This window comes from Candidatus Methylomirabilota bacterium (assembly GCA_035315345.1).
Classification (GTDB): Bacteria; Methylomirabilota; Methylomirabilia; order Rokubacteriales; family CSP1-6; genus CAMLFJ01.
Genome location: DATFYA010000014.1, coordinates 1 through 56,487, shown reverse-complemented (window position 1 = coordinate 56,487; position 56,487 = coordinate 1). Strand labels below are relative to the sequence as shown.

The following is a 56,487-nucleotide window of genomic DNA, read 5'->3' as shown; positions in this document are numbered from 1 at the left end:
ATGCTGGCAGTTCCGCTCTGGGTCGGCGCCGCGTCGGCGCAGACCAACAAGGCCGCGTGTGACGCGGCCAAGGCCGGCTCGCCGCAGAAGGTCGAAGGCAAGGTGGTGCGGATCGACCAGGCCTCCGGCAAGGTGGCGGTGACCGAGGCCAGCGGCAAGACGCACGAGTTCCAGGCGTCGAAGGAAACGCTCCAGGACCTGAAGGTCGGCGACACGATCGAGGCCCGGCTTCGCTCGGTCCCCAACTGCTGATCGCTCGCGGAACGGCGGCGGGGTCGGAACCGGGGCCCCGCCGCCGGTTGCCGGCCGTCGCGACGGTGCGCTAGGATCTCCGCCATGAACATCCTCAAGAGCCTGGCGGTCAGGAACGTCGAGGAGGCCACGCGGGAGATCCCGGTCATCGATTTCTCGCCCGTGTTCCGGGCGGGGCCCGCGGATCCGGAGGCGTCCGAGGCGCTCGCTCGTCAGGTGCGGCACGCCAGCGAGACGGTCGGGTTCTTCTATCTGGCCGGCCACGGGGTGCCGGACACGGTGGTGGACGCCGCCTTCGCGGCCTCTCACGAGTTTCACGCGATGTCGATCGACGAGAAGGCGCGCCTGGCGATCAACGAGAACAACATCGGCTACCTGCCGGTGAACCAGTCCATCCAGAAGGCTTCGACCGTCCACAAGGCGACCCGGCCGAACTACAACGAGAGCTTCTTCATCAGCCACGACCGCCCCGCGGATCATCCCGACGTGGTGGCGGGCACGCCGCTGCGCGGCCGCAATCAGTGGCCGGACGGACGCGGGGCGATGCGCGCGGCCATGGTCGCCTACTTCAAGACCCTCGAGAGCGTCGGGTGGACAATGCTGCCGGTGCTGGCTCGCGCGCTCGGCATGCCCGCCGACTATTTCACCCCGTTCTTCACCGGCGAGGCCCACATCAACCTGCGCTTCCTGCACTACCCGCCGCAAGACGTGAGCGACGACGAGCAGTTCGGGCAGGGCCCGCATACCGACAACTCGTTCATCACCATCCTGGCCCGCACCGAGGTGCCGGGGCTGGCGGTGCGGCTGCCCTCGGGCGAATGGCTCGCCCCGCCCTTGATCCCGGGGACGTTCCTGGTGAACCTGGGCAACATGATGAAGCGCTGGTCGAACGATCGGTTCCTCTCCACGCCGCACGCGGTGCTGAACGAGTCCGGGACCGATCGCTATTCGATCGCGTTCTTCTACAGCCCGCTGCCGACCGCGGTCATCGAGTGCCTGCCGAGCTGCACCGGCCCCGACGACCCGCCGCGTTACCCGCCGGCGGTCTACCGCGACCTGGTGGTCGACTTCTACAACGCGAACTATTTCCACCGGAAGAGCTACGTGCCGGAGGACTCGCGCGTCGGCTCCTGACCGCGTGCCGACCGCTCCGGTCGAATAGACCGCGGCGGCGGGCCGTCGGACTGTCGAGCATGAAGATTCGGGCGATCGGGCGGTTGATGGTGGGTTTCGGGCTGGTCGCGCTCCTGGTGGGCGTGGCCGGCGCCGGCGCGCCGGTTGTGGCGGGCGGCCGCGGACACGGGCACTTCCGCGGGCATGGGCACGGGCATGGCCCGCATTTTCACGGGCGCGTGTTCATCGGACCCCGCGTCTTCGTGGGCCCGCGCTTCTACGTGGGCCCGCCGTACTACGGGTATCCGTACGGCCCGTACTACTATCGCTATGCCCCGCCGCCGGTGGTGGTCACGCCGCCCCCCACCACGTACATCCAGCGTCCCGCCGAGTCCTACTGGTACTACTGCCAGGACCCGGCCGGCTACTACCCGCAGGTGACGCAGTGCCCGGCCGGCTGGATCCAGGTCGCCCCGCGTTAGGGGTCAGGTCTTGCATTACGACATTTCCTCGCGCGAGGGCAGACAGCGCGAGCGGCGGAAATGTCGTAATGCAAGACCTGACCCCGGTCAGAGATCCGACAGCAGCATTCGGCGGTAGGATTCGGCGGCGGTCAGCTTGCGGCGACGGCCTTGCTCGCGGGCCCACTGGGTGATCATCTCGCTCGGATCCCACTCGCCCATCTGGCTCTTGTGCGCGCGCAGCGCGGCCACCTTCACGTCCAGGAACTCCGCGATGTCGACGTACGTATCCGGCCGCTCGGCCCCGTGGATGTAGACCTGGCGCACCTCGTGCGGATCGAGGCCCTCGTCGAGCAGCTCGGGGAAGATCAGCCGAGTGCCCGCCGACGGAAACACCGCGTCGAGCGCGACGTCGGCAGCCGCGCGGTGGTCGGGGTGGTTCATGTAAGTGGTGCCGTAGTAGCGCACGGTGGGATCGCCGGTCAGGACCGCCTCCGGCCGGTGGCGCCGGATCAGCCGGGTCAGCTCTCGCCGGAGCCCGATGGAGGGCTCGAGCGCGCCGTCCTCGTAGCCGAGGAAGATCGTCTCCTTCACGCCGAGGATGCGGCAGGCCTCGCGCTGCTCGTCTTCGCGGATGGTGACCAGCGCGTGCCGGGTCATGTCGAGCGGCGTGTACTTGTTCGAGCCGGCCCCGCCGCTGGTGATGCACACCGACACGATCTCGCAGCCGGCGCGCGCCCACTTGGCCAGGGTGCCGGCGACCGTGAACTCCTGGTCGTCGGGATGCGCGTGGATGCTCATGGCCCGCGCGGGAGCGGGCGGCTCCTTCGGCGCGCTGCGCGGGGCCACGGCCCGAGCGACTAGCCGGCGAGCGCGTCGTACGCGACGCGCGCCATGCGGCCGATGAGCGTGTTGGCCGCGGTGAAGCCGGGGGTGCCGTCGGGCAGCGCGGCCGGGACGTGATCGGTGTAGGCGGTGAGGATGAAGAGCGGGCGATCGTCCTTCCACACAATGCCCGCGTCCATGAAGCCGCGCGAGCCGGTGCCGGTCTTGTGCGCGACCTTCGTGCCGAGCGGCAGCTGCGAGGGCAGCCGCGCCTTCAGCTTCTGCCACGAGAGGATGTCGAGCCCGAGGCGGCACAGATCCGGTGTCACGCCCAGGCGCGCCGCCACCGCGGCGTCGCGGGTGCCGCGCAGGATCAGCTCGAGCAGCAGGCCCTGGTCGTTCGGCGTGGTGGACGTGACCTGCTCCAGCGCGTGATCGGGCCCGAGCCGGGGCGGGATGCCGAAGCGGTGGATGGTGCCGGTCATGCCGATCGATTCGCAGAAGCGCTGGATCTCGCCGAGGCCCACCAGGTCCACCACGAGGCCGGTTGCCGTATTGTCGCTGACGATGATCATCATCACCAGCGCGTCGCGGAACGTGATCCAGAAACCGGGCGTCAGATGCTGGAACGTGCCCGAGTCGTTGTCCTGGTACCTGGAGTCGATCGTCACCTTCTGGTCCAGCGCCAGCTTGCCGTCGTGCACCGCCTTCAGCGCGGCCATCATGATCGAGATCTTGCGCGTGCTCGCCGAGGGCACCGGCACGTCGCCCCGCCGGTCGGCGCGAGCGCCACTTCCCAGGTCCTTCAGGTACCAGCTGGTCTGGAACGGCAGCGCGTCGCAGAGCGCGTCGAGGCGGGCGGCCAGCTCCTTCATCGCGTCTACTCCTCCCGCCCGAGCCCGGGCATGCTGAACGCGGCGCGGCCCAGCTCGGCCGCGAGGGCGGCGCGCTGCTCGTCGGTCAGGGCCACCAGCGGCGGCCGCACCGTGACCCATGCCGGGTCGCCGCCGTAGCGCGCGATCACCGCCTTGAGCGCGGGGATCATCGGATAGCGCTGCATGATGCCGCGGATCTGGTCGAGGCGCGCCTGCTGCGCGTCGGCCTCCGGCGTCTGCCACTCGCGGTGGAGGCGCGCGATCGGGGCGGGGTTCACGTTGGCGGTGGCGCTGATGCAGCCGGCGCCGCCGTGGCGCATGTTGGCGAGCAGGAAGGTCTCGCTCCCCGCGAAGACGTCGAAGCCGGACGCCGCGAACGCGTCCAGCATCGCCTTGGTATTGTTCCAGTCGCCGCCGCTGTCCTTCACGCCGGCCACGATGCCGGGATAGGCCTTCAGGAGGCGCTCGATCAGCCCGAGGGTGATCGGCACCTGCGAGACGGGCGGGATGTGATAGACGTACACGCGCAGACGCCGGTCGCCTACCCGCTCGATCACCTCCGCGAAGTTCTTGAAGAGCCCGTCGTCGGAGACCCCCTTGTAGTAGAAGGGCGGCAGCATCAGCACGCCGCCCGCGCCCAGCTTCATGGCGTGCGCGGTGAGCCGCACCGAGTCGGTCAACGCGCAACAACCGGTGCCCGGCATCAGACGCGACGGGTCGATGCCGCCCGCGACCAGCCGATCGAGCAGCTCGATCTTCTCCTCGCTCGACAGCGAGTTGGCCTCCGAGTTCGTGCCGAACACCGCGAGGCCCACGTCCTGGGACAGGAGCCAGCGGCACTGCCGCACGAAGCGCTCGGGATCGGGCGACAGGTCGGCCTTGAACGGGGTGACGACCGGGGAGAGGACGCCCTTGATGCGGTCTGTGCGCTCGGCTGTGGCCACGGGGTGCTCCTTGTTTATCGGTGATGGGTCTACGGGCCCGTATCGTAGCACGCGGCCTGGCCGGAGGTGACCGCGCGTCCACGCCGCGACTCCGGCCAGGTACAAGAGGATGCGTCGGCTGAGCGGGATTCCAACCAGTACCGGTGTCGATCCCGCCGCCGCTCGTTCGACCAGGGGTATGACGATGATCTGGGCCGGTCGCATCATGAGCGGGCTGGTCGCCCTGTTCCTGCTGTTCGACAGCGTGATCAAGCTCGTGAAGCTGCCCATCGCGGTGGAAGGCACGATGCAGCTGGGGTATCCCGAGCACACGGTGGTCGGCATCGGGGTCGTCCTGCTCGTCTGCCTCATCGTCTACCTGATCCCGCGAACCGCCATCTTCGGAGCGATCCTGCTGACCGGCTACCTGGGCGGCGCGATCGCGACGCAGGTGCGCGTCGGCAGTCCGCTCTTCAGTCATGTTCTCTTCCCGATCTACGTCGCGCTGCTCGTGTGGGGTGGTGTGTTCCTGCGATGCCCCCGGCTGCGCGCGCTCATCCCCGTGCAAAGGAGCGAGCCATGAGAGTGAATCCCTACCTGCTGTTCAACGGCCGATGCCAGGAGGCGTTCACGTTCTACGCGGAATGCCTGGGCGGCAAGATCGAAGCGATGCTGCCCCACGCGGGCACGCCGGCGGAAGGCCACGTGCCGCCCGAGTGGCGGGAGAAGATCATGCACGCCCGCCTCAGCCTCGGCGAAGACGTGATCATGGGCTCGGACGCGCCGCCCGGCCACTTCGAGTCGCCGAAGGGCTTCTCGGTGACGATCCAGCTCACCGATCCCGCCGAGGCCGACCGCATCTTTCAGCGGCTCTCCGACGGGGCGACGGTGACCATGCCCATCCAGCAAACGTTCTGGGCCACGCGGTTCGGCATGCTGGTCGATCGCTTCGGGACGCCGTGGATGGTGAACTGCCAGCCGGCCGGCTGAGCTATGCCAGCATCTCGGAGGAGCGACTCCGACTAGCCGCGGACGAGCGCGGCGACGGACGGGAGCGGGGCGCCGTCTTTCCGGGTGATCGCGCGGCGCGCGGGCCCGGTCTGATCGCCGAAGGTGGGCTGCCAGCAGGAGTGCTTGCCCGCGCCCCCGGTCACGATCACCGTCACGTCGTCGGCCGAGCGCACCGCCGGCACCATGGTGTCGGGCGCGTCCTTGGCGCCGCGCTGGATCAGGTGCGCGCGGTACTCATCGCCCAGGCGGGCGAGCGGGAAGCGCGCGTGCTCGACGAGGAACTCCTTGACCTGCCGCTTGCTGAACCCGTCGCGCGCGATGGTGGCGGCATGCTCGGGTCCGAGCGCCAGCAGGGGATGGCCGCCGGCCAGGATGTTGTTGCTCCCGGCCTGGCCCATCGCGCCCGCGACCACCTTCAGGATGCCGAGGCCGGTATAGCTGTAGTGATCCTGGATGTTGTGCGGCCCCTCGCAGGCGATCGCGGTGATCGTGCTGGTCTCTCGCGCGAAGCCATGCTCAACGTGTAGTGGCTCCCACGGATTCGCGTCCTCGTTCTCGGCCACGCAATAGGCGATCTTGGCCGGGCTGCCCTGGGTGGCCCGGTCGCCGGTGCCGGGCAGCCCGCCGCCGACGTTCATCAGCAGCAGGCGGATCGCACGGCCGATGGTGAGGTTGGCGTGAAAGCCCTGGCCGAAGGCGTTGTAGCCCGCGTTGATGCCGATCTCCCTGGCGATCGGCCCGTTCACGATGATGAGCGGGGCCACCGGATGCGTGGTGGCCTGGATGGAATCCAGGTTGAACGCGGGATCGGCCAGCGTCTCGATGGCCGCGATGATCACCGGCATGTACTCGGGCCGGCCGCCCGCCATCACCGCGTTGATCGCGATGCGCTCGACGGTGCACTCGCCCTGGCGGGGCGGCAGCACCGCCACCACCTCGCGCGGCCCGCGATCCGTGTAGCGCAGGAACTCGCGCACGTCCGCCTCGGTGGGCGGCACGATCGGGAGGCCGTCGGTCCAGCCCCGCTCCTGATAGTGACGGTTTATGTGGGCGTAGCCGCCCGTGAGACGGAAGACTTTGGCGGCCGGGCCGGCGGAGGACGCGCCGGCGGCGGCCGCACCGGCGGAGGCCGCGCGGGAGGCCGATGCGCTCACGGCCGCGTGACCGCCTTCCGCACGGTCTCGACGGCCCCCTCCGCCTTCTTCACCACCTCGTCCTCCCGGATGCCGCCCAGCGGATGGGGAATCAGGGCCAGCGGCAGGTCGGCGAGCCCGCGATTCTTCGCCTCGAGCCGCGCGAGCTGCTCGAACTCATACGTGCCCATCACGACGGTGGGAATCCCCCGCTGCTCCAGCACGATGGCGCCGTGGATACTCCACGACGTGCACGACCCTCAGTCGGCGCTGCCGACCAGGACGAAGTCGCACGTCGTGAGCGCGGCCAGGATGTCGGGCGACGGCGCGCCCGCGATGCCCTTCTCGCGCTTGACGACGTCACGAACGCCGTACTGCTCCTTCAGGCGCTCGGCCACCGCCAGCATCAACGTGCCCGCGTTGGCCTTGCTGTTGTCGAGGATGCCGACCCGCTTGCCCTCGAGGCTGGCCAGCCGCGGGGCCAGCCCGGTCGCGAGAATGCGCGGCTCGGCGGTGGGATCGTAGAGAACGTGCTCTTCCTCGCTCATCGGCTCGTCTCCTTCCGCTGCGGCAGCAGCGTCAGCATGCGATCGACTCCGCGCTCGAGACACCGCTTGATCTCGTCGCGGGTGGCCCGGTAGCGGTCCTCGCCCTGGCCGAACGGGTCGTCGACGTCGCCGGCCTCGCCGGCCAGCTCGTGCAGCGTCATGATCGGGCGGCCCTGCGCCTCGGCGTAGGCGCCGATCGTGTCCTTCTGCTGGGCGGTCATGGTCACGATCAGGTCGGCGGCGGCCACGATCTCGCGGTGGCGGCGCAGATCGGTCGACGCGAACGCAGTCTCGCTCAGATGGATGTCGTCCTCGCGCAGCACGATGCGCGCGTCGAGGGAGGGGATCATCCCGTCGCGGGCGTGATTGGCGATGCCGCCCGAGCGCACCCGCACCGCGCCGTTGGTGCCGCGCGCGGCCAGCATCTTCTCCAGGAGCACGTGGGCCATGACGCTGCGGCAGGTGTTGGCGTGGCAGACCAGCAGGACAGTGCTCAACACGCCTCCGATCGAGGGCAGGCCGGCGAGGACCCCAGATGTTGCCCGCAGTCTATCAGATCGCCCGCCGCGAAATCCGGCTTCGCCGGCCGGTCACGCTGGTGTAAGGTCGTGCCCGCTGGCCGCACCCGAAACGCTCCGACGGCGGCCGCGTGGAGGCCCTCGCATGGATCGGCGCACCGTCCTCGCCGTGCTCGTGTGGATGCTCGCGTGGCCGCGCGTCTCCCGGGCGACGCAGCACCGATCCTGGCGCATCGGCTGGCTCTCGCCGGCCTCGTCGGCCTCCGGCGGCTACGAGCTGGAGGCACTCCGCGGCGCCCTCCGCGCGCTGGGCTACCTCGAAGGCCAATCGATCGTGATCGACGCGCGCTGGGCCGAGGGCAACAGCCAGCGGCTGCCCGATCTCGCCCGGGCTCTCGTCGGCGCGCGCGTGGACGTCATCTGCACTTCCGGCACGCCCGCGACGATGGCGGCGAAGGCCGCGACCGGCCGCATCCCGATCATCTTCGGGCGCGCCGCCTTTCCCGACAAGACCGGCCTGGTCTCGAACCTGAGCCGTCCCGGCGGCAATCTCACCGGCGTCACCTTCATCGGGCCCGAGTACGGCAAGCGCCTCGAGATGCTGCGGGAGGTGTCGCCCCGAACTGTGCGGGTCGCGCTCCTCTACAACGACCAGAACGCGGCCAGCGTGCTGGCGATGCGGGAGACGCAGGAGTGGGGCCGCTCCCTGCAAACCTCGGTCGAGCCGCTCGGGGTCCACGACGAGGCCAGCCTGCAGGCCGCGCTGGTGGCGGTCCGCTCGAGCCGGGCCGAGGCGCTCATGACCACCGCGGATCCGTTGATCGCCTCGTATCGATCCCGGGTCGTCGAGTTCGCGAACGAGCACCGGCTGATCGCGATGTACGGGGAGCGGGAGTACGTCCGGGCCGGCGGGCTCATGTTCTACGGCACGAGCACCACCGACATGTGGCGGCACGCGGCCACCCACGTCGACCGCGTGCTCAAGGGCGCGAAGCCGGGTGACCTGCCGGTCGAGCAGCCGACCCAGTTCGAGCTGATGATCAACCTGAAGGCGGCGAAAGCGCTGGGGCTGACCTTGCCCCAGTCGCTCCTGCTGCGGGCGGACCAGCTGATCGAGTGACCGCGGCGGCTAGGAGCGCGGCTCCCAGGGCGACTGCCAGTACCGCACGCCTCGGCCCAGGTCCTGCCACTCGCCCTTCGGCCGCTCGGCGAGGCTCTTGCCGAAGTTGGTGCCGGGCGGCTCGTGGAGGTTCTTGCCGAGCGTCTCCGGGAAGAGCTTGGCCAGCTCCGCGGGCTCGAGCTTGCGGTCGGCCTCGATGCGGCGGATCGGCTCGGGCAGGGCCATCAACGTATAGCCGTAACCGAACGAATGGAAGACCTGCCCGTTGATGTGCCCGGCCTGCTCGCTGGCCAGGAAGGTCACCAGCGGGGCCACGTTGTCCGGATCGCGGTCGGTGCCGATGGCCTGCTCGCTCGGCCACTTCCCGGTCTGCTCGAACACCTGCCGGCCGCGCGGGGTGGAGTCGATCATGCGCGTCGCCCCGCTCGGCATGATCGAGTTGGCGGTGACGTTGTATTTCGCCATGCCGTTGGCGGTCGACCACATGAGGCCGATGATGCCGGCCTTGGCCGCGCCGTAGTTGGGCTGTCCGGGGGAGCCGAGCGCGGAGACCGAGGACATCGAGATGATGCGCCCGTACTTCTGCTCGCGCATGTGCACGGAGGCGGCGCGGGTGCAGAAGTAGGTGCCGTCGAGATGCACGGCCAGCACCGCGTCCCACTCCTCCTTGCTCATGTTGAAGATCATGCGGTCGCGCAGGATCCCGGCCACGTTGACCAGGATGTCGATCCGGCCGTAGGTCTTCACGACCTGCTCGACCATCTCGTTGGCCGCCGTGTGGTCGGCCACCGAGCCGTAGTTGGCGGAAGCGGTGCCGCCCGCCTTCACGATCGCGTCCACCACCTGCTGGGCCGGTCCGGTGGCGATGCCCTCGCCGTCCAGACCCGCGCCCAGGTCGTTGACCACCACCTTCGCGCCTTCCTTCGCGAGCGAGATCGCGATGCCGCGGCCGATGCCGCGGCCCGCGCCGGTCACGAGCGCGGTCCTGCCCTCGAGCAGCCTGGCCATGATCGCGCTCCCCCTACGCGGCCGACCGCGCGAGCGGGCCGCGCAGGAGCCGTCCGGGATGCGCGCCGGTGTGCTTGCCGTCGCGCAGCAGGGTCTCGCCGTTGACCACGGTGGCCGCGATGCCGCGCGTGCGCTGGATGAGCCGCCTGGCCCCCGCGGGCAGGTCGGTCACCACCTCGGGTATTTCGGCCGCGATGGTGTCCGGGTCGAACACCACGACGTCGGCAGCCAGGCCCTCGCGGATCAAGCCGCGGTCGGTGAAGCCCCAGTACGACGCGGGCACGAACGACAGCATGCGCACCGCCTGCTCCAGGGTCAGCGCCTGCTTGGCGCGCACCCAGTGGCTCAGCAGATACGTCTGCAGCGATGAGTCCATGAGCTGCGAGACGTGCGCTCCCGAGTCCGAGAACGTAACGACCGCCTGCGGGTGCTTGATCAGCTCGAGCGCCAGCTCCTGGTTCTCGTTGGCGATCGGGTGGAAGAAGAAGCGATCCATGTCTTTTTCCAGCGCCAGGTCGATCATCGCCTCGACCGGGTCGATCCCGCGCTCGCGCGCGATCTCGGCCACCGACCGGTGCGGCGGGTCCACCGAGTCCAGCACGTAGATCCACTCGCAGGCGGCCTGCCGGGCCTCGGTGCCGAGGGCCTTGCGGGTGTCCCGCTCGCGGGAGGCCTCGACCAGCTTCCGGCGCAGCTCGGGATCGCGCAGACGCGCCTGCTGCTCGCCGAGCGGCAGCGCGCGCAGCTCCTTCCACACCGGCAGGCGGTCGAACGGCATCTGGGTCTTGAACGAGAGCACCAGCGAGAGCGCGCGGCTGTGCACCTGGGCGAACATCCGCCCGCCCGCGGCGGCCGTCTGCTCGATCAGCTTCACGTAGTGGCGCCACATGTCGGGCGCGTCCTTGCGGGTGAAGAGGCCGAAGGTGATCGGCCGGCCGGTCTCCACGGCCAGGGCCTTCAGGCGGCGGTGGTAGTCGGGCAGGTCGGGATGATCGACCTTGCGGTCCACGCCCTCGCCGGCCAGCTCGAAGATGCCCGCGTTCAGCTCGCCCATCACCCCGACCAGGCGCCGCACCTCGTCCCACGAGGCCATGCGGCTCGCCACCGGCCGGGAATCCGGGGTCTCGTGACTGGGTGATCGGGACGTCGTGAAGCCGATCGCGCCGGCCATCAGCGCGTTGCGCAGCTCACGCTCCATCTTGGCGAGGTCGTCCTCGCTCGCGGCCCCGTCGAACGCGCGCTCGCCCATCACGTAGGTGCGGAGCGCGGAGTGGCCGATGTAGCCCGAGTAGTTGATGCCCTTCGGCAACGAGTCGAGCACGTCGAGGAACTCGGGGAAGGTGGTCCACCGCCACTGGATGCCGGCTTCCATGGCCTCGGCCGCGATGTCCTCGGCGCGCTGCAGGTTGCGGATGACCAGGTGGCGGTCTTCCTTCGCGCACGGGGCCAGGGTGAAGCCGCAGTTGCCCATCACCACGCTGGTGATGCCGTGCCAGCACGACGACGTCCCGAGCGGGTCCCAGAAGATCTGGGCGTCCATGTGGGTGTGACCGTCCACGAAGCCCGGCGCGACCACGCGCCCATCCGCGTCGATGACCTCCCGGGCGCTTTCACGGAGTCGACCGATGGCGGCGATCCGGCCGTCGTTCACTCCCACGTCCGCGCGAAACCGCGGCAGCCCGGACCCGTCCACCACCCATCCGTTCTTGATCAGGAGGTCATAGGACATCGCGCTGGCTCCTCTCCGCCCCGCCGGGGTCACTCTGAAAGCGGGCCCATGGTACTCCAGAGCCTGCTGGTGCTCAATTTCACGAATTGCACGACTGGCGGACCGTCCGTCTGGCCTACTCGAGGGCCTGCTGATACGCTACCTGCCGGCCACGCCACCAGAACCGCTGAGCCGGCGGCGGGCCTCGAGAGGGCACATGGACCTGGGCATCTTCGATCACCTCGATCGGCGGGACGTGCCGGTGGCCGATTTCTACGAGCATCGGCTGCGCCTGCTCGAGAAGTACGACGCGGCGGGCTTCTACTCGTACCACCTGGCCGAGCACCATGCCACGCCGCTCGGCCTCGCCCCGGTGCCCGGCATCTTCCTCGCCGCGGCGACCCAGCGGACGCGACGGATCCGCCTGGGGCCGTGCGTGTACTGCCTGCCGCTCTACGACCCGCTGCGGCTCATCGAGGAAGTGTGCATGCTCGATCATCTGTCGCGCGGACGCTTCGACTTCGGAGTGGGGCGCGGCATCGTGCCGTACGAGATGGCGTACTTCAACCTCCACCATCTCGAGACCGAGGAGATCTATCGCGAGGGGCTCGAGGTGATCCTCCAGGGGCTGACCGGCGACGTGCTCGAGCATCGCGGGCCCAGATACGTCTATCGAAAAGTCCCGATGATCCTGAAGCCCCTGCAGAAGCCGCATCCGCCGCTCTGGTACGGTCTCGGCCACCTGGCCGGCGCGGAGTGGGCCGCCACCAACCGCGTCAACGTCATCACCAACCTGCCTGCCGAGGGCTCGGCCCCGCTGTTCGAGCGCTACCGCGAGGTGTGGCAGCGCAAGCACGGCGACGCCGCGATGCCCCGTCTCGGCATGGGACGTCATGTGGTGGTGGCACCCACCGAGGGCGACGCGATGGCGCTCGGTCGCGCGAATTACGCGGTGTGGTACGCCAACCTCACCAAGCTCTGGCGCGATTTCGGCTCGATCCCGATCCGGTTCGCGCGGGACTTCGACGAGGCGCGGAGCCGCGGCGTGGCCATCGCGGGCACCCCCGCGCAGGTGCGCGAGGAATTCGAGCGACAGATGACCGCGAGCCGCTGCACCTACATGACCTGCCGGCTCATGTTCGGCGAGATGAGCGAGGCGGAGGCCGAGGCCAACATCGATCTCTTCACCGCCGAGGTGATGCCGCACGCCACCCGGCTCCGGCCGTCGGCATGAAGCTCGCGGGCCGCACCGCGCTCGTCACCGGGGCCAGCCGCAACATCGGCCGCGCCATCGCGCTGGCCTTCGCGGCGGAGGGCGCCGACCTCGTGCTCAACACGCGCGCCAATCGCGAGGAGCTCGAGACGGTGGCCGACGAGTGCCGCAAGCACGGCGTGCGCGTGGTGTCGGTGCTGGGCGACATCGGCGACCCGGAGGCGGTGGAGAACATGGTCAAGGGCGGCCTCGCGGTGCTGGGGGCCATCGACGTCCTGGTGTGCAACGCGGCCATCCGGCCGCACAGGTCGGTGACCGAGACGACGCTGGAAGAGTGGCACCGCGTGTTCGCGGTGAACCTGCACTCCGCCTTCTACCTGGCCCGCGCGGTGGTGCCCGGCATGAAGGCGCGCGGGCGCGGCAGCCTCATCGCCCTGGGCGGGCAATCGTCCATCACCGGGCGCTCGGGCACCGCCGCGGTCACCGCGGCCAAGACCGGCCTGCTCGGCCTGGTGCGCGCGCTGGCCGCGGAGCTGGGCCCGTCCGGCATTCGCGTCAACATGGTGGTGCCGGGCACCATCGACACCGAGCGCCGCTACGCCGAGTGGTACCCTGAGTTCCGCCAGGCGCCGCCCGGCGGGCCGGAGCAGCTCAAGCGCATCCCGCTCGGCCGCCTCGGTCGTCCGGAGGAGATCGCGGAGGCGTGTCTGTTCCTGGCCTCCGACGCCTCCGCCTACATCACGGGCGACACGATTCGGGTCATGGGCGGCAGCGTGATCGGATAACCGAGAGGAGAACGACGTGGCCGCACAACCGATGGTGCTGGAGTTCGGGATGGGCGTGGACGTGCACGGCAACGAGGGCACCAAGGCGGCGTGCCGCGCGGTCTCCGACGCGATCCGGCACTCGAGCCTGCCGCTCTTCACCGACGTGCGCGCCAAGGGCGGACGCATGCTGGTGCACGTCACGGTGGGTGTGCCCGATCCGGGCACGGTGGACGTGGAGCGCGTGAAGAAGGAGCTGCCCCACGGCGAGGTGACGGTGCGGCCGGTGGCGGGCGGCCTGCGCGTGCCCGACGCCGACACGATCATCGCGTGCGCGGCCATCACGGTCAGCGTGGAGTATCCCGCATGAGCGCCCCGACCGGCATCGGGCTCAAGCGGCTGCAGCACCTCGTGCTCTGGGTCTCCGACGTGGACCGCAGCGTGCGCTTCTACTGCGACGTCCTCGGCTTCGAGGTGAAGACGCGCTATCCGAACGCGGCGTTCCTGCGCATCGCGGGAAGCAGCGAAGACCACCACCTGGGCCTCTTCGAGCAGCCCGGCGTCGGCGCGGTCGATGAGGGGGCGGTGCGCATGTACCACTCGGCGTGGGAGGTGGGCGAGCTGACCGACCTGGTGCGCGCGCGCCGGAAGCTCATCGACGCGCGCGCGCTGGTGGGCTCCTCCGACCACGGCGTGAGCCTCTCGCTCTACGCCAAGGATCCGGACGGCCTCGAGTTCGAGGTGTTCTGGACGGTGCCGGCCGGCCGGCCGGCGGGCACGCGGGCGCTGGACCTGGAAGGCGAGCTGGCCCGCCGCGGGATCCCCATGCCCCAGGAGTCGGATCTGCGGTCGGCGTGAGACGAGCCGGGAGGTGAGCGCGCCCCTGTCGTTCTCCGCCGAGGAGGTCGAGGGCTCACTGCCGGCGCGCTTCGCCCGGGTGGCCGCGGTGCGGACCGGCGCGCTGGCCCTCGCGCAGGGTCCGGTGCGGCTGACCTACGCGGAAGCCGATCGCCGCTCCGATGCGCTGGCGACGGCGATCGGGCGGCGGGCCGCCGTGTTCGGCGCGCCGGTGGTGATCCTGGTCTCCGACCCGGTGCTGGCCAGCCTCTGCGTCGTCGCCACCTGGAAGGTCGGGGGCTGCTGCGTGCCGCTCAATCCGGCCAACCCGGCCGGATACCTCGCGGCGATCATCCGCGACGCGGAGGCCGCGTGCGTGCTGACGGACGCGGCCGGAGCGGCCGCGCTCGACGGCCGGATCCCCGGATGCCCGACGGTGCTGGTCGACCAGCTGGACCTGCGCGAGCCGACGGAGCCGCGCCGGGTCCCGATCGCCCCGGGCCACCCGGCGTGCGTGCTCTACACGTCGGGCTCCACCGGCGAGCCCAAGGGTGTCGTCCGCAGTCACCGCGCGTTGCTCCATCGCGTCCGCTGCGCGCTCGCGACCCATGGCGTGGGACCCGACGACCGGGTGAGCCTGCTGCACTCGCTCGGCGCGATGCCCGGCATGCGGGACCTCACCGCCGCATTCTCCGCCGGCGCGGTGCTGCTGCCGTGGGACATGACGCAGGCGGGGCCGCGCGCCCTCGCCGCCTGGATCGAGCGCGAGTCGGTCACCGTGCTCGGCTCGGCGGTCAGCATGTTCCGGCCGCTTCTCGCCGAACCCGGCATCGAGCGGCGGGTCGCCTCGGTGCGGCTCGTCCACCTGGGCAGCGAGCCGCTCTACCGGCAGGACGTGGAGCGATTCCGCGAGCGCTTCGCCCCGGGATGCGTGCTGGTGGCCAGCTACGGGGCGACCGAGTTCAGCCCGATCACCGAGCACCACGTCGAGCGCGACACGCCGCTGCCGAGCGGCCGGGTGCCCGCCGGCCACGCCCTCGAGGGCGCGGAGGTGCTGATCGTCGACGACGACGGTCGGCCGGTGGAGGCCGGCGAGCCCGGGGAGGTCGTGGTGCGCAGTCGATTCCTCTCCGACGGCTACTGGCGCCGGCCCGACCTCACCCGGGAGCGCTACGCGGCCGACCCCACGGAGCCCGACGTGCGAGTCTACCGGACGGGCGACATCGGCCGGCTCGCCGCCGACGGGTGCCTGACGCTGCTCGGGCGCAAGGACGACCAGGTGAAGGTGCGGGGCTTCCGGGTGCATCCCGGGCAGGTCGAGGCCGCGCTGGTCGAGCACGAGGCGATCCGACAGGCGGTGGTGACCGCGGTGGCCGGAGATTCAGGAGATTTGCGGCTCGTCGCGTACCTGGTGAGCACGACCACACCGCCGCCGACGGCGGCGGCCCTCCGCGGGTTCCTTCAGGATCGCGTGCCTGCGCATCTGCTGCCGTCCGCCTTCGTCGTGCTGGACGCGATGCCGCTCAACGCCAACGGCAAGGCGGATCGGGCCGCGTTGCCGCCGCCCCGGCCCGCCCCGCGTCCCGAGGTGTTCGTCACGCCGCGCACGCCGCTCGAGCATCAGATCGCGGGACTGTTCGAGGAATTGTTCGACGCGGCTCCGATCGGGGCCACCGACGACTTCTTCGACCTCGGTGGCGATTCCCTGCTGGCCGCGGCGCTCCTCGGGGCGATCGAGCAGACCTGCGGTCGCGCGCTCGGCCCGTCGGCCCTGCTCGAGTCGCCCACCGTCGCGGGGGTCGCCGCCGCGCTGCAAGGGGCGGATCGCGGCCTCACCGAGCCGCTCACCGTGCTGCGCGCCTCCGGCGCGCGCGCGCCGCTCGTCTTCGTGCACAACGACCACGGGCGAGGGCTCTACACGCACGCCCTCGGCCGCGCCCTCGATCCGGACCGTCCGGTGTACGCGATCCATCTCCACGGGTTCGATCGCCCGCTGCCCGCCACGGTCCACGCGATCGCGGCCGAGCGGGTGCGCGCGGTGCGCGCGATCCGGCCGCACGGCCCGTACGTGCTGGGCGGCCACTGCTATGGCGGCATCGTGGCCCTCGAGATGGCTCGGCAGCTGCGGGCCGCCGGCGAGCGGGTGGACGTGGTGGTCCTCGTGGACACGCCGGCGCCGGCATGGCCGGCGCGCGCCATCAACCGGGCCGCCGCGGCGCTGGCGCGCGTCGCCCCGCTCTCCGGGGCCGCGCGGGCGAGCGTGGTGGCCCGCGCGGGCTGGGCCGCCGAGATCGCCTTCGAGCGGGCGCGGTCCGGCGCGACGCGCTTCGCCGGCCTCGCGCGCGTCGCGCGCCGGCCCCGGATGAGCGCGGTGCGAGGGCGCCTGATGGAGGCGGTCGACCGCATGCCCCGGCTGGTCGGCGCGGGCGGCGAGCGGGGGCTGCACGCGGCGCCGATCGACGTGACCGGGGCGGCGTGGCGGCGTTATCGCCGCGCGATCCGGAGCTACGTGCCCGCGGCGTACGACGGGCTCGTCGTGCTGTTTCGCGCCGAGGCGCTGCGCGTGCGCCGGCCGGACCTGGGATGGACGCCGCTGCTGTCCGACCTCGAGGTCGAGACGGTGCCCGGAGACCACCACACGTGCGTCACCCGCCACGTGGCCGCCTTCGCCTCGCGGCTCGAAGCCCGCCTGCAGCGGGTCCCGTCCGCGACGCCATGACCTGCGGCGGCTGCGGCTTCGAGGCCCCCGCCGACTTCGCATTCTGTCCCAAGTGCGGGATGCGGCTCGCGCCGGCTCCTCCTCCGCCTCCGCCGCCCGCGGCTCCCGAGGGAGACCGCCGGCCGGTCACCGTGCTCTTCGCGGACCTGGCCGGGTTCACCGCGCTGAGCGAAGGCCTCGACGCCGAGGACGTGCGCGCGATCCAGAGCGATCTGTTCCGGGAGATGTCCGCGTCGATCGAGCGCTACGAGGGCTTCGTGGAGAAGTTCGTCGGCGACGCGGTGATGGCGGTGTTCGGGGCCCCGCGCGCGCACGAGGACGATCCCGAGCGGAGCCTGCGCGCGGCGCTGCTGATGCGCGAGCGGATGGGCGCGCTCAACCGGCGCTGGGAGCGGCGGGTGGGCCGGCCGCTCGCGCTGCACGTCGGCGTCAATACCGGCCCGGTGGTGGCCGGGCGCATCGGAGCGGCCGCCGACGCGGCCTACGCGGTGACCGGCGACACCGTGAACACCGCCTCCCGGCTGCAGAGCGCGGCCCCGGCCGGCGACATCTTCGTCAGCGACGCCACGTATCAGCTCACGCAGCACGCCTTCACGTTCGCGCCCGGCGAGGCGCTCCGGCTCAAGGGCAAGAGCGAGCCGGTGACGGCGCATCGCCTGCTCGACGCGCTGGCCGCGCCCCGCTCGGCCCGCGGCCTCGAGGGCCTCGGGCTGGCCGCCCCGCTCGTGGGCCGCGAGCGCGAGCTGCGGCGGATGGAGGCGGCCTTCGACGACATGCGCGCGGGCCGGGCCCAGGTGCTGAGCCTGATCGGCGAGCCGGGCGCCGGGAAGTCGCGATTGCAGCGCGAGTTCTTTGCCCGGCTCGAGGCCACCGGTCGCCTCGCCGGCACCGTGATCCGGCGCGCCGCGTGCTCGTCGCTCGGCGAGCAGACGTACGGGGCGGTGGCCGGGCTCCTGCGCGACGCGTACGGAGTGGAACCCGGCGATTCGGTCGATCTCGCCCGGAGCAAGCTCGCGGCGGGCCTGGAAACGCTCGGCGTCGCCGCGGAGGAGCGCGCCCCCATGCTGGCCGCGATCGCACAGGTGCTGGGCCTCGAGCGCGACGACGTCCGCACCCGCCACCTCCCGCCCGAGCAGCTCAAGCGCCAGATCTTCATGGCCACCGGCATCCTGACCGAGCGGCGGCTGGCGATCGGCCCCCTGGTGCTGCTGGTCGAGGATCTGCACTGGGCCGACGCCGCGTCCATCGAGCTGCTGGGCGCGCTCGCCGATCGCCTCGCGGATCGCCCGCTCCTGGTCCTCCTGATGTACCGCCCGACGCTCGAGCCGGACGCGCTCGGCACGAGCCGCGCGCCGCACACCGCCATCGAGGTGGCTCCGCTGTCGCGCGCCGACAGCCTCGACCTGCTGACCGCGTGGTTCGGGGACTCCACCGGGCAAATTCCGGAGTCCTTGCGGGCCACGATCCTCCGCCAGGCCGGCGGCAACCCGCTCTACCTCGAGGAGGTGGTGCGGGCGCTGGTGGCGGCCGGCGTGCTGGTTCGCGACGGCGAGGGGTGGCGCTGCGCGGAGGACGCGGCCACGCGCCCGGTCCCCTCAACGCTGCACGGGCTGCTGCTCGCGCGGCTCGACCGGCTCGAGGCGACGGAGCGCCGGGTCATCCAGGAGGCGGCGGTCATCGGGCCTCGCTTCGCGGTGCCGCTGCTCCGGGCGATCTCGGCCGAGCCGGCTCGGGTGGATCCCTCCCTCGACACGCTGGTGCGGACCGACCTGATCACCCCGGGCCCCGATCACCGGTTTCGTCACGGGCTCCTGCAGGAGATCGTCTACCAGAACATCCTCGTGGCGCGGCGGACCGAGCTGCATACGCGCGTGGCCGCGGCGCTGGAAGCCGACGGCGAGCCCGAGAGCCTCGAGCGGCTCGAAGCCCTCGGGCATCATTGCGCGCTCGGCGCCGACAAGCGCCGCGGTGCCCGCTACCTCATGGCGGCGGGCGACTGGGCGTCCGGCATGTACGCCAACGCGGACGCCATCGTGCACTACCGGCGCGCCCTCGACGCGCTCGAGGGCTGCGACGGGGTGGACGCGGATCGCCTGGTGGCCCGGGAGCGGATGGCGGATCTGCTCGGACCGATCGGCCGGCGCTCGGCCGCGCTCGACGAGTACGAGATCGTCGAGGCCGGGCACCGCGCGGCCGGAGACGCGCCCGCGCAGGCGCGGATCCTCCGCAAGACCGGCGGGCTGCACTGGGACGCGGGCGCGCGCTCCCGGGCGCTGCAGTGCTTCGAGGCCGGGCTCGCCCTGCTCGGCGACGATCGTGAGCACATCGAGCGCGCGCATCTGTACCAGGAGATGGGACGTCTGGCCTTCCGCGGCGGCGACAGCGCGCGGGCCCTGGAGTGGGCCGAGCAGGCGCGCGTTCACGCCGAGCGCCTCGTGGCCGATCCCGCGCTCGACGGCGACCGGCGCGCGGAGGCGGTCACCGCGGCGGCCCAGAGCCACAACACGCTCGGCGTCGCGCTCGCGCGCCTGGGTCGGCTGGCCGAGGCGGTGGAGCACATCGAGCGGAGCGTGACGCTCGCGCGCGAGAACGGGCTGCTGCAGGCGGCCTGTCGCGGGCTCGCCAACCTGAGCGTGCTCTACAGCACGCTGGATCCGGCGCGGGCCATCGAGACCGCCGCGGCCGGGCTGGACACCGCCAAGAAGATCGGCGACCTCGGGTTCCAGTCGCGCCTCTACGCCAACCTCGCGGTGGCCTACTGCGCGCTCACCAACCGCTGCGACGAGCAGGGGGTGGGCGCGGCCAACGCGGCGATCGATCTCGACCGGCGCCTCGGCCAGCTCGACCATCTCGCGGTGCCGCTCATCGTCCTCGGCCAGATCTACCAGTGCCACGGCGATCCGACCCGCGCGATCGCGCACTACCGCGAGGCGCTCGCGCTGGCCGAGGAGGCCGACGAGCCGCAGCTCCTGTTCCCCTGCTACGATGGCCTCGCCACCGTCCATCTGGACCTGGGCGACGAGAGGCGGGCCGAGGAGTTCATGCAGAAGGCCCAGGCGATCTGCGAGCGAGCCGGGCTCGAGCCCGACGCCCTCGTGGTGCTACCGTTCCTGGACTGATCCGAGCACGAGGAGGCTCTACCGATGGCACCCACCCTGCTGCGTCCCGGTGATCCCGCACCCGCGTTCAGGCTCCCCGCGGTGAACCGCGAGGGCCAGGTCTCGCTCGACGACTATCGCGGGCGCAGCCCGGTGCTGGTGGGTCTGTTCCGCGGCCTGCACTGACCGTTCTGCCGGCGCCAGCTCGTGCAGCTGGGCACCACGCAGGAGAAGCTCCGAGCGATCGGCGTGGAGACGCTGGCGGTGGTCAACACACCGGCGGAGCGAGCGCGCCTCTACTTCAAGTACCGTCCGGCGCGCGTGCTCCTCGCCGCCGACCCCGAGGCGGCGACCCACCAGGCGTACCGGGTGCCCGCGATCGCGGTCGTCGATGACGAGCGGGCCGCGTCGTGGCCCCAGAGCGCCACGCTGGGTCAGTTCCTGGCGACGCCGATCAATCCCACCGGCGAGCTGCCCGCGGCGCAGAACTGCTTCGAGGCGATGGAGACCATGAACAAGAAGGAGGGGTTCGAGCCGAACGAGGTCGACCAGCACATCGCGGCGGCCCACGGCACCCAGCTCACCGGGCACTTCCTCATCGATCGGGAAGGCATCGTGCGCTGGCGCCAGGTCGAGGCGGCCGAGCGGATCGACGACCTCTCGAAGTTCCCGAGCGATGAGGAGATCCTGACCGCGGCCCGCGGCCTCTAGCGTGCCGCTCCCGGAGGACGACGACTGCCATGGACATCGCGATCCCGCTGTTCGAGGGCATCACCGCGCTCGACGCGATCGGCCCTTACGAGGTGCTCTCCCGGCTGCCCGGCGCGCGCGTGCGCTTCATCGCGATGACGCCGGGCCCGTGCCGCACCGACAACCGCCAGCTCACCCTCGTGGCCGACGAGCCGCTCTCCGCGGTGCCGCACCCGGAGGTGATCGTGGTGCCGGGCGGCTTCGGCACGCGGCCGCTCATGAGCCCGAACCCGCTGCTGGAGTGGATCCGGAGCGCGCACGTGACCAGCCAGTGGACCACCTCGGTGTGCACCGGCTCCCTGCTGCTGGCCGCGGCCGGGATCCTGGAGGGGCTCGATGCCACCACCCACTGGATGTCGCTCGACCGGCTCGCGGAGTACGGGGCGCGGCCGACGCTCAAGCGGGTGGTGGAGCAGGGCAAGGTCATCACCGCGGCCGGCGTCTCCTCGGGGATCGACATGGCCCTGACCCTGGCCGCGCGCATCGCGGGCGAGGAGGTGGCGCAGGCCATCCAGCTCGGCATCGAGTACGATCCGCAGCCGCCCTTCCACGCCGGCTCGCCCGAGTCGGCGCCCCCGCACATCGTGGCCTCGCTGCGCGAGCGCATGCGGGCCCGCATGGAGCGCGAGGCGGCCGCCTTGCGCTCGTCGGCCTGAGCCCGGCGTGGAGCGCGACGGCGCCCGCTCGCGATAGTCGGCCATGGAGCGACGACAGCTGGGGCGGACCGACATGGAGGCGAGCGTGCTCGGCTTCGGCGGCTCCGAGATCGGCTACGAGGGCGCGAGCCTGCGCACCGTCGATCGCCTGCTGGGCGCCGCGATCGACGCCGGGCTCAACGTCATCGACACCGCCGAGTGCTACGAGGACAGCGAGGCCCTGATCGGCGCCGCGCTCGGGGCGCGCCGGAACGACGTGCATCTCCTGACCAAGTGCGGCCACCCGCGCGGCTACGGGCGCGGCGACTGGCGCGCGGCCTCGCTGCTGTCGAGCATCGAGCGGAGCCTGAAGCGCCTGCGCACCGACCGGCTGGACCTGATCCAGCTGCACAGCTGCGAGCTGGCCGAACTGCGGAAGGGGGAGGCGATCACCGCCCTCGAGCGGGCGCGGGCACGGGGGTTGACCCGGTACATCGGCTACAGCGGCGACGGGGAGGCCGCGCGCTTCGCGGTCGGGTGCGGGCGCTTCGACACGCTGCAGACCTCGGTGAGCATCGCCGACCAGGAGGCGATCGAGCTCACCGTGCCCGCGGCGATGAAGCAGCAGATGGGCGTCATCGCCAAGCGGCCGATCGCCAACGCGGCGTGGCGCTACGCGCGCCGGCCCGCGGAGCCGTACTACCAGCCCTACTGGACCCGGCTCCGCGCCCTCGACTATGCGTTTCTCCGCGACGCGGAGCGGGCGGTGTCGGTCGCGCTGCGGTTCACGCTGGCCGACCCGGGCGTGCACACCGCCATCGTCGGCACGAAACGGCCCGGGCGGTGGGCGGAGAACGCGCGGCTGCTGGAGGCCGGGCCGCTGCCGGCCGCGGAGTACGAGCGGATCCGCGCGCGCTGGAAGGAAGTCGCCGAGCCGGGATGGACCGGGCAGGTGTGAGGGCGGGGCGCGCTGCGAGGACCCCTCGGCCTGGGCCCCCTCACCTGTCCTCTCCCCGGAGGGGAGAGGAAGGAGTTCAGGCGACCTGGTAGCGCGTGATCGCGGCCTGGTCGAAGGCGAGCCCGAGCCCGGGCTTGTCCGGCACCACGAGCTGGCCGTTCTCGATCGTCGGGGTCTCCTCGTAGAGGCGCAGCGTCCACGGCATGTATTCCACGGTGAGGCCGTTCGGGATCGCCGCGATCAGGTGCACCTGGATCTCCGGGATCAGGTGGCTGACCACGGGCAGGTTGAAGGCCTCGGCCATGCCGGCCACCTTCATCCACTGCGTGATGCCGCCCACCCGGAGGAGGTCGATCATCACGATGTCGATCGAGCGCGCCTCCAGCAGGTGACGGAAGGGCACGATGCCATAGTGGTACTCGCCGGCCGCGATCGGCGTGGCCAGCGCGTCCGCGATGCGGGCCAGTCCCGCGAAGTCGTCGTGCGCGGTGGGATCTTCCAGCCAGTAGAGCTGGTACGGCTCGATGCGCCGCCCCACCTCGATGGCGTGGTGGACGCTCCACAGCTGGTTGATGTCGCACATCAGGTCCACGTCGGGCCCGATGGACTCGCGCATCACCCGCACGCGCTCGATCGAGGCGGCCAGCGTGGGCTCGCTCCCGCACTGCATCTTCATCTGGCGGAAGCCCATGTCGCGCAGTCGCGGACCCGCCTTCGCCAGGTAGTCCACCGGGTGCGCGCGCATCAGCGCGCCGCTGGCATAGGTCGGCGCGCGATCGCGGAGGCCGCCGAGCAGCGCGCACACCGAGCGGCCCGCCGCCTTGCCCATCAGGTCCCAGCACGCCATGTCGAGCGCGGCGAGCGCGAGGGCGAAGATCCCACCGGGGCCGGCGCTGCCCGCGGCGCGCCGGCACTTCGCCACGATGGCCTCGGTCTGGCTCGGGTCCTCGCCGATGGCGAGGCGGGCCAGGCCGTCCACCGCCGCGCGCAGCGCGGGGGTCAGGGCGCCGCCGAAGAAGGTGAGGCCGATGCCCACCAGCCCTTGATCGGTGCCCAGCTCGAGCAGCACGAACTCGCGCGTGTCGGTCGGGGCGGGCAGACCGACCACCAATGGATTGTCCGCCGGCGTGGACAGCACGCGGGTGGTGACGTGGCTGATCTTCATTTCTTGTGCTTGCCGGTGAGCTGGGGCGTGGTGCCCTCCTGCCCCTTCTCCTGACGGTCGAGCCGCGTCTCGCGCGACCAGGTGCGCTTCAGATCGTCACGGATCGTGAAGTGCAGCGTGCCCAGGCCCTCCGTCTCCAGCTCGATGCGGTCGCCGTCCATGAAGGCGGAGAGCCCCCGGTGGTTGGTCCCGGTGGCGAGGATGTCGCCGGGCTCGAGCGTGTGGATGCTGGTCACCCACTCGATGCAGCGCGGGATCTTGTGGGCCATGTCGCTGGTGTTGAACGACTGCTTCACGGTGCCGTTGACCGAGAGGCGGATCGCCAGCTTGTGGGGGTCGGCGATCTCGTCGGCGGTCACCAGGTAGGGGCCGATGGGGGCGAAGGTGTCGCGGGACTTCATCTGGTAGAACGTGTTGCCGGGCGGCAGCAGGCCGCGCGCGGAGCCGTCGATGAAGTTGCAGTAGCCGAACACGTACTCCAGGGCGCGGGCCGCGGGCACCGCGGTGGCGCGCTTGCCGATCACCAGCGCCATCTCGGCCTCGCCCTCGAAGATGGTGGCGGGCACATCGGGCAGCACCATGGTCTCGTCGGGGCCGATGATCGCGCCGGGCGACTTCATGAACGCGTTGATCGGCGCCGGCTCGGTGCGGGTGCCGTCCTCCATGTAGTTCACCGCCATGCACACGATGTTGGTCGGCTTCGGCAGGGGCGGGCGGATGCGGACCGAGGCGAGCGGCTGCGGCTTGCCGCGCGCGGCTGCCTCCTCGATCTTCCGGCGGTAGTCGGCGAAGCGGGCGATGAGCCCGCTGATCAGGTCGCCGGGGCCGGTGTGGGGGACGTCCTTCACGGTGTCCGAGACGTCCACCACCGCGTCGCCGCGGAGCACGCCCAGCCGGTAGTCGTCGAAGTAGAGGAGCTTCACGGTGTCCTCCTGGGAGTTGGACTCGATTGCTGCGACGATCGCTGCAGGTAGTCGATCACGTCTCGGCGGTCGTCGGCCACGGAGAGCCCGGGCATCGCCATCTCGGTGCCGGGAAGGAAGCCGGCCGGGTCGGCCAGGTAGGCGTCGAGCGTGGCGCGCGTCCACACGAGCCCGCGCGCCCCCTGCTCGATCATCGCCGGGGAGAAGCGAAAGCCGGGTAGCGTGCCGGCGCGCCGGCCGATCACCCCGCGCAGGTTCGGCCCCGGCAGCCCGTCCTCACCGGCCACCACGGAGTGGCACGCGAAGCAGCGCTGGAACACGCGTTCCCCACGACGGGCGGGATCCGCGCCCGTCCGAGGCAGCCACGCGGCCGTCACCGCCCCGGCGGCGAGGAGCCACATCGGCCAGCTGCTCACTTCGTCCGGTACACGACGAGCCGGTCGGTGCCGGACTCGGGCGCCCAGACCTCGCCGGCCCGGCCGAGGATCTGTCGCACGTTGGCGCCGGGGCGATCGCTCGGAAACGCCTCGAACGTCTCGGTCTCCGGATCGAACCGGACGATGGCGTTCGCGCTCCACTCGCTCAGCCAGACCTTGTCCCGCTCGTCGACGTAGACCGCGTAGGCGCGCGGGCTGTCTCCCGGCAGCTTCCACGCCTTCCACTCCTTCGTCTGCGGGTCGTAGCGGCTGACGTTGCCCGAGTTCCACTCGCTCACCCAGATGCGACCCCGGGAGTCTGACCAGACACGCCGCGCGCCCTGGCCCCGGGTGGGAGGCTCGATAGTGGTGGCGGCGCCGGTGTCGGGATCCACCCGGGCGATGTGGCTGCCCGCGAGCGAAGCGTAATAGATGTCGCCGCCCGGCGTGGTGGTGATGCCGTAGGGCCCCCGGCCACGGGGCGCGTCCCAGACCTGCATCTCGCCATTCGCCGGATCGAGGCGCCCATACACGCCGTTCTGCCCGGTGAACCAGACGCGTCCGCGCTTGTCGAAGGTCGCGGTGTTGAGGTTCACGTAGCCGCGCGCCTCGGGCAGGGACCACCGGTGCACTTCCCGAGTGCGCGGATCCACCCGGACGATGGAATTGGTGCCACCCTCCGTGACCCACGGGGCGCCGTCCGGCCCGATGATCACTCCATGCGGCGCCGCGCCAGGGCCCAGCGAGATCAGATCGACCTTCCTGCTCGCCGGGTCCAGGCGGCCGAGCTGGCCGCTCCGCTGGGCGGTGTACCAGACGATTCCGTCGGCGCCGACCGCCACGTCGTGAGGACCACCGCCGGCCGGGAGAGCGTAAGCCTGTGTGGCGACTTCCCCGGAGGCCGCCCGGGCCCCGAAGACGGGCGGGAGCAGGAAGGAGATGAGCACGAACGTGAGTAGCGGACGACGCATGGCCACCTCCATCGAAAAACGGGCGGTGCGCAGAGCGCGCTCATGGTACTCCACCTGCCGCCGGCCCTGCCACCCGACGCCGTCGGGCTTGCCGCGGTTGACAACGGCCTCCGCCGCGGCGACCCTCTCGCTGAATCGGTCCATTCCAAGGAGGATCCGCATGAACGGACGGGTGGCGGTGCTGAAAGCGTACGGCGGCGAGTTCGAGCTGCGTGAGTATCCGGTGCCCGATCCCGAGCCGGGTGCGATCCTGATCAAGCTGACGCGGGCGGGCGTGTGCGGCTCCGACCTGCACATCTGGCGCGGCGAGATGAAGGAGACGTACGGTGCGCTGCCCAAGGACCTCACGTTCGGGCACGAGATGTGCGGGCGGGTGGAGCGGCTCGGGGCCGGCGTCGGCACCGATTCGATGGGACGGCCGCTGCGCGAGGGCGACCGGGTGACCTTCTGCTACTTCTTCCCGTGCGGCCGCTGCCCGGTCTGCCTGGACGACGAGATGGGCAGCTGCCCGCAGAAGGGCCGGCCCAACCGCGTGGCGGGCACGCCGCCGTACTTCAACAACGCCTACGGCGACTACTACTACCTGCGGCCGGGCCACTTCATCTTCAAGATGCCGGACGAGATTGCCGACGACGTGGCCACGCCGATCAACTGCGCGCTCTCCCAGGTGCTCTACGGCCTGCGCAAGGCGGGCTTCCGCGCCGGCCAGTCGCTGGTGGTGCAGGGAGCCGGCGGCCTCGGCCTCAACGCGGTCGCGGTGGCGCGCGACATGGGCGCCGACACCGTCATCGTGGTGGACCGCCTGGCCCCGCGGCTGGCCCTGGCCAGGACCTTCGGCGCCGACCACACCGTGAACGCGACCGAGATCGCCTCCGCGGACAAGCGGGTCGACGCGGTCAAGGCGCTGACCGGCGGGTTCGGCGCCGACGTGGTGGCCGACTTCGTGGGCTACGCCGACGTCATCCCCGAAGGGCTGCGCATGCTGAGAGGCGGCGGGTGTTATCTGGAGGTGGGCAGCATCTCGCCCGGCAACGTGTTCTCCTACGACGCCACCGCGCTGGTGCGGGGCAACGCGAGGCTGGTCGCCACCTCCAACTACTCGCCGTGGGCGCTCGAGCAGTCGCTCTCGTTCATGAAGCGCAATCTCCGGCGCTTCCCGTTCGAGAAGGTGATCTCCCACGTGTTCCCGCTCGAGCGCATCTCGGAGGCCTTCGCCCAGGCCGACTGGGCCCAGCGCGGCGGCCAGGTCTCCCGCGCCGCCCTCTCGATGTAGTCCGGGGGTCAGGTCTTACATTGCGACATTTTTCCGGCGGCAGACGAGGCGCCGGGTGACCGAAATGTCGTAATGTAAGACCTGACCCCGATCAGGTGGGGACGATGGCGGCGCGGGTGACGTGGCCCTTGTCCTGCTGGACGAAGGCCTCCTCGATCGACTCGAGGGGGAACTTGTGGGAGATGATCTTGTCCCACGGGTAGCGCTGCCGGGTACGGGCCATCATGTCCAGCGCGCCGCGCAGGTGCTCGGCCTCGTAGTGGGAGAGGCCGAAGATGCGGCGGTTGCCGAAGATGATCCACGCCGGGTCGAACTCGGCCTTCCACCCCACGTTGATGTTGCCGATCTCCAGATATGTCCCTTCCGGCGCGGTCATGCGCAGGCCCTCGTCGACCACCTTGGGGTTGCCGACCAGCTCCATCACGATATCGCCGCCCCAGTCGTCGGTGAGCGTCTTCACCGCCTTGATGCGGTCCTCCGGCGTCGGGTGCTCGCGCATGTCCACGAAGTCGGTGGCTCCGAAGGCGCGGGCGAGGGCCAGGCGCTCCTCCACGCCGTCGATGATGATCACACGCGCCGCGCCCATCTCGCGCGCCACCGCGCAGGCGTAGACCCCGAGGCCGCCCGCGCCCTGGATCACCACCGTCTGGCCCTGGCGCAGGGCGGTGAGGTCGAGGCCCGCGTAGACCTGGCTGAAGGCGCAGTTCACGCCCGCCGCCATGTCGTCGGTGATGTCGTCGGCGAGCTTGAACACCGCATGGTTCGGCCGCAGGTAGAAGTACTCGCCGAAGCCGCCCTGGAAGTGCGGCCACGCCTCGCAGGAGACGAGGAAGTTCGCCTGGCGCACCGGGCAGGACTTGGTCTTGCCCCGGAGGCACGCGCGGCAGCGGCCGCACGGGAAGAAGAAGCGGTAGGCCACGCGATCGCCGACCGCGAGCGGCCGCCCCGCCGAGTCGGTGGTGACGCCGGAGCCGAGCTTGGCCACGCGTCCCACGTGCTCGTGCCCGGTGTTGAGCGGTAGCGGCCGGCCCATCTTCACGTAGTCGAGCTCGCCGCGCCAGTAGTGCAGATCGGAGCCGCACACGTTGGCCATCGCCACCTTGATCAAGATGGCGCCGGGCTCGGGGTCGGGCACCGGATATTCGCGAATCTGGAAAGGCTTGCCCGCGCCGTGGAACACCGCCATCCGCGCCGTCTCGGCCATGTGCGTCTCCTCGCGCTACCGGGATGATCGACGACGGGCGGAGTCTAGCACGGCCGGGCGAAGTCGGCCGGGCCGGGGCCCGCCGCTGTGATAGGCTGGCCGACCATCGAGCCCGCGATGCCCGTTGGCGAACCGCGCGTGATGGACCGGAGACGATTCGTGACCGCCGCGGCCGGCGTCCTGCTGGGCGTGCCGCGCATCGGGCGCGCGCAGCCGACCGGGAAGGCGCCGAAGATCGGCTGGCTCGGCGGCGGGGCCGGGCGCTCCGCCGCCGAGATGCAGCGGTCGACGCAGTTCAAGGCCTTCGCGGACGGCCTGCGCGAGCACGGCTACGTGGTCGGCCGCGACGTGAGCGTGGAGCTGCGCATGGTCCGGCCCGACAAGGTCGAGCAGTACCACGACTTCGCGGCCCGCCTGGCCGCCGAGGCGGACGTCATCCTCGCCGCCAATCCCTTCTCCCTGGCCGCGGCGACCCGCGCGACCAGAACCGTCCCGATCGTCGGCCTCGACATGGAGTCCGATCCGGTTCGCCAGGGATGGGCCGCGACCCTGGCGCGCCCCGGCGGCAACGTCACGGGATTCTTCCTTGACATGCCCGAGATGAGCGGCAAGCACGTGGAGTTCGTCAAGATCGTGAAGCCCAGCCTGGCCCGGTTGGCGGTGCTCGGCGATCCGCGCCTGAACGCCCTGCAGTTCGAGGTGACCGACGGCGCGGCGCGCGACGCCGGCCTCGCGCTGGAGCGGCTCGCCGTGCAGAGTCCCGACGAGATCGAGGGCGCGATCGCGGAGGCGGCCCGTCGAGGCGCGGGGGCGCTGGTGGTCTTCACCTCGCCCCTGATCAACAGCGCGCTGCCGCGGATCGCCCGCGCCGCGGTGAAGCACCGGATGCCGTCCATCTGCGCGTTCGCGCCGCTCTTCGCCGAGGCGGGCGGTCTGATGGCCTACGGCCCGGATTTCCACGAGCTGTACCGGCGCACCGGCGCGTACGTCGCCCGGATCCTGAAGGGCAGCGCGCCCGGTGACCTCCCGATGCAGCGTCCCGAGAAGTTCCTGCTCGTGATCAATCTCCGGACGGCGCGGGCGCTCGGCGTGACGCTGCCGCCCTCGTTCCTGCGCCGCAGCGACCACGTGATCGAGTGAATCGCCCCCGCCGTCCCGTGGTAGGCTACGGGGCGCCCGAGGGGGGCGCGACATGAAGATCGCCATTCTCGACGACTACCAGGACACCATCCGCACGCTGCGCTGCTTCGACAAGGTCCGCCTGCACGACGTGACGATCTGGAGAGACCACACCAAGGACGTCGACACGCTCGCGAGCCGACTGAAGGACACCGAGGTGCTGGTGTGCATCCGCGAGCGCACTCCGATCGGCTCGCCGCTGCTCGAGCGCCTCGATCGGCTGAGGATGGTGACCCAGGTCGGGGTGGTGCCGAACATCGACGTCCCCGCCTGCACGCGGCGCGGCGTGATCGTCTCCTCCAGCCAGATGCCGGGACGGCCCTCCTACGCCACCGCGGAGCTGACGTGGGGGCTCGTCATCGCGGCGCTCAGACGGATCCCGCAGGAGATGATCGCGCTGCGCGCCGGCAAGTGGCAGGCCTATCCGATCGGTACCGGCCTGCGCGGCAAGACGCTCGGCATCCTGGGCTACGGCAAGATCGGCGCGGTGGTCGCGGGCTACGGGCGCGCCTTCGGGATGAACGTCGTCGCGTGGGGGCGCCCGTCGACGCTTCAGAGGGCGAAGGAGGACGGCTACACCCCGGCCGCGAGCCGCGAGGCCTTCTTCGCCGACTCCGACGTGGTCTCGATCCACGTGCGGCTGATCGACGCCACCCGCGGCCTGGTGACCGCCGAGGACCTGGGGCGCATGAAGCCGTCCGCGGTGTTCGTCAACACGAGCCGGGCCGGCCTCGTCGCCCCGGGCGCGCTCGAGGGGGCCCTGCGCCAGGGCCGGCCGGGCATGGCCGCGGTGGACGTGTACGAGGACGAGCCGGTGCTGGGGGCCGCCCACCCGCTACTCGCGATCGACAACTGCATCTGCGTGCCGCATCTGGGCTACGTGGAGCGCGACAGCCTCGAGCACATGTTCGACACCATCTTCGACCAGGTGGTGGCCTACGGCGAGGGCAAGCCGATCAACGTGCTCAACCCCGACGCGCTCGCGGCGCGGCGGGCCTGAGCCGCCCATGAGCATCCGGCACCGCGCCTGCATCGTCGGCGTCTTCGAGCACCCCACGCGCAAGGCCGACGGCATCTCGCTCGCGCAGCTCCACGCCGAGGTGGCCCGCGGCGCGCTGGCCGACGCCGGGCTCGGCAAGGACGACGTGGACGGCTACTTCTGCGCGGGGGACGCGCCCGGTCTGGGCGGGCTCTCGATGGCCGACTACATGGGCCTGCGCCTGCGCCACATCGACACCACCGAGACCGGCGGGTCCTCCTACGTGGTGCACGTGGGTCACGCCGCCGAGGCCATCGCGGCCGGCCGCTGCGACGTGGCCCTGATCACGCTGGCCGGCCGTCCGCGCGCCGAGGGTATGGCCACCGGCACCGCGCCGCGCAACTACGGCCCCGCCGCGCCCGACGTGGCCTTCGAGGCCCCGTTCTCGCCGACGGTGGTGAATCAGTACGCGATGGCGGCCATGCGTCACATGCACGAGTTCGGCACCACCAGCGAGCAGCTCGCGTGGATCAAGGTGGCCGCCTCCCATCACGCCCAGCACAATCCGCACGCGATGCTGCGCGACGTGGTGACGGTGGCCGACGTGGTGGGCTCGCCCATGATCTCCGACCCGCTGCACCGGCTGGACTGCTGCGTGATCAGCGACGGCGGCGGCGCGGTGGTCGTGGCGCGCCCCGAGATCGCGCGCGAGCTCGGGCGCCCGTTGGTCAGGGTGCGCGGGGCGGGCGAGGCGGTGAAGCACCAGATGGGCGGCCAGGTCGATCTCACCTACACGGGGGCGCGCTGGTCGGGCCCGGCCGCGTTCGAGAGCGCGGGGGTCGCCCCCGCCGACATCAAGTACGCCTCGATCTACGACAGCTTCACCATCACGGTGCTGATCACGCTGGAGGACCTGGGCTTCTGTCCCAAGGGGCAGGGCGGCCGGTTCGTCGCCGACGGCAATCTCATCGCGGGAACGGGACGGCTGCCGTTCAACACCGACGGCGGCGGCCTCTGCAACAACCACCCGGCCAACCGCGGCGGCATGACCAAGGTGATCGAGGCGGTGCGCCAGCTGCGCGGCGAGGCGCATCCCGCGGTGCAGGTGAAGGGCTGCGACCTGGCCCTGGCCCACGGCACCGGCGGCTCGCTCGGCACGCGCCACGCCAGCGCCACGCTCATCATGGAGCGAGGCTGAGCCATGGCCGAGGCCGCCCGCAAGATCCCCGCGCCCACGCCGACGCCCGAGACCGCGCCGTACTGGGAGGCGGCGGCCCAGGGCCGGCTGCTCGTGAAGACCTGCACCGCCTGCGGGCGGCCGCATCACTACCCGCGTCCGATCTGCCCGTTCTGCGGTAGCGATCGCACCGAGTGGAAGGAGTCGGCGGGCCGCGGGGTGATCTATTCGTTCAGCGTGATGCGGCGGGCCACGCCGCCCTACGTGATCGCCTACGTCACCCTCGACGAGGGCGTGACCATGATGACCGGCCTGGTGGATTGCGATGTCGACGCGCTGCGGATCGGCCAGCCGGTGCGCGTCGTCTTCACGCCCACCGACGGCGGCCCGCCGGTGCCGATGTTCACGCCGCGATGAGGAGCTCGGAGGGGGGCTTCGCCCCCCTTCCGAACCTTCGGCGAAGAATCGGTGGCCCGGCAACGCCGGCGCGAACCCGCGTTCGGCTTGACACCTTTGCGAGCGGAATGCTACACCCGGGTCGGTCGCTCACCGTCCACCGAGTCCACACGCGAGGAGGTGCGAATGTCTAAGCTGGCAAGGCAGCTCATAGTGCTCGCCGTCCTGCTCATCGTCGTCGTCGCGCTCGTGGCTCCCGATCCGGGGCCGACCGCGGCGGCCGGCAAGCTCAGCTTGTGGCGGCTCAAGACGTACATCCCGCCGGCTGACAAGATCCTCGACGCCAATGCCCAGGAGTGCGCGAAGAAGGCGGGGATGGAGCTGGCCATCCAGACCTACACCTTCGACGACATGTGGACCAAGTACACCGCGGCCATCGAGTCGAAGACGCTGCCCGACATCGCCGAGCTGGACGCGGTGGGCCCGGCGCGGCTCGCCAACCTGGGCCGCCTCGCCGACATGTCGGACGTCGTCGCCGCGGTCACCAAGGAGCTGGGGCCGATCCTGACCAACGCGGAAGGCGCGGTGAAGTTCGGCGGGAAGTACTACGCGGTGCCGCACTACGGCATCCCGCTCGTCCTCTTCTATCGGAAGGACATCCTCGCGAAGGTCGGCGCCGAGCCGCCGGACACGTGGGAGGCCATCCAGCAGATCTCCGAGAAGGTGAAGAAGGCGGGCATCCACGAGTTCCCCAACGGCTTTCCGTGGAACCGCACCGGCGACGGCTACGACCCGGCCATGAGCCTGCTCTGGAGCTACGGGGCCGCGTGGGTGGACAAGAGCGGCAAGTTCATCGGCATGCCCAAGGGGCCGGCGGTGCAGGCGCTCAAGGTCGTCACCGCCGCCTACCTCGTCGACAAGACCGCCGCGTTCGATTATCTCTCGTGGTCCGGCTCGACCAACAACGAGTCGTTCATGGCCGGCAAGGTCACCTTCACCCCCAACGGGCCGAGCATCCTGTTCCAGGAGGAGTCGAACAAGCATCCCCTGCAGAAGGACACCGCGATCAAGCTCATGCCCAAGGGGCCGGCCGGGCGCAACCTGGCGCTCACCTTCGTGATGAACTGGGGCGTGCCGGTCGACGGCAAGCAGCAGAAGGAGGCGAAGGCGGTGGTGAGCTGCATCATGTCGCGTGCCCAGTGGATGAAGTACATGACCGGCTCGTTCCAGCAGGCGGTGCCGTTGTTCGCCCGGCCGCTCGACGATCCGTACTGGAACACCCCGACCGGCAAGACCATCGTGGAGACGGTGAAGATCGGCCATCCGGTGGGCTGGCCAGGCCCCACCACGCCGGCGGCGGCCGAGGTGGTCTCGAGCAACGTGCTGACCGACATGGTCACGCAGGTGATCGTGGACAAGGCGACGCCGGAGGCGGCGGTCGACGAGGCCAACAAGCGGATCAAGGAGATCTACGATCGCCTGCCGGTGAAGTGATCTCGTGCTGACCGATCGCCACCGGGAGCAATTGCTGGGTTACACCATGATCGCCCCGGTGGCGATCTTTCTCGCCGCGCTGGTCGCCTATCCCTTCATCAGCGCCATCTACCTGAGCCTCACCGAGAAGATCGTCGGCTATCCCGCGCACTTCGTCGGGCTGCGCAACTACGCCAACCTGCTCGATAGCGGCCGCTTCCGCATCGTGGCGTGGAACAGCGCGGTGTTCACGGTGGCCTCGATCGTGGTCAAGCTCGTCATCGGCATGGCCATGGCCCTGGCCCTGCACCAGGTGGTGCGCGGCAACCAGTTCATCCGCGGCATCCTGCTCCTGCCCTGGATCATCCCCACGGTGGTCATCGCGCTCACCTGGAAGTGGCTGCTCGACCTGTTCCGGGGCCTCGTCAACGTGAGCCTGATCGACCTGGGCGTGGTCAAGAGCGGCGTGCACTGGCTGGGCGATCCGAGCCTGGCCATGCTGTCGGTGGTCATGGCCAACATCTGGCGCGGCTTTCCGTTCTTCGGGGTGTCGTTCCTGGCCGCGCTGCAGACCGTGCCGCAGGAGCTCTACGACGCGGCCGACGTCGACGGGGCGGGCAGCTGGCAGAAGTTCTGGCGCATCACGCTGCCCAGCATCAAGGGCGTGGTGGCGGTGGTCACCCTGCTCAGCACGATCGTGACGCTCAACGACTTCAACATCGTCTGGATCATGACCCGCGGCGGTCCCGGGGCGGCCACCCACATCTTCGCGACCTACAGCTACGAGCTGGGCATCATGTCGCAGCGGTGGGGCGTGGCCATGGCCGCCTCGATGGCCTCGCTGCCCCTGGTGGCCCTGCTCATCGTGGGCGTCGTCCGCTACCTGCATCGCGAGGAGGAGTGAGCGTGCGCCTGGGCACCCTCGTCCGCTGGGCCGTGCTCGCGCTGATCCTCGCGATCGTGTTCGTGCCGATGTACTGGATCCTGGTGACCTCCTTCAAGACCGGCCGCCAGATCCTGCTCTCCCAGAACGTGTACGCCCCGCAGCCGTTCACCATCGACAACTACCTCTACCTGTTCGAGGAGAGCCGCTTCGCCCTGTGGTTCCGCAACAGCGCGATCACCGCCACCGCCAGCACGCTGCTGTCGCTGCTGATCGGCACCGCGGGGGCCTACGCCCTGACCCGCCTGCGCTTCGCGGGCCGCCGCAGCCTCGGCGCGATCGTGCTGGTCACCTACCTGGTGCCGCCCGGGCTCATGTTCATCCCGCTCTACCAGACCTTCATCCGGATCGGCTACACCGACTCGCTGGGCACCCTGATCCTCGCGTACCCGACGTTCCTGGTCCCGTTCGTGACCTGGCTCCTCATGGGCTTCTTCCGCTCGATTCCCCGCCAGCTGGAGGAGGCCGCGCTGGTGGACGGCGCCACCCGCGTGCAGGCCCTCGTGCACGTGGTGCTGCCGCTCGCCGGACCGGGTCTCCTCGCGGCCGGGCTGTTCTGCTTCACGCTGTCCTGGAACGAGTTCCTGTACGCGCTGATCTTCATCGCGGACGACAGCCTCAAGACCTTGCCGGTGGGCCTCTCCGAGTTCGTGGTCTCGGACTTCGCGTTCTGGGGCCAGCTCATGGCCGCGGCCGCGCTCGCCTCGCTGCCGGTGATCGTGGTCTACATCTACCTGCACAAGTACATGGTGCAGGGGCTGACCGCGGGCGCGGTCAAGGGATAGGCGGCCGGGGCCGGTCGTCCGGGTCGCGCTCGGCGTCGCGCACGAGGTAGACCGGCCGGCGCTTCACCTCCTGGAAGATGTAGCCGACGTAGATGCCGACCAGCCCGACCGCGATCATGAGAGCCGCGCCCACGATCAGCACCATGAACATGAGCGAGGACCAGCCGGGCACGAGCCGGTCCTGCCGCCCGGTGATCCAGAAGCTGGCCACGTAGACCGCCTCGGCCGCGGCCAGGAGCAGGAAGCCGAGGCCCACCACCAGCGCCAGCTTCAGCGGGACCAGCGAGAACGAGAATGTGGCATTGGCGGCCAGGCGCGCCCGCGCGCGCAGGGAGTAGCTCGGCCGGCCGCCGATGCGCTCGCGCTCCGCGTAGGGCAGGACCACCGTCCGGTATCCGGTCCAGGCCACCATGCCTCGCAGGAAGCGATGGTACTCGCGCATCTCCCGCAGGGCGTCGAGCACCGGCCGCGCGATGAGCCGATAGTCGGCGGAGCCGGCGGTCATCCGGGTGTCGCCGATGCCGCGCAGGAGACGGTAGAACCCGGACGAGGTCCAGCGTTTCCACCGCGGCTCGGGGCCGGCCACCCGCTGGGTGAGCACCACGTCGTAGCCCGCCCGGTAGAGCGCGACCATCTCGGCGATCAGCTCCGGCGGATGCTGCCCGTCGCCGTCGAGGGTCACCGCCACGTCGCCCCTCGCCCGGTCGAGCCCGGCGGTGAGCGCGGCCTGGTGGCCGAAGTTGCGGCTCAGCTCCAGCACGGTCACCGCCGGGTCGTCGGCGGCCAGCTTGGCCAGCTCGGCGCGGGTCTGATCCACCGAGCCGTCGTTGACGTAGCAGATGCGGACGTCGCACTCGCGGCGCAGCGGCGTCACGACCGCCATCAGCTGGCGGTGGAACTCGGCGACGACCGCCTCCTCGTTGTAGAGCGGGACGATGACGTCGATGGCGAGGCGGCGGCCGTCAGCCATCAACGTCGGCTCCGCTGGCCGTCGGGGCCCATGAGCCGGTGCACCTGCCAGCCATACGAGAAGACGCGCCGGTCGACCACGGGGCGATCGGCCGGGCAGAAGGTCGGATCGACCCAGGGGGGTCCCGCGATCCGGCAGAGCCAGCGATGGATGCCGATCTCGACGAGCCGGGTGTGCCGCACGTCGCGGTACACCGGCGCGGCCGGCGCGGCCAGGAGTCGGCCCAGGAGCGCGTGGTCACGGGCGACGCCGGCCTCGTCCAGCGCCAGCCGCACGGTCGGAGACGGCCGGTTCGCCAGCTCCGCGGTGATCACGAACGCATCGGCGGGCGCCCGGCCGTCGGCGGCGGCCAGGCGACCGGGCGGCTCCACCGTGATGTCGGCGCGGTGCGTGATCTCCACCAGATGCCTCGGCAGCTCCAGATGGTACTCGTTCATCGCGGTGTTCAGCACGACATGGCTTCCGACCGGCAGGCCGCCCAGGAAATCGACCAGCGCCGCGTTGGCGCGGTCGACCGTCAGCTGGACCTTCGCGTCGGCCACCGCGTTGACGGCCGCCATCACCCAGAGCAGTCCGGCCGTCGCCAGCGCCGACCATGCCAGCCACCGGCCGCTCGCCGATCCGGGCCGACGACGCGCGGCCCAGCCGTCGCCGACCAGCAGGCCGGCCAGCGCGGCGGCCCCGAAGGCGAACGGGAGGAGGTAGTACTCGAAGGTGGCCGGCCACGGCAGGAAGACGGCGAGCCATCCCGCCATCCACACGGCCGCGTACCGGACGAGTCGGCCGGATCGTCCGGGTCCGCCCGGGCGCCAGACGGCGAGGACGACCAGCAGCGGCAGGAGAAACGCGAAGTCGCGGACGAGCCAGGCGGCGATCCTGAACAGCGCGGGGGCGATCACGCGCCACTCGAGCGTGTAGGCGCGCGTGTACGACCCCTCGGCGAGCGCGAGCGGGGCGTAGTGAGCGCGAAGGGCCAGAAACGCCGCCGCCGCCATCGCGTTGACGGCGACATAGGTGGCGGGGAAGCGTCGTGACCGGCCGCCCGCCCAGTCGATCGCCAGCCAGCCGAGGGCGATCGGGATCAGGACGAGGCTCGTCTCCTTCGTGGCGTACGCGAGGAGCGAGAGGACCGCGGCCAGCGCGATCGATCCCACGCGCCGAGCCGACGCGGCCTCGCTCGCGGCGGCGGTCGCCAGCGCGCCGGCCATCCAGAGCAGCTGCAGCGGCTCGGGCTTCGACAGCGTGTAGACGCTCTCGATCGTCGGCCCACACGCCGCGAACACCACCATCGTGACGCCGGCCTGTCCCCGCGTGCCGCCGCTCCGCCGCACGAGCCGGGCGAGCATCGCGAGCAGCGCAGCCAGTATCACGACGTTCACCGTGAAAAAGGCCCACGGCCGCACGCCGACCGCGGCGACGATCGCCGAGTACACGAGCCAGTAGGCCGGCACGAACCGGCCCGTCTCGGGATTGAGATGGAGGAGGTCGCTCCAGCGGCCGATCACGCGACGGCCGATCTCGAGCGTCAGCCCGTCGTCGAGGAACCCGAACTGCGGGGAGGCGAGCCGAGGGAGCATGACGAGCGCGGCCAGCACGACCGGCGCGAGCCACGTCACGCATCCCTCGACCCATCGCCTCGGCCCGAGCAACCGGCCCGGGCCGGAGGCGGCTACTGCTTCACCGCGAAGACCCAGATGACGCCGCCCTGCGGCACGTCGGTCTTCGTGCCGCGCGCGGTGTCGAGCGAGTCCTGCATCCGCTGGGCGTCGACGCCCCAGCCGGACTGGACCGCGATGTACTGCACGCCGTCCACCGAGTAGGAGGACGGCACCGCGGTGATGCCGGAGTTGGTCCGCCACTGCCACACCAGCTCGCCGGTCTTGGCGTCGAACGCGCGGAAGTAGCGATCGTTGGTGCCGCCCGCGAAGACCAGCCCGCCGCCGGTGGCCAGCACCGGGCCCCAGTTGTGGGACTCGAACGTGCGCGTCCAGACCTTGGTGCGGGTGTTCATGTCCCACGCCTGGATCTCGCCGATGTGGCCGGCGCCGTTGCGGACGTCCAGGCCGATGTCCTTGATCTCGGAGCCGAGCCAGAGCTTGCCCGGCTCGTACTTCTGCTGGGTGCCCACGAGCGAGCCGCACAGGTTCTCGTTGGCCGGGATGTAGAGCAGGTTGGTCTTGGGGCTATAGGCGGCCGGCACCCAGTCCTTCCCGCCCCAGAGCGACGGGCAGAAGCCCACCTTCTTGCCGGTGACCGGCTTCTTGGTCTCGTCGTACTCGGGCCGCCCGGTGCGCGGGTCGACGCTCTTGAACGCGGTCTGGTTGACGTAGGGCTTGGCGTCGACGAAGCCGATGCCGTCCGCGCGCCGCTCGAGGACCCAGAGATATCCGTTGCGCGCCGGATGCACGAGGGCCTTGACCGTCCGGTCGCCGCGCTTGACGTCGATCAGGATCGGCGCGGAGACTTCGTCCCAGTCCCACGAGTCGTTCCAGTGGTACTGGTGGTAGCCGCGCAGCTTGCCGGTGTCGACGTCGAGGCCGAGCACCGAGGCCGAGTAGAGGTTGTCGCCCGGGCGCTGGTCGCCGATCCACTGCGCCGCGTTGCCGGTGCCCCAGTAGGTGATGTTGAGCGCGGGATCGTAGCTGCCGGTGATCCACACCGACACGCCGCCCGTTTTCCAGGTGTCGCCCTTCCAGGTGTCCGAGCCGGGCTCGCCGGGGGCGGGGACGGTGTAGGTCTTCCACGCGGTGCCGCCGGTCTTCGCGTCCAGGGCCTGGATGAAGCCGCGAATGCCGAGCTCGCCGCCCGAGACGCCCACGATGACCTTGCCCTTGGCCACCAGCGGGGCCAGGGTCATGTAGTAGCCCTTCTTGTAGTCCTCCACCGTCTGGTCCCACACCACCTTGCCGGTCTTGGCGTCGAGCGCCACCACGTGGGCGTCGAGGGTGGCCAGGTACACCCTGTCCTCGTAGAGGCCGACGCCGCGGTTGGTGGGATGGAGCTGGAAGAGGTCCTCGGGCAGGTCGCGCTTGTAGCGCCAGAGCAGCTCGCCGCTCTTGGCGTCGAGGGCCAGGACCTGGTTCTGCGGCGTGCTCACGAACATGATCCCGTTGTTGACGATGGGCGGCGACTGGTGCCCCTCGGCCACGCCGGTGGAGAACGTCCACACCGGCACCAGCGACGCCGCGTTGCCGGGGGTGACCTGCTCGAGCGGGCTATAACCCCAGCCGTCGTAGGTGCGCCGGTACATCAGCCAGTTCTCCGGCTCGGGGTTGACGAGCCGCTGGTCCGTCACCGGCGTGTAGGCCGTCGCGCCCGCGGTCGGCTTCGCGCGGGGCGCCGGGGCCATCGACGCGGCGGGGGATCCGGTGGTCATGCCGGTGCAGCCGCCGAGGAGCGCGGCCGGGGTCGTCACGATCAGAACGCCGAACATCGCCAAGAGCGCCCGAGTTCTCACGATCGTTCCTCCCTGTACTGGCTGTGAAGCGCTCACTGCTCCGGCTTGGCCGCTCACGTGGGCTGGAACCCGGGCCGGCCCAGGAAGCCGGCGGCGGCGACCGGCACGCCGTCGACGACCTTCACGGGCACCCGCGGGAGCCGCCGGGGCGCGGGTCCGCCGACGACGCGGCCGGCGTCCTTGGGATCGAATTCCGACTCGTGGCACGGACAGCGGAATCGGATGGACTCGGCCTTCCAGAGGGTGATGTCGCAGCCGGTGTGCGTGCACACGCCGGAGTAGGCCACGACGCCCTCGGCGGAACGGCCGCGGGTCTCCTCCGAGAGATCCGTGAGAGTCAGGCGCACGAGCAGCAGCTGGTTCAGGCGCGATCCGTCGCGCACCACGCCGCTGGGATCCATCGGGAAGGCCGGCACGGGCGGGCCGCCGACGGGGATGTCGGCGACCGTGATCACCTTGCCGGTCTGATTCCCGGTCCGGAACACGAACCGATCGCCGTTCTGAGGGCGCTGACTCTTGGGATCGCCCTGGGCGGAGGCCTCGGGGATGGCGCGGGCACACAGGTCCAGCAGAGGGAGTCCGACGCCGATCGCGAGCGCTCCTCGCAGCATCGCGCGTCGTGGCTCTCGGCGGTTCATCGACGATCCGCCCGCGAGCTCGTCGCCCATGGCTATCACCGCCGTCGCCCGAGGCGGCTGCGGCTCCGGCGCGGATTCTGGGAGAAGTGCCCGCGCGATGTCAAGACGCACGGCGCGGGCGGGTCGCCCGTGGTCTAGACGTCGGTCCGGTGGGAGCGTCCGACCGCCGCTCCGAGCTCGCTCACCGCCCGGGGGCCGGCCGGATCAGCAGGCCCGAGGTGGATACCCGCAGCTCCAGCTCCGCCGGCCGCGCCGCGTCGATGAACGTGGCCGAGCCGTACTCGGCGTCGAGCAAGGGCGCGAGCAACGCGTAGCGCCGACGCAGGTCGAAGAGGTCGAGCGGCTTGGGCTGAACGAGGGAGAACACCGTCCGGGGCTTCGTGGTCTCGTCCGTGAGCAGGCGGTAGCGCCCCGCGACCCGATCGAGCTCGTAGGCGGTGTGCAGGCCCAGGACGTTGACGATCGGCTTCCACTTGAGGATGTGCGCGTCCACGTAGAGCTCGTCGCCGCCGAGCGTGAACCGCTCCTCGTGGCCGTCCGGGAAGCGGAACGTGGCCGAGAAGCGCTGCGCGGCCGCCGGGACGATCGTCACCGTCGCCGCGACGTCCTCGAAGGTGAGCGCGCGGTATCCCTGGGTGGCCACGGCGAGCGTGGCCAGGAGCCCGGCCACGGACAGCAGGAGCAGCGCGAGCAGCGCGCCCGAGACCGCGCCGAGCACGCGCCGGCTTCGCAAGGCCAGGAGGCCGATGGTCAGGAACGCGAGGCTGGCGCCGGCGAGGAGCAGCGCGGCGATGAGCAGCCAGCTCTCCATGCGAGCGGGATCCTACTCGCCCGGGTCCGACCCGGTCCCGGGCGCTCTCCAGCCGGCCCGCACGAGCCCCAGGGTCTGTAGCGCCCGCCCCACGGGCCCGCGTGGCCCGGCCACGGCCAGCGCCGGGCGGGGAATACGGAATCGCGCGGCCAGATCGTCCAGCAGCGAGTAGGCGACTGGCGTCACCAGCAGGGTCAGGACCAGCGAGAGCGTCTGCCCGCCGATGATCACAACCGCGATCACCCGGCGCTCCTGGGCGCCCGGACCGGTGCCGATGGCGAGCGGGATCATTCCGGCCACGAAGGTGAGCGTCGTCATGAGGATCGGGCGCAACCGGTCCCGGTTGCCCTGCAGGATGGCGGGCAGCCGCTCCATGCCGCCCGCGCGCAGCGAGTTCATGTGGTCGATCTGGAGGATCGCGTTCTTCTTGACCACGCCGAAGAGGACGAGGATCCCGAGGGCCGAGTAGAGGTTGAGGGTGTTCCCGGTGAGCCACAGCGACACGAGAGCGAACGGGACGCAGAGCGGCAGCGAGAGCAGGATCGTGAACGGATGCACCAGGCTCTCGAACTGCGCGGCCAGGATCATGTACATGAAGACGATCGACAGCGCGAAGGCCAGCGCCATCTCCACGAAGGTGCGCTCCAGCTCCCGCGCCCGGCCCGAGATCACGGTGTCGTAGCCGGGCGGCAGGTCCATGCGGACGACCTCCTCGCGGAGCGCCTCGACCCGGTCGGCCAGGGCGTACCCGGGCGCCACGTTGGCCCGCAGCCGCGCCTCGCGGGCGCGGTCGAGGCGATCGATGCGCGAGGCCCCCCACGCCGACGTCACCGTGACCAGGTTGTCGAGCCGCGCAATGCCCCCGCCCGCGCGGGGCACCCACAGCAGACCGATCAGGCCAGGGTCGTCGCGGTCCTCCTCCTGCAGCCGCAGCTGGACGTCGTACTCGTAGTTCGCCCGCGGGTCGTAGAAGCGGGTGACCTCGTCGTCGCCTCCCACCATCACCTGGAGCGCGGTGGCGATGTCGGCGGTGTCCACGCCCAGGTCGGCGGCGCGCTCCCGTTCGACCCGGATGCGGAGCTCCGGCTTGTCGAGCTTCAGCGTGGTGTCGGCGTCGATCAGGCCCAGGTCCTCGGAGCGCTGGCGGAGGCGCTCGGTGTAGGCAGCCAGCTGATCGAGGTTCGGACCACGGAGGATGAAGTCGATGTCGATGAATCCCCCCGCGAACTGAAAGCCGGACGGGTTCCGCACCTGGGTGCGTACGCCGGGGCTCGCGATCGCGCGCAGCCGGCGCCGCACCTCCTGCATGACCTCCTGCTGGGACCGGTTGCCCCGGAAGGCCGCGCCGGGATCCCCGCCCAGGATCCCGCGGGCCAGGCGCCCGACCGAGAACACGCGCTCCTCGTGAGGGAGGAGGGCCACGTACATGCGCGCCTCGCTCACCGACCCCAGGAAGGATCCGCCGGCGGTGGCGAGCACGAGGCGCACGCCGGGCACCTGCCGCAGCTGGGCCGCGATCGCGCGCACCAGGTGGTCCATGGCCGGCAGGCTGGTCCCCTGGGGGGCATTGATCCGGACCTCGAATTCGCCCTCGTCGATGCCGCTCGGCAGGTAGTCCCGCCCGAGCATCTGGTAGAGCGGCACCACGGAGGCCATCACGACGAGCGCGATCAGGCTGACCGCGAGGCGATGGCGCATGGCGAGCTCGAGGCCGGCCAGGTAGGTCCGATCGAGCCGGCGGTAGAACCCGGCCCGCGAGCCGGCCTCGTGCTCGGGTCCGGACGCGGTGCCGCCCGGCCGCAGCAGGCGCGCGCTCATCATGGGGGTCAGGGTGAAGGACACGAGGAGGCTGACCATGACCGCCACCCCTGCGGTGAGGCCGAACTGATACAGGAAGCGGCCGGAGATGCTCGACATGAAGGACACGGGCAGGAAGATCACGACCAGCGAGAGCGTGGTGGCCATGACCGCGAGCCCGATGTCGGCGGTCGCGGCGCGGGCCGCCTCGAGCGGCCGCATCTTCTTCTCCTCCATGAACCGGAAGATGTTCTCGAGCACGACGATCGCGTCGTCGATGACCACGCCCACCATCAGCACCAGGGCCAGCATCGTGACGCTGTTCAGCGTGAAGCCCAGCAGGCGCATCATCCCGAAGGTCGTGATGACCGAGGCGGGAATGGCGACCGCGGCGATCAGCGTGGAGGCCCAGCTACGCATGAAGACGAGAACCACCAGCGAGGCCAGGATCGCGCCCAGGACCAGGTGCACGTTGATCTCGTGCAGGGCGGCGTGGATGTAGCGCGACTGGTCCTGGAGCACCTCGACCCGGACGCCGGGCGGCAGCGCGGCCGCCGCCTGCGCGAGGTTCGCCTTGGTCGCGGCGATCGTCGCCACCGTGTTGGCGCCGGACTGTCGGCGCACCTCGAGGACGACGGTGCGCGTGCCGTCGAGGCGGGCGATCGAGCGCTCCTCCTTGGTCCCATCCTCGGCCCGGCCGAGATCGCGAATTCGCACCGGCACCCCGCCCACCGTGGTCACCACCACGTCGTTGAAGGCCTCCGCGTCGGGCAGCCGCCCCATGGTCCGGAGCGCGTGCTCCCGCGCCGGGCCGGTGACGTTGCCGCCGGGCAGCCCGGAGTTCTGGCGCCGGAGCGCGTCGCGGACGGCGGTGATCGGCAGGCGATACGCGGCGAGGCGGCTCGCGTCGATCCGCACGTCGATGGCCCGCTCGAGCCCTCCGACGATGTCGACCTGGCCGACCCCGCTCGACCGCTCCAGCCGCAGCTTCACCACCTTGTCGGCCAGCTCGGTGAGCTCCCGGATCGGCAGGTCGCCCGAGAGCGCCACCGTCAGCACCGGGGAGGACTCGTTGTCGAACTTCGAGACGATCGGCGGCTCCGCGTCCTGGGGAAGCTTGCGCAGCACCGTCGCCACCCGATCCCGGACGTCCTGGGCCGCGGTCTCGATGTTCACGTCGAGGTCGAACGTCACGATGACGATGGAGCTGCCCGCGGCGGAGATCGAGCGCATCTCGTCGATGCCGGCGACGGTGTTGACGACCTCCTCGATGCGCTGGGAGATCTGGACCTCCACCTCCTCGGCGGAGGCGCCCGGGAGCTGGGTGCGGATCATCACGGTGGGCAGGTCCACCACCGGGAAGCGATCCACGCCGAGACGTGCCCAGGACACCGCGCCCACGACCACCAGGGACAGGACCAGCATCGTCGCGAAGACGGGCCGGCGGATGCAGACCTCGGCGAGCTTCTGCATGCGCTATCTCGGGCGGGCGTCGGGCGTGCCCGCGGCCGCGCCCGGCGGCGCGGATCCGGCGACCGTCACCGGCGCCCCGTCGTGGAGCTGGGCGAGGCCCGAGGTGGCGACCTGCTCGCCGGGCTGCACGCCCCTGACGACCTCGATGAGCCCGCCCTTGCGTGCGCCCAGGCCGACGGTCCGCTCACGAGCCACTCCGCCCTCCACGACGAACACCTTGGTGATGCCCGCGAAGTACGCCACCGCGCCCTCCGGCACGAAAGCCACTGCCTGGTCCTGGCGCAGGAGCACGGCGGCCCGCGCGAAGAGGCCCGGCCGGAGAAGCCCCTCTCGGTTGGGCACCTCGGCCTCGATCGTGACGGTTCGGCTCGTCACGTCCACCGCCGGGCTGACGCGCGTCACCCGTCCCGGGAAGTCGCGGGTGGGGAGCGGATCGACGCGGATGCGTATCGACTGGCCCGGCCGCAGCTCGAGCGCCGCGTGCTCGGGCACGGTGCCGGTGAACTTCAGCACGTCGGTACGCACGATGGTGAACACGGCGGTGTTCTCGGTGACGTACTGGCCGGGATTGAGGTGGCGGCGGGCGATGGCGCCGGTGATGGGCGCTCGGAGCGTGACGTCGGTCAGCTTCTTGCGCGCCAGGGCCAGGTCGGCCTCGCGGCGCCGCAGCTCGGACTCTGCCACCCGGACCGCCGAGCGATCGCTCTCCAGGTTGGCCTCGGCGACCCGCACCCGGTCGGGGAACTGGCCCAGCTCCACCTGGGACGTCTCGTGCTGCGCGGCCGCCGTCTCGTACTGCGTCCGGGCCACGTCCACTTCCCGCGGCGCCACCAGGGCATCGGCGGCCAGCTTGCGCATCCGCTCCAGGTTGGCGCGCGTCTCTTCGAGCCCGGCCCGCGTTCGGTTCAGGCCGGCCTCCAGGGACCGACGGCTCGCCCGCACCTGCTGGAGCTGGGCGAGGGCCGCCTGGCCCTGCGCCTGCGCCCGCTGCAAGCCGTCCCGCGCGGCCCCGACCCCCGCCTCGGCCTGCTCCACGGCCAGCGCCGTCTCGCGCGGGTCCTGCTCCGCCACCACCTGGCCGGCCTGCACGCGATCGCCGAGATCCACCAGGAGGCGGGCCACGGTCCCGGCTATGGAGGTGTTGAGGACGACCTCCTCCCACGCCAGGAGGCTCCCGGTGGCGTCGACCATGCGATCGAGCGCCTTGGCCTCGACGGGGGCGACGCTCACCGCGGTGACCCGGGAGCCGCCGGTGGCTCCGGCGGGCGCCGGCTTGCGCTCGACGGCACTTGGCGGCTCCCCCGAGCAGCCGGCTCCGGCCGCGAGTCCGAGCAGGAAAGTCGAGAACAGACGGGTCGCGCGTCGTCGCTGGGCGGGGCGGGGGCCGCTCACGTCGGCCGGTTTCCGGGCGGCCACATCATCCAGTGTAGTCGACATCGCACCGGCGGCAAGCACCCAGGCTGCCCCCCCGACCGGCGGCCCGGGAGCCGGCGAGGCGCCTCGTCCGCCGCGGGTCCGGTCACGCGCCGATTACAGCCGCGCCATCACCCGGTCTGCGAAGTCCGCGATCACGCGGTACTGCCGGTCGAGCCGTAGGCGTCGAGAGCCGGCCGGCCTGCCGCGCGGCGAGGCGGGTGCCCCGCTCGCGGACGACTAGTGCATCACGAGGCCGCCGGTCACGTTGATGGCCTGACCGGTCATGTAGGACGACTTGCCGGAGGCGAGGAAGCCGACGACGTTGGCCACGTCCTCCGCCTTCTCGATGCGGCCGAGCGGGATCTGCTCGACGCGCTGCTTGAGGTACTCACCGGGACGCAGGCCCATGAGCCCCTCGCCGGCCTCGCGGTCGACCTGGAAGATCATGTCGGTCTCGACGATGCCCGGGCAGACACAGTTGGCCCGGATGCCGTCGGCGGCGTGGGCGAGGGCGAGGCTTCGGGTCATGCTGATCACCGCGGCCTTGGTGACGCCGTAGACCAGCGAGGTCTTGAGCCCCATCTTGCCGGCCATCGAGGCCAGGCTGATGATGTTGCCGCGCTTCGCCGCCACCATGTGCGGCAGCACCGCCTGACTGGCGAAGAACACGCCCTTGGCATTGACCGCGAGCAGGCGGTCCCAGTCCGCCTCGGTCACGTCCGCGGTGTGCATCGACTTGTGGATGCCCGCGTTGTTCACCAGGATGTCGATGCGCCCGAATTCGGCCATCGTCCGATCGGCCATCGCCTGCAGATCGGCGAGCCGGGTGACGTCGGTGCGCACCGCGAGGGCGCGTCGCCCGAGCGCGCGCACCTCGTCGGCGGTGCGCTTGCCCGTCGCCTCGTCCATCTCGGCCACCACGATGTCGGCCCCCATGCCCGCCAGCTCCAGCGCGATGGCCCGGCCGATGTTGCGCCCCGCGCCGGTGACGATCGCAGCCTGCCCCCGGAGCTCCATCTCAGCAGCACCCGCCCGAGATGCCGGGCCGCCGCTGGATCAGCTCGACGCGCACGTCGTCCGGAGCCTGGACGAAGCAGATGCGCGGGCCGCCGGGGATCTCGATCGGCCCTTCCAGGAGCCGGGCCCCGAGGCCTTCCAGCCGCGCGATGTCCGCCTCGAGGCTGTCGGAGTCGAAGCCGAAGTGCTCGAGACCGTGGTGCGCCTTCGCGTCGCCGGGGCCGAGCATCTCGTTGGTGCGCGCGCCGGAGATGTTGACCGGGGTGCCGTCCTCGCTCTGGCAGCGCACGAACCGGTCGCCGAAGACGCGCGTCTCGTCGGAGACGATCTTGAAGCCGAAGGCTCGCACGTACCAGTCGGCGGTCTTGCGCGGATCCGAGGCCTTCAGATGGATGTGATTGATCCGGTAGGGCATGGTGGTGTCCTTTCGGCTGAGGTATCGTCGGTGCGCGTCGGCATCGCGGCCGCACGGTCGGCCGCGCGCGGTGGTCGAAGCCGCGCTCACTATCGAAGCCGCGTTAGAGGATATTCTCACCCGCGCGCCGGTTCAAGGACCGGCCCGTGTCAGGAGGCGCGCTCCATGGATATCGGTTGCCATCTTCCCAACCAGGGGCCGCTCGCCACCGGCGAGGCGCTCGTGCGCTTCTGCCGCGAGGCCGAGCGTCGTGACGTCGCCTCGCTGTGGGTGAGCGACCACGTGATCTTCCCGCGCACCGCCACCGGGAGCTATCCGGGCGGCCGCTTCCCGCATCCGCCCGACAAGCCGTACCTGGAGCCGGTCACCGTGCTCGCGGCAGCCGCGGTGTGCACCAGCCGCGCGCGGCTCGGCGCGTCGGTGTTCATCCTCGGGCATCGCCATCCGGTGGTGATGGCCAAGATGCTCACGAGCATCGACGCGCTCTCCGGCGGCCGGCTGATCTGCGGTGTCGGGGTCGGCTGGTGGAAGGAGGAGCTGGAGATCCTGGGCGTACCCTTCCACGCGCGCGGCCGCCACGGCGACGAGATCCTCCGGGCGTTCAAGGCGCTCTGGACCGAGGACAACCCGCGCCTGGACGGCGAGTTCTTCCGGTTCCACGATCTCGGCTTCGCGCCCAAGCCGGTGCAAAAGCCGCATCCGCCGATCTGGGTCGGCGGCGACAGTCCGGGCGCGTTCCGTCGCGTGGTCACGCTGGGCGACGGCTGGCACGCGACGTCCAAGGATCCGGCCCAGCTCGCCGCGGCCCTGGAGCGGCTGCGCGCGGTGGCCGACCGACACGGCCGCGACATGAAGACCATCGCCATCTCGGTGCGCTACAGCTTGCCCGACACGCTGCTCGCGGGCGGCCCGCAGCGGGCGATCGACGAGCTGGCCGGCTACCGGCGCCTCGGCGTGAGCCACGTCGCGATCGACTTCCGCCGCGACGACCTGCCCCGCATGCTCGAACTGCTCGAACTGATCACCGGCACGATCCGGCCTGCGGTGGAGAAGGCGTAGGTCAGGAAGAGCTTCGTGGCCGGGGGCCGCGGCGGGCGCGATGCGGTCGCCCCGCCGGACCGACCTCTCGGGGTTACCGGGTTGTTCGTTCCGTCTCGGTTATGACGGTGCTCGCCGAATGCCTCCAATCCGACCCGAGTGGCGAAAATTGCGGATCGCGGCTGGGCACGATGCGTGCACTCGTGGCGCTCATGAAACTGAGACCGGGCGTCTTGAGACGGGGTGGTTCCGGCGTGCTCGCCATCGTCTTGCTGTGTTTCTGGGGATGCGCCTCGGCGCCGGCCCCGCGTCCTACCGCTCACCCCTTCGACGACGTCCGCCGCCTCGCCATCATCGCCTCGGGCGAGAGCTCGTTCTCCATCGTCGGTCACCATGCCGAGCCCGGGCGAACCTTCGACGAGATCCTGGCCTGGTATCCGACCCAGGCCTGGATGCGTCCCCTCGCGAAGCTCCTCCACAGGGGAATCAACTGGGCGCTCGAGCTCGACCAGACGGCCACCATCTCCCGCCGCGTCGACGACATCGCGCCTCGGGCGATCGTGGCCGCCGCGATGGCCCAGAAACTTCGGGCGAGTGGCTGGTTCGATGAGGTACGGACGCTCGAGAGGGAGCCGACCGCCGAAGAGCGGCGGGCTGACCCGATCGTGCGCGTCATGGTGCCGGCATGGGGACTCGTGCGGGTCCACGAAGGCGATCCGGATCTGCTCGCGAGCTTCGCGGACGTGCGGGGGTACCTGATGATTCCCGGAACCGGGGTTGTCCTGTGGGAAGGAAACGAGGACGTGACCGCCCCGGAACAGTTTCCGGGCGATAGCTTCATGAAGGACCACGACTTTGCCCGGCAGGAGGTGGTCGACGTCCTGGAGCGGGCGGGTCAGCGCCTGGCCAGCGAGCTGATGTACGCGCGGAGCGCGGGCCGGTGAGCTCGCGGAGCCTGGCTCCGATCACGCTCGTCTTGGCCTTGACGGTCAACGGGTGCGGGACCACGGCGCTCGATGTCCGCTATCCGGAGCAGGGCGTGAACCGGGCCCTGCTCGCGTCGGTTGCACCTCGTCGGGTCCAGATCGGCAACGTCGACGATCGCCGCCTGGAGACCGCGCGGGTCGGCATCGAGCCCGGTGGCAAAGGCGAGATCGTCACGAGCCGCTCGGTCGCCGACATCGTGCACGAGGCGCTCGGCATCGAGATGAGCAAGAACGGTCATCTCCTCGTGTCCGACCGGCCGGACGTCGTGGTGAGGCCGGCCGTCGAGGTGTTCTCGCTCGACGCGGTCGAAGGATACGCGAGCGTGCAGTATGTCGGGAGGGTCGTCATCGCGTTGACCGTCGCCGATGGACGTACGGGCGATACGCTCCTGACCCGGCGATACGCCGGCGTCAGGAGACGGCAGGTCGACAAGCCCGACGAGAGCCAGTGGCGCGAGGTCCTCGACACCGCGCTCGCCCGCGCCATGCACGACCTGGCCACCGATCCGGACCTCGTCGCGGCCCTCGGCGGATCCCGCCCGTCGCCGGCCAGGCCGGCGGCCTGAGCGGCGAGCGATCACGGATGCACGCGATGCCGATGAATCCATCGCGACGGGTGTTCTTGTGTCGCTCCATCGGGCTGGCCGCGCCGTGGCTGCTTTCCCCCCGACCCGCATGGGCCGCCGGCGCCGGTGGCGAGTTCAACGTCCGCGATCATGGAGCGAGGGGCGACGGTCGCACGCTCGACACGCGGGCGATCCAGGCCGCCATCGACTCTGCCCGACAGACGGGCGGCACCGTGCTCTTTCCTCCCGGCGAGTACCTGTCGGGCTCGCTCCATCTGCGTAGCCACATCACCGTGCGCCTGAGCGCGGGCTCGGTCCTGATCGCCAGCAAGGAGGAAGCCGATTTCGATCCGGTCGAGCGCCTCGGCTATGACTCCCATTCGGACGCGGAAACCCGGGACTTCCGCTTTGCCCTTCTCCAGGGGCGCGACCTGGTTGGCCTCCGCATTCTCGGGCCAGGACGCATCGACGGGAACCGGACGAGCCGCGGAGGGCCCAAGCCGATCGCGTTGAAACGCTGTCGAACCACCCAGATTCGTGAGCTGACCATCGTCAATGCGCCGAACTACAACATCAGTCTCCTCGGCTGCGATGGCGTGGACATCCGAGGTGTCACCATTCTGAATGGGTACTCCGACGGAATCGATCCCGATTGCTCCCGCAATGTGCGGATCAGTGACTGTCACATCGAGTCTCGGGACGACGCGATCGTTCTCAAGGCCAGCTTCGCCCTGGGCACTCGCGGCACCACGCAAGACGTGAGGGTGACCAACTGCCATCTCAGCACCATTCACAACGGCCTCAAGCTCGGCACCGAATCGGCCGGCCACTTCAGGAATATCGTCTTCAGCCATTGCACGATCGTCGGCCGGTCCCACGCGTGGAAGGGCGACCTGAGCTCCGGCGTCTCGCTCGAGATGGTCGACGGGGGGAAGCTGGAGCGCGTCGTCGTGTCGGATCTTCGAATGACCAATGTTCGGGCGCCCATCTTCGTTCGCCTGGGCAACCGGGGCCGGGGACAGGAACGACGCCTGGCGGGTACTCTCCAGAACGTGTCCATCTCGAACGTCGTGGCCGTCGGCGCCATGACCGCGTCGTCGATCACCGGCATACCCGACCATCCGGTCTCCGAGATCCGGCTCCAGAGCATTCGGATCACCGTCCGGGGTGGGGCGAGCGCCGACGTCGCTTCTCGGAGCGTGCCGGAGCTGGAGCAGCGATATCCGGACGCCTACATGTTCCACGATCTGCCGGCGTACGGCCTCTACTGCCGCCACGTACGGGGCCTCCGGTGTGACCGTGTCGAGCTGGACGCGGATCGGCCAGATGCGCGTCCCGCGGTGGTACTGGACGACGTCGCTCGGGCGCGCGTGGGGGCCTTCCGGGCGACGCCACCCGCAGAAGGACAGCCGTTGATCTGGCTGCGCTCGGTGCAGGATTGTCAGGTCAGCGGCCTTCGCGCGAGCCCGGGAACCAGAGCGGTGCTGCGGCTCAGCGGCTCGGACACGGCTCGGGTGAGCCTGGTGGGGAACGATTTCAGCCACGTGGACCAGATTGCGATGGTGGATGGATCGGTCGTGGAGACCGCCTTGCGGCTGGAGGGAAACGTGATGCCGGGGCCCCTGGCGCCACGTAGCCCGCGCGGGCAAACCCTCGCGATCGATTAGATCGGGGTCAGGTCTTGCATTACGACATTTTCGCCACTCGAGGCGACATCGTCGCGCGCCACGAAAATGTCGTAATGCAAGACCTGACCCCGGACTGACACCGGATTACTGGCGGCGGCGGAGCATCTGCTGCAGGCTCTGGCGGGTGAGGCCCAGGCGCTCGGCGGCGCGGGTCTTCGAGCCGCACTCGTGGAGCGCATCCTCGATCATCCGACGCTTGAGGGCTTCCACCGCCTCGTTGAGCGTTCGGACGGTGGCGACGGCGCCCGCGCCGGCCGCGATGCGCTCCGAGAGATGGACGGGACCCAACGGACGCCCGGTGTCGGCCAACGCCACCGCGCGCTCCAGCTCGTTCTCCATCTCGCGCACGTTGCCGGGCCACGGGTAGGTCTGCAGGAGCTGGAGCGCGTCGGCGCCCACCGCGGGCACCGCGCGCCGCGCACGCCGGCACGCCTGGCGGAGGAAATGATCGGCGAGCGCGGAAATGTCGCCGGTCCGCTCGCGCAATGGCGGCAGGCGGATGGGGAAGACATTGAGCCGGTAGTAGAGGTCCCGGCGGAACCGGCCGGCGGCCACGTCGGCCTCCAGGTCGGCGTTGGTGGCCGCAATCACGCGGATGTCCACGCGCCGGGTCGCACCGCCGCCGACCCGGCGCAGCTCCCCCTCTTGCAGCACGCGCAGGAGCCGCAGCTGCATCGCGGGCGAGGTCTCGCCGACCTCGTCGAGGAAGATGGTGCCGCCGTCGGCTTCCTCGAAGAGGCCCTTGCGCTCGCCGACCGCGCCGGTGAACGCGCCGCGGGTGTGGCCGAACAGCTCGGATTCCAGCAGCGAGTCGGGCAGCGCGCCGCAGCTCTGGGCCACGAACGGCTTCACCCGGCGGGGGCCGTTGGCGTGGATGAGGTGCGCGAACAGCTCCTTGCCGGTGCCGGTCTCGCCGAGCAGCAGCACGGTGGTGTCGCCGTCGAGAACTTTTCGAGCGAGATCCACCGCGACTCGCAGCCCGGTGTCGGCGCCCACCAGCGCGTCGAACGACGCGGGCTTGTCGCGGCCGGCCGCCGCGTCGCGCCGGAGCGCGTTGTAGGCCACCTCCAGCTCGTCGCGGAGCCGCACGTTCTCCCGGGCGAGGCCCCAGCGCTCGGCGGCCCGGCGCACCACCAGCAGCAGCTCGTTGGGATCCCACGGCTTGGGCACGAAGTGGTAGATGCGCCCGGTGTTGATCGCCTCCATGAGGTTGTCGACGTCGGTGTAGGCGGTCAGCACGATGCGGATCGCGTCCGGGGTCAGCTCCTGGCTGCGGCGCAGCAGCTCGACGCCGGTCATGCCGGGCATCCGGTGGTCGGTCACGATGACCGCGACGTCCGGCTCGGCGGCGAGCCGGGCCAGCGCCTCCTCGCCGTGGCCGGCCCGCAGCACGCGGAACTCGGCGGCGAGGATCGCCTCCAGCGCGTCGAGCACGCGCGGCTCATCGTCCACGATCAGGATCGTCGTCTCGTCCACCGGACCTCCGGGCGGGCGGGTCATCACGTCGAGGCCAGAGTCGTCGTCACCGGCTCGCGGACCCCGCAGACCTCGTAGAGCGTCTGGCGCGGCCGGATGCCCTTGAGCCGGAGCCGGCCGAGCTCGCGGCATTCTACGACATCGCGAACCCCGAGGAACGTGTCTTCGCCGAGGATGATATGCGCGTCGAAGAGCCGGGTCATCCGCTGGATCCGGGACGCCGCGATCATCGCCCGTCCCACCACGATCAGCTCCCGCCGGCGGTCCGAGCCGATGGTCCCGGCCATCACCCGGCCGGAGCTGATCCCGATCCCGATGTCGAAGGTGGGCCGGCCCTCGGCGGCCCATCGCGCGGCCAGGTCGCGCACCGCGGCCACCATGTCGAAGGCGGCCCGCACCGCACGCACGGCCACGTCGGGCCCCGGCTCGGGCACGCCGAAGAGGGCCACGATCTCGTCGCCGACCAGCTGCTCCACCGTGCCGTGGTGGCGGAAGATCACCTCGATCATCTCGGTGAAGTATTCGTCGAGGAGCTGGATCACCACCGGCGCCGGGTTCGACTCGATGAGACGCGTGAAGCCGCGGATGTCGGCGAAGAGCACGGTGGCGTCGCGCCAGTCGCCCGGCAGCTCGAGCATCCCCGGATCGGCGATGGCGAGGTCCGCCAGCTGGGGCGACACGTAACGCTGCAGGTGCGCGCGCACCGACGCCTCGCGGACCAGGTCGTCCTGGGCCCCCCGGAGGTGCTCGAGGGTCTGCTCGAGCTCGGCGTTCTTCGCCCCGAGGTCCGCCACCAGCTGGGCGCGCTCGCGACACAGGCGATAGTGCTCGACCGCGCGGGCCACCACGTGCCGCAGCTCGTGCGGATCCCAGGGCTTCAGCAGGAAGTGGTAGACCCCGGCCGCGTTGATCGAGTCCATCAGCGCCTCGGTGTCGGTGAACGCGGTGAGGAGGATGCGCACCACGTCCGGCGCGACGTCGCGGCTGCGGGTGAGCAGCTCGGTGCCGGTCATGCCGGCCATCCGCTGGTCGCTCACCACCACCGCGACCTCCTTCGTCCGCAGCAGCTCCAGCGCGGTCTCCGGACGGTCGGCGCGGAAGACCTCGTGCTCCATGGCGAGGAGCGCCTCGAGGGCGTCGAGCACGCGCGGCTCGTCGTCCACGAGGAGCACCGCGGCGGGCGCGCTCATGCGCCGGCCCCGGTCGGGGCGTCAGCGGCGGCGCGGGCCACCGGGAGCTCCAGGGTGAAGACGGCCCCCCCTTCGGGCCGGTTCTCGGCGCGGATCTCGCCACCGTGCTTGGTGACGATCTCGTAGCTGATCGACAGGCCGAGCCCGGTGCCTTCGCCGACCGGCTTGGTGGTGAAGAACGGGTCGAAGATGCGGCCGATCGCCTCGGCCGGCATGCCGGGGCCGGTGTCGGCGATTCGGATGATCGCCCGGGAGCCCTCCCGCCGGGTTTCGATGGTGATGGTGCCGGGCCCGTGAATGGCCTGGGCCGCGTTGGCGAGGACGTTGAGGAAGACCTGGTCGATCTGCGAGCGCACGCACTCCACCGCGCCGAGGGCGCCGTACTCCCGCCGCACCGTGATGCGGTCCTTCAGGAGATGATTCAGGAGCGTGAGGCTCGACTCCAGCTCCTCGTTGAGGTCGACCGGCTGCCACACGTCGTCGGGCGTGCGCGCGAACACCCGCAGGTCACGCACGATCTTGCGGGTCCGGTCGGCCCCGTCGCGGATGCCGTCGATCATCGCGTCGAGATACTTCAGCGCGTAGTCGATCTTGAGCTCGCGCCGCCGCTCGGCCACCCGGGTGCGGTCGGCCTCGGGCAGGGTGGCGTCCTGGTAGGCCTCGAGCATCGCGCGCAGGCGGCGCACGAAATCCTCCAGCGTGGTCACGTTCGAGGAGATGAAGCCGATCGGGTTGTTCAGCTCGTGGGCCACCCCGGCCACCAGCTGGCCCACCGAGGCCATCTTCTCCCGCTGGATGAGCTGCTGCTGGGTGGCCTGCAGATCGCGATAGGCCGTGCGCAGCTCCTCGTTGGTGCTCCGCAGCTGCTCGGTGCGCACGCGCACCTTGTCCTCGAGGCTGCGGGACAGGTCCTCGATGGTCTGGAAGCTCTCGGCCTTGTCGATGGCGAGGGCCACGTGGCTGGCCACCGCGGTGAGCAGCTCCACGTCGCCGTGGTCGAAGCGGCCCACGTCGGAGGCGGTCACCGAGAGCGCGCCGAACACCTGCTCGCGCACGCGCAGCGGGACCGCCACGAAGCTGCGCACCTGATGGGCCTGGACCAGCGGCAGATGGATCGGCTCGTCGGTGTGCTCCACGTCGTTGACCAGGACCGGCAGCCCGGTGATCACGGCGCGGGCGCTGGCGCTCAACTGCGGGTCGAGCGGCACGTCGACGCCCGCGAAGGGCACGGCCCCCGCGTCGAGACCGGCCATCCGGTGGCCGCACAGCACCTGGCGCTCGCGGTCCACCACGAAGAGGTAGGCCTTCTCGTAGCGCATCAGGTGGACGAGCCGGCTCAGGGTCTGGTCGTAGATCTTCTCGGGGTCGAGGGTGCCGCTCACCGCGGCGCTGAGGTCGGTGAGGAGCGAGAGCTGCTCGATCCGCGTCTCCAGCTCCGCGAACTTCTTCTCCAGCTCGCGGTTCGAATAGATGATCTCCTCGGATTGCAGATCCAGCAGGCGCTGGGTGTGCTGTCGCTGATAGCGCTCGCGGAGCGACTGACCCAGGGCCACCCCGGCGACCAGGGGCAGGGGCGCGGCGGCCACGAGGGGCCAGCTGCCCGCCGACGTGGCGGCCGCGCCGAGAAGGGCCGCGACGCCTCCGCCGACCAGGGAGGGCGCCCAGAAGCGGCGTCCGCGGGACGGATTCGTCCAGCGGATGTCCCAGCGGCACGCGTCCGCGCCCCTCGCCGCGCACGAGCTCTCGACGATCCGCGCCCGGGGCAGGCCCCAGTTGGTCGGGAACCGCTCGCACTGCACCTTGGCCCACGTGCACCTCCAGACCGTGATGGCCTGCCCGGGCAGGGGCGTCCAGTGGTAGACCGCGTGGTGCCGGCCAACCTCGAGGATGTCGAGCCGGTAGAGCCCGCGGCTCTGGTGGCCGTAGATGGTGGCGGCCCGCTCGTAGGCCGCCCGCGGATTGCCGATGCCCATGGAGTAGGTGCCGAGATAGGAGCGCTCCTCACGGGGCTTCCAGTCCATGAAGGACTCGCCGTACCGGCGGGCCCACCGCTCCTCGTCGGGCTCGTGCATCAGCTCCTGGCCCAGCTTGACCAGCTGATCGGCCACCGCCGCCGGGATCCAGTTGTGGTCGGCCATGAGGTAGTCGCGCGATCGTCCGGCCGCGCGGCAGATCGCGGCGGCGGCCTCGGGGCCG

53 protein-coding genes (1 of these 53 only partly in view) are annotated in these 56,487 nt (G+C 70.9%); 27 read left to right on the top strand and 26 right to left on the bottom strand.

Annotated elements, in window-relative coordinates; translation table 11 throughout:
• The 3 genes from VKN16_02175 to VKN16_02165 form a co-directional block, all read left to right on the top strand.
• Window positions 1–252, top strand: partial view of a hypothetical protein gene (locus tag VKN16_02175; GenBank protein ID HME93009.1) — the 3' portion only. It extends 33 nt beyond the left edge of the window; the window shows 252 of its 285 coding nt (coding positions 34–285); its start codon lies off the left edge, out of view; the stop codon is at window positions 250–252.
• Window positions 253–336: 84 nt separating this feature from the next.
• Window positions 337–1,386, top strand: a complete 1,050-nt coding sequence (locus VKN16_02170) for a 2-oxoglutarate and iron-dependent oxygenase domain-containing protein (protein HME93008.1) — start codon at window positions 337–339, stop codon at window positions 1,384–1,386.
• Window positions 1,387–1,445: 59 nt separating this feature from the next.
• Window positions 1,446–1,847, top strand: coding sequence for a hypothetical protein (locus VKN16_02165; GenBank protein ID HME93007.1), 402 nt, complete (start codon window positions 1,446–1,448; stop codon window positions 1,845–1,847).
• An 87-nt stretch (window positions 1,848–1,934) separates the two neighbouring features.
• Here VKN16_02165 and VKN16_02160 read toward each other — a convergent pair whose 3' ends face one another.
• From VKN16_02160 to VKN16_02150, 3 genes are read right to left on the bottom strand one after another with little or no spacing between them, the layout of a single operon-like run.
• A complete protein-coding gene (locus tag VKN16_02160) occupies window positions 1,935–2,675 on the bottom strand; it encodes a PIG-L deacetylase family protein (protein ID HME93006.1) in 741 nt (246 codons plus the stop codon).
• An 11-nt stretch (window positions 2,676–2,686) separates the two neighbouring features.
• Complete coding sequence (locus VKN16_02155) at window positions 2,687–3,526, bottom strand: serine hydrolase (GenBank protein HME93005.1); 840 nt, start codon at window positions 3,524–3,526, stop codon at window positions 2,687–2,689.
• Window positions 3,527–3,531: 5 nt separating this feature from the next.
• Window positions 3,532–4,470 (bottom strand): dihydrodipicolinate synthase family protein, encoded by a 939-nt coding sequence (locus tag VKN16_02150; GenBank protein ID HME93004.1) that lies wholly within the window; start codon window positions 4,468–4,470, stop codon window positions 3,532–3,534.
• Window positions 4,471–4,654: 184 nt separating this feature from the next.
• Here VKN16_02150 and VKN16_02145 point away from each other — a divergent pair, with 184 nt between their 5' ends.
• Together VKN16_02145 and VKN16_02140 are read left to right on the top strand one after the other, a co-directional pair.
• Window positions 4,655–5,032 (top strand): DoxX family protein, encoded by a 378-nt coding sequence (locus VKN16_02145; protein HME93003.1) that lies wholly within the window; start codon window positions 4,655–4,657, stop codon window positions 5,030–5,032.
• A complete protein-coding gene (locus tag VKN16_02140; protein HME93002.1) occupies window positions 5,029–5,439 on the top strand; it encodes a VOC family protein in 411 nt (136 codons plus the stop codon). Before VKN16_02145 ends, VKN16_02140 begins: the two co-directional genes overlap by 4 nt.
• Before the next feature lie 32 nt (window positions 5,440–5,471).
• On the opposite strand, the gene VKN16_02135 is transcribed toward VKN16_02140, so the two are convergent.
• Genes VKN16_02135 through VKN16_02120 form a run of 4 tightly spaced genes read right to left on the bottom strand, consistent with a single transcriptional unit; the run spans window position 5,472 to window position 7,638 of the window.
• Window positions 5,472–6,614: a hypothetical protein gene (locus VKN16_02135; GenBank protein HME93001.1), complete on the bottom strand. Its 1,143-nt coding sequence runs from the start codon at window positions 6,612–6,614 to the stop codon at window positions 5,472–5,474.
• Entirely contained in the window at window positions 6,611–6,817 is a 207-nt protein-coding gene (locus tag VKN16_02130) for a hypothetical protein (GenBank protein HME93000.1), read from the bottom strand. The genes VKN16_02135 and VKN16_02130 overlap by 4 nt, the downstream gene beginning before the upstream one ends.
• A gap of 36 nt (window positions 6,818–6,853) precedes the next feature.
• Entirely contained in the window at window positions 6,854–7,141 is a 288-nt protein-coding gene (locus VKN16_02125; protein ID HME92999.1) for a hypothetical protein, read from the bottom strand.
• Window positions 7,138–7,638 carry a low molecular weight protein arginine phosphatase gene (locus tag VKN16_02120; protein ID HME92998.1) on the bottom strand — a complete coding sequence of 167 codons (501 nt, stop codon included), beginning with the start codon at window positions 7,636–7,638 and terminating at the stop codon, window positions 7,138–7,140. The genes VKN16_02125 and VKN16_02120 overlap by 4 nt, the downstream gene beginning before the upstream one ends.
• A gap of 166 nt (window positions 7,639–7,804) precedes the next feature.
• On the opposite strand from VKN16_02120, the gene VKN16_02115 reads away from it, so the two are divergent.
• Window positions 7,805–8,779: an ABC transporter substrate-binding protein gene (locus VKN16_02115; protein HME92997.1), complete on the top strand. Its 975-nt coding sequence runs from the start codon at window positions 7,805–7,807 to the stop codon at window positions 8,777–8,779.
• A 9-nt stretch (window positions 8,780–8,788) separates the two neighbouring features.
• Here the strand turns inward: VKN16_02115 and VKN16_02110 are convergent, their stop codons facing one another.
• Window positions 8,789–9,787, bottom strand: coding sequence for an SDR family oxidoreductase (locus tag VKN16_02110; GenBank protein ID HME92996.1), 999 nt, complete (start codon window positions 9,785–9,787; stop codon window positions 8,789–8,791).
• Window positions 9,788–9,800: 13 nt separating this feature from the next.
• A complete protein-coding gene (locus VKN16_02105) occupies window positions 9,801–11,516 on the bottom strand; it encodes an amidohydrolase family protein (protein ID HME92995.1) in 1,716 nt (571 codons plus the stop codon).
• Window positions 11,517–11,712: 196 nt separating this feature from the next.
• Here VKN16_02105 and VKN16_02100 point away from each other — a divergent pair, with 196 nt between their 5' ends.
• From VKN16_02100 to VKN16_02060, 9 genes are read left to right on the top strand one after another with little or no spacing between them, the layout of a single operon-like run.
• The gene (locus tag VKN16_02100; GenBank protein HME92994.1) at window positions 11,713–12,729 is read left to right on the top strand and encodes an LLM class flavin-dependent oxidoreductase; all 1,017 of its coding nucleotides are present in this window, start codon (window positions 11,713–11,715) and stop codon (window positions 12,727–12,729) included.
• On the top strand, window positions 12,726–13,493 hold the full coding sequence (locus tag VKN16_02095) for an SDR family oxidoreductase (protein HME92993.1): 768 nt from the start codon (window positions 12,726–12,728) through the stop codon (window positions 13,491–13,493). The genes VKN16_02100 and VKN16_02095 overlap by 4 nt, the downstream gene beginning before the upstream one ends.
• Window positions 13,494–13,509: 16 nt before the next feature.
• On the top strand, window positions 13,510–13,842 hold the full coding sequence (locus VKN16_02090) for a Lin0512 family protein (protein HME92992.1): 333 nt from the start codon (window positions 13,510–13,512) through the stop codon (window positions 13,840–13,842).
• Window positions 13,839–14,330 (top strand): VOC family protein, encoded by a 492-nt coding sequence (locus VKN16_02085; protein ID HME92991.1) that lies wholly within the window; start codon window positions 13,839–13,841, stop codon window positions 14,328–14,330. Before VKN16_02090 ends, VKN16_02085 begins: the two co-directional genes overlap by 4 nt.
• Before the next feature lie 13 nt (window positions 14,331–14,343).
• Window positions 14,344–17,028, top strand: coding sequence for an AMP-binding protein (locus tag VKN16_02080; protein HME92990.1), 2,685 nt, complete (start codon window positions 14,344–14,346; stop codon window positions 17,026–17,028).
• Window positions 17,025–20,147: an adenylate/guanylate cyclase domain-containing protein gene (locus VKN16_02075; protein ID HME92989.1), complete on the top strand. Its 3,123-nt coding sequence runs from the start codon at window positions 17,025–17,027 to the stop codon at window positions 20,145–20,147. Before VKN16_02080 ends, VKN16_02075 begins: the two co-directional genes overlap by 4 nt.
• 24 nt (window positions 20,148–20,171) lie before the next feature.
• Window positions 20,172–20,837 (top strand): redoxin domain-containing protein, encoded by a 666-nt coding sequence (locus VKN16_02070; protein HME92988.1) that lies wholly within the window; start codon window positions 20,172–20,174, stop codon window positions 20,835–20,837.
• A gap of 29 nt (window positions 20,838–20,866) precedes the next feature.
• Window positions 20,867–21,532, top strand: coding sequence for a DJ-1/PfpI family protein (locus tag VKN16_02065; protein HME92987.1), 666 nt, complete (start codon window positions 20,867–20,869; stop codon window positions 21,530–21,532).
• Window positions 21,533–21,575: 43 nt separating this feature from the next.
• Window positions 21,576–22,469 (top strand): aldo/keto reductase, encoded by an 894-nt coding sequence (locus VKN16_02060; GenBank protein ID HME92986.1) that lies wholly within the window; start codon window positions 21,576–21,578, stop codon window positions 22,467–22,469.
• A gap of 76 nt (window positions 22,470–22,545) precedes the next feature.
• Here VKN16_02060 and VKN16_02055 read toward each other — a convergent pair whose 3' ends face one another.
• From VKN16_02055 to VKN16_02040, 4 genes are read right to left on the bottom strand one after another with little or no spacing between them, the layout of a single operon-like run.
• Window positions 22,546–23,634 carry a mandelate racemase/muconate lactonizing enzyme family protein gene (locus VKN16_02055; protein ID HME92985.1) on the bottom strand — a complete coding sequence of 363 codons (1,089 nt, stop codon included), beginning with the start codon at window positions 23,632–23,634 and terminating at the stop codon, window positions 22,546–22,548.
• The gene (locus VKN16_02050) at window positions 23,631–24,557 is read right to left on the bottom strand and encodes a fumarylacetoacetate hydrolase family protein (GenBank protein ID HME92984.1); all 927 of its coding nucleotides are present in this window, start codon (window positions 24,555–24,557) and stop codon (window positions 23,631–23,633) included. Before VKN16_02050 ends, VKN16_02055 begins: the two co-directional genes overlap by 4 nt.
• Complete coding sequence (locus tag VKN16_02045; GenBank protein HME92983.1) at window positions 24,554–24,958, bottom strand: cytochrome c family protein; 405 nt, start codon at window positions 24,956–24,958, stop codon at window positions 24,554–24,556. Before VKN16_02045 ends, VKN16_02050 begins: the two co-directional genes overlap by 4 nt.
• Window positions 24,959–24,969: 11 nt before the next feature.
• Window positions 24,970–25,944: a lyase gene (locus VKN16_02040; GenBank protein HME92982.1), complete on the bottom strand. Its 975-nt coding sequence runs from the start codon at window positions 25,942–25,944 to the stop codon at window positions 24,970–24,972.
• Window positions 25,945–26,104: 160 nt separating this feature from the next.
• On the opposite strand from VKN16_02040, the gene VKN16_02035 reads away from it, so the two are divergent.
• Complete coding sequence (locus VKN16_02035; GenBank protein ID HME92981.1) at window positions 26,105–27,217, top strand: zinc-binding dehydrogenase; 1,113 nt, start codon at window positions 26,105–26,107, stop codon at window positions 27,215–27,217.
• Window positions 27,218–27,308: 91 nt separating this feature from the next.
• Here VKN16_02035 and VKN16_02030 read toward each other — a convergent pair whose 3' ends face one another.
• Window positions 27,309–28,421 carry a zinc-binding dehydrogenase gene (locus tag VKN16_02030; GenBank protein ID HME92980.1) on the bottom strand — a complete coding sequence of 371 codons (1,113 nt, stop codon included), beginning with the start codon at window positions 28,419–28,421 and terminating at the stop codon, window positions 27,309–27,311.
• A 159-nt stretch (window positions 28,422–28,580) separates the two neighbouring features.
• On the opposite strand from VKN16_02030, the gene VKN16_02025 reads away from it, so the two are divergent.
• The 7 genes from VKN16_02025 to VKN16_01995 all read left to right on the top strand — a co-directional run bounded on the left by VKN16_02025 (window position 28,581) and on the right by VKN16_01995 (window position 35,353).
• Window positions 28,581–29,561, top strand: a complete 981-nt coding sequence (locus tag VKN16_02025) for an ABC transporter substrate-binding protein (GenBank protein ID HME92979.1) — start codon at window positions 28,581–28,583, stop codon at window positions 29,559–29,561.
• A 52-nt stretch (window positions 29,562–29,613) separates the two neighbouring features.
• Entirely contained in the window at window positions 29,614–30,600 is a 987-nt protein-coding gene (locus tag VKN16_02020; GenBank protein ID HME92978.1) for a D-2-hydroxyacid dehydrogenase family protein, read from the top strand.
• A 7-nt stretch (window positions 30,601–30,607) separates the two neighbouring features.
• Window positions 30,608–31,777 (top strand): thiolase domain-containing protein, encoded by a 1,170-nt coding sequence (locus VKN16_02015; GenBank protein ID HME92977.1) that lies wholly within the window; start codon window positions 30,608–30,610, stop codon window positions 31,775–31,777.
• Window positions 31,778–31,780: 3 nt separating this feature from the next.
• Window positions 31,781–32,173: an OB-fold domain-containing protein gene (locus VKN16_02010; protein ID HME92976.1), complete on the top strand. Its 393-nt coding sequence runs from the start codon at window positions 31,781–31,783 to the stop codon at window positions 32,171–32,173.
• A 165-nt stretch (window positions 32,174–32,338) separates the two neighbouring features.
• Window positions 32,339–33,646, top strand: coding sequence for an extracellular solute-binding protein (locus VKN16_02005; protein HME92975.1), 1,308 nt, complete (start codon window positions 32,339–32,341; stop codon window positions 33,644–33,646).
• Window positions 33,647–33,650: 4 nt separating this feature from the next.
• Window positions 33,651–34,529 carry a sugar ABC transporter permease gene (locus tag VKN16_02000; protein ID HME92974.1) on the top strand — a complete coding sequence of 293 codons (879 nt, stop codon included), beginning with the start codon at window positions 33,651–33,653 and terminating at the stop codon, window positions 34,527–34,529.
• A 2-nt stretch (window positions 34,530–34,531) separates the two neighbouring features.
• A complete protein-coding gene (locus VKN16_01995; GenBank protein HME92973.1) occupies window positions 34,532–35,353 on the top strand; it encodes a carbohydrate ABC transporter permease in 822 nt (273 codons plus the stop codon).
• Here the strand turns inward: VKN16_01995 and VKN16_01990 are convergent.
• The 9 genes from VKN16_01990 to VKN16_01950 all read right to left on the bottom strand — a co-directional run bounded on the left by VKN16_01990 (window position 35,343) and on the right by VKN16_01950 (window position 47,347).
• Window positions 35,343–36,323 carry a glycosyltransferase family 2 protein gene (locus VKN16_01990; GenBank protein HME92972.1) on the bottom strand — a complete coding sequence of 327 codons (981 nt, stop codon included), beginning with the start codon at window positions 36,321–36,323 and terminating at the stop codon, window positions 35,343–35,345. The genes VKN16_01995 and VKN16_01990 overlap by 11 nt on opposite strands.
• Window positions 36,323–37,939: a hypothetical protein gene (locus tag VKN16_01985; protein HME92971.1), complete on the bottom strand. Its 1,617-nt coding sequence runs from the start codon at window positions 37,937–37,939 to the stop codon at window positions 36,323–36,325. Before VKN16_01985 ends, VKN16_01990 begins: the two co-directional genes overlap by 1 nt.
• Before the next feature lie 53 nt (window positions 37,940–37,992).
• Window positions 37,993–39,672 carry a methanol/ethanol family PQQ-dependent dehydrogenase gene (locus tag VKN16_01980; GenBank protein ID HME92970.1) on the bottom strand — a complete coding sequence of 560 codons (1,680 nt, stop codon included), beginning with the start codon at window positions 39,670–39,672 and terminating at the stop codon, window positions 37,993–37,995.
• 161 nt (window positions 39,673–39,833) lie between these two features.
• A complete protein-coding gene (locus VKN16_01975) occupies window positions 39,834–40,448 on the bottom strand; it encodes a Rieske (2Fe-2S) protein (GenBank protein ID HME92969.1) in 615 nt (204 codons plus the stop codon).
• A gap of 151 nt (window positions 40,449–40,599) precedes the next feature.
• Entirely contained in the window at window positions 40,600–41,229 is a 630-nt protein-coding gene (locus tag VKN16_01970; GenBank protein ID HME92968.1) for a cation/multidrug efflux pump, read from the bottom strand.
• Between the two features lie 12 nt (window positions 41,230–41,241).
• Complete coding sequence (locus VKN16_01965; protein HME92967.1) at window positions 41,242–44,499, bottom strand: efflux RND transporter permease subunit; 3,258 nt, start codon at window positions 44,497–44,499, stop codon at window positions 41,242–41,244.
• Window positions 44,500–44,502: 3 nt separating this feature from the next.
• A complete protein-coding gene (locus VKN16_01960) occupies window positions 44,503–45,891 on the bottom strand; it encodes an efflux RND transporter periplasmic adaptor subunit (protein HME92966.1) in 1,389 nt (462 codons plus the stop codon).
• Between the two features lie 261 nt (window positions 45,892–46,152).
• A complete protein-coding gene (locus VKN16_01955) occupies window positions 46,153–46,932 on the bottom strand; it encodes an SDR family NAD(P)-dependent oxidoreductase (GenBank protein ID HME92965.1) in 780 nt (259 codons plus the stop codon).
• A 1-nt stretch (window position 46,933) separates the two neighbouring features.
• Window positions 46,934–47,347, bottom strand: coding sequence for a VOC family protein (locus tag VKN16_01950; protein ID HME92964.1), 414 nt, complete (start codon window positions 47,345–47,347; stop codon window positions 46,934–46,936).
• A gap of 165 nt (window positions 47,348–47,512) precedes the next feature.
• Between VKN16_01950 and VKN16_01945 the strand changes: the two genes are divergently transcribed.
• From VKN16_01945 to VKN16_01930, 4 genes are all read left to right on the top strand, one after another.
• Window positions 47,513–48,406, top strand: a complete 894-nt coding sequence (locus VKN16_01945) for an LLM class F420-dependent oxidoreductase (GenBank protein ID HME92963.1) — start codon at window positions 47,513–47,515, stop codon at window positions 48,404–48,406.
• Window positions 48,407–48,507: 101 nt separating this feature from the next.
• On the top strand, window positions 48,508–49,329 hold the full coding sequence (locus VKN16_01940; GenBank protein HME92962.1) for a hypothetical protein: 822 nt from the start codon (window positions 48,508–48,510) through the stop codon (window positions 49,327–49,329).
• Window positions 49,326–49,937 (top strand): YajG family lipoprotein, encoded by a 612-nt coding sequence (locus VKN16_01935; protein ID HME92961.1) that lies wholly within the window; start codon window positions 49,326–49,328, stop codon window positions 49,935–49,937. Before VKN16_01940 ends, VKN16_01935 begins: the two co-directional genes overlap by 4 nt.
• A 17-nt stretch (window positions 49,938–49,954) precedes the next feature.
• Window positions 49,955–51,604, top strand: a complete 1,650-nt coding sequence (locus VKN16_01930) for a glycosyl hydrolase family 28-related protein (protein ID HME92960.1) — start codon at window positions 49,955–49,957, stop codon at window positions 51,602–51,604.
• Window positions 51,605–51,709: 105 nt separating this feature from the next.
• On the opposite strand, the gene VKN16_01925 is transcribed toward VKN16_01930, so the two are convergent.
• From VKN16_01925 to VKN16_01915, 3 genes are all read right to left on the bottom strand, one after another.
• Entirely contained in the window at window positions 51,710–53,101 is a 1,392-nt protein-coding gene (locus tag VKN16_01925) for a sigma-54 dependent transcriptional regulator (GenBank protein ID HME92959.1), read from the bottom strand.
• Between the two features lie 23 nt (window positions 53,102–53,124).
• On the bottom strand, window positions 53,125–54,291 hold the full coding sequence (locus tag VKN16_01920; GenBank protein HME92958.1) for an adenylate/guanylate cyclase domain-containing protein: 1,167 nt from the start codon (window positions 54,289–54,291) through the stop codon (window positions 53,125–53,127).
• Window positions 54,288–56,487, bottom strand: a 2,200-nt coding sequence (locus VKN16_01915) for an ATP-binding protein (protein ID HME92957.1), incomplete at its 5' end; no start/stop codon positions are given. The genes VKN16_01920 and VKN16_01915, both read right to left, overlap by 4 nt.

Excerpts from the sequence above, each read along its gene's own strand:
- VKN16_02170 (HME93008.1), top strand. The coding sequence starts at position 337 with ATGAACATCCTCAAGAGCCTGGCGGTCAGGAACGTCGAGGAGGCCACG.
- VKN16_02165 (HME93007.1), top strand. The coding sequence starts at position 1,446 with ATGAAGATTCGGGCGATCGGGCGGTTGATGGTGGGTTTCGGGCTGGTC.
- VKN16_02155 (HME93005.1), bottom strand. The coding sequence starts at position 3,526 with ATGAAGGAGCTGGCCGCCCGCCTCGACGCGCTCTGCGACGCGCTGCCG.
- VKN16_02145 (HME93003.1), top strand. The coding sequence starts at position 4,655 with ATGATCTGGGCCGGTCGCATCATGAGCGGGCTGGTCGCCCTGTTCCTG.
- VKN16_02140 (HME93002.1), top strand. The coding sequence starts at position 5,029 with ATGAGAGTGAATCCCTACCTGCTGTTCAACGGCCGATGCCAGGAGGCG.
- VKN16_02125 (HME92999.1), bottom strand. The coding sequence starts at position 7,141 with ATGAGCGAGGAAGAGCACGTTCTCTACGATCCCACCGCCGAGCCGCGC.
- VKN16_02115 (HME92997.1), top strand. The coding sequence starts at position 7,805 with ATGGATCGGCGCACCGTCCTCGCCGTGCTCGTGTGGATGCTCGCGTGG.
- VKN16_02110 (HME92996.1), bottom strand. The coding sequence starts at position 9,787 with ATGGCCAGGCTGCTCGAGGGCAGGACCGCGCTCGTGACCGGCGCGGGC.
- VKN16_02105 (HME92995.1), bottom strand. The coding sequence starts at position 11,516 with ATGTCCTATGACCTCCTGATCAAGAACGGATGGGTGGTGGACGGGTCC.
- VKN16_02100 (HME92994.1), top strand. The coding sequence starts at position 11,713 with ATGGACCTGGGCATCTTCGATCACCTCGATCGGCGGGACGTGCCGGTG.
- VKN16_02095 (HME92993.1), top strand. The coding sequence starts at position 12,726 with ATGAAGCTCGCGGGCCGCACCGCGCTCGTCACCGGGGCCAGCCGCAAC.
- VKN16_02085 (HME92991.1), top strand. The coding sequence starts at position 13,839 with ATGAGCGCCCCGACCGGCATCGGGCTCAAGCGGCTGCAGCACCTCGTG.
- VKN16_02075 (HME92989.1), top strand. The coding sequence starts at position 17,025 with ATGACCTGCGGCGGCTGCGGCTTCGAGGCCCCCGCCGACTTCGCATTC.
- VKN16_02065 (HME92987.1), top strand. The coding sequence starts at position 20,867 with ATGGACATCGCGATCCCGCTGTTCGAGGGCATCACCGCGCTCGACGCG.
- VKN16_02060 (HME92986.1), top strand. The coding sequence starts at position 21,576 with ATGGAGCGACGACAGCTGGGGCGGACCGACATGGAGGCGAGCGTGCTC.
- VKN16_02055 (HME92985.1), bottom strand. The coding sequence starts at position 23,634 with ATGAAGATCAGCCACGTCACCACCCGCGTGCTGTCCACGCCGGCGGAC.
- VKN16_02045 (HME92983.1), bottom strand. The coding sequence starts at position 24,958 with ATGTGGCTCCTCGCCGCCGGGGCGGTGACGGCCGCGTGGCTGCCTCGG.
- VKN16_02040 (HME92982.1), bottom strand. The coding sequence starts at position 25,944 with ATGCGTCGTCCGCTACTCACGTTCGTGCTCATCTCCTTCCTGCTCCCG.
- VKN16_02035 (HME92981.1), top strand. The coding sequence starts at position 26,105 with ATGAACGGACGGGTGGCGGTGCTGAAAGCGTACGGCGGCGAGTTCGAG.
- VKN16_02030 (HME92980.1), bottom strand. The coding sequence starts at position 28,421 with ATGGCCGAGACGGCGCGGATGGCGGTGTTCCACGGCGCGGGCAAGCCT.
- VKN16_02020 (HME92978.1), top strand. The coding sequence starts at position 29,614 with ATGAAGATCGCCATTCTCGACGACTACCAGGACACCATCCGCACGCTG.
- VKN16_02015 (HME92977.1), top strand. The coding sequence starts at position 30,608 with ATGAGCATCCGGCACCGCGCCTGCATCGTCGGCGTCTTCGAGCACCCC.
- VKN16_02010 (HME92976.1), top strand. The coding sequence starts at position 31,781 with ATGGCCGAGGCCGCCCGCAAGATCCCCGCGCCCACGCCGACGCCCGAG.
- VKN16_02005 (HME92975.1), top strand. The coding sequence starts at position 32,339 with ATGTCTAAGCTGGCAAGGCAGCTCATAGTGCTCGCCGTCCTGCTCATC.
- VKN16_01990 (HME92972.1), bottom strand. The coding sequence starts at position 36,323 with ATGGCTGACGGCCGCCGCCTCGCCATCGACGTCATCGTCCCGCTCTAC.
- VKN16_01980 (HME92970.1), bottom strand. The coding sequence starts at position 39,672 with ATGGCCCCGGCGCCCCGCGCGAAGCCGACCGCGGGCGCGACGGCCTAC.
- VKN16_01975 (HME92969.1), bottom strand. The coding sequence starts at position 40,448 with ATGGGCGACGAGCTCGCGGGCGGATCGTCGATGAACCGCCGAGAGCCA.
- VKN16_01970 (HME92968.1), bottom strand. The coding sequence starts at position 41,229 with ATGGAGAGCTGGCTGCTCATCGCCGCGCTGCTCCTCGCCGGCGCCAGC.
- VKN16_01965 (HME92967.1), bottom strand. The coding sequence starts at position 44,499 with ATGCAGAAGCTCGCCGAGGTCTGCATCCGCCGGCCCGTCTTCGCGACG.
- VKN16_01955 (HME92965.1), bottom strand. The coding sequence starts at position 46,932 with ATGGAGCTCCGGGGGCAGGCTGCGATCGTCACCGGCGCGGGGCGCAAC.
- VKN16_01950 (HME92964.1), bottom strand. The coding sequence starts at position 47,347 with ATGCCCTACCGGATCAATCACATCCATCTGAAGGCCTCGGATCCGCGC.
- VKN16_01945 (HME92963.1), top strand. The coding sequence starts at position 47,513 with ATGGATATCGGTTGCCATCTTCCCAACCAGGGGCCGCTCGCCACCGGC.
- VKN16_01940 (HME92962.1), top strand. The coding sequence starts at position 48,508 with ATGACGGTGCTCGCCGAATGCCTCCAATCCGACCCGAGTGGCGAAAAT.
- VKN16_01930 (HME92960.1), top strand. The coding sequence starts at position 49,955 with ATGCACGCGATGCCGATGAATCCATCGCGACGGGTGTTCTTGTGTCGC.
- VKN16_01920 (HME92958.1), bottom strand. The coding sequence starts at position 54,291 with ATGAGCGCGCCCGCCGCGGTGCTCCTCGTGGACGACGAGCCGCGCGTG.